Source organism: uncultured Methanobrevibacter sp., assembly GCF_900316895.1.
Lineage (GTDB): Archaea > Methanobacteriota > Methanobacteria > Methanobacteriales > Methanobacteriaceae > Methanocatella.
Genome location: NZ_ONER01000001.1, coordinates 57,672 through 102,362, shown reverse-complemented (window position 1 = coordinate 102,362; position 44,691 = coordinate 57,672). Strand labels below are relative to the sequence as shown.

Here is a 44,691-nt window from a genome sequence, read left to right as displayed (position 1 = left end):
TTTAAAATGACCGATTATTGCAGTAAATGCGGCGAAAAATTAAAGGAAGATGCATTGTTCTGTGCCAATTGTGGTGAAAAAGTTCCAAATAAGCAGAACAGATTTTCAAACAAGCACATACTGATTATACTAATTATTTTTGTAATTTTGGCTATTTTTTTATCAGCTACTTTTTTGCTCAACCAGACACAAACTGTCAAGGTTGACAATGTCGAATTTGAAATCCCTGCCGATTATGTTTCAGAACCGTTGAGGACTGATGTCAATTATGACGGAAACGTCAAATCAAGCGCAATGGGCTGGAGCAATAAGGACAACTACATTGAAATTGGAGTTACAAGAACTCCAGGAAAGGGAATAAACAGTCAAAAGGTTGCAGAGGATTTGGGTGGAACACCTACCAAAATGTATGGATATACAGGTTATTATTTGGAATATGAAAATGAGGGTTATGCATTTGTCTTTGGAATAAAAGATGAAGTATGCATGGTTTATGTTTCAAATTATGATGTTTTTGATGACATCAAGGTTGTAGGTGCGGTTTGAAAAATAAGTGAAATTGGGAAAATCAATTCCCAAATCTAACGATATTCATGTTTGAAGTTTTTGTCATATAGCTTGGATGCATTAAAGTCACCGGGGTCTAGGACATCTCCCACCACAATCATTGCAGTCTTTGTAATATTGGCATCTTTAACTTTTTGTGCAATATCTGCGAGGGTTCCTCTAATTATTTGCTGGTCTGGCCAAGTTGCCTTTTTGACAACTGCAACTGGAGTTGTTTCCTCGTAACCTTCAAGCAGTTCATCGACAACCTTATCAATCATTCCTATGCCCAAAAAGATGCACATGGTTGCATGATGCTTTGAAAAGCTTGCAAGACTTTCACCTTCCGGTTTTGGAGTTCTGCCTTCTGGACGTGTGATAATGACGCTTTGTGAAATCTCAGGTAAAGTCAACTCGGCTTCAAGAACACTGGCAGTACCGAATAGGGAACTTACTCCTGGAATGATTTCATATTCTATGTCGTGCTTTTTAAGTTCGCGTATCTGTTCGCCTATGGCTCCGTAAATTGATGGGTCACCGGTATGAACACGGGCAACCAATTTGCCTTCGTTAACTGCTTCAGTTATTATTGCATCAGTTTCTTCCAAATTCAAATAAGCGCTATTGTGAATTACGCATTCATCTTTTGCAGGGCATAAAACATTTTTGTTGACAAGTGAACCTGCATAAATAATTACATCAGCTTTTTCAATTACGTTTCTTCCTTTGACGGTGATTAAATCAGGATCTCCAGGTCCTGCACCAATAAAAACAACTTTACCTTTCATAATATTATTTTTAATGAATATATTATTTAATAATTTGGTATCAAAATTGACTTTGATTTGGAGCAAAGTTTATTAATTTCTAAAATAACTAAAAAATATGGACAATAAAGGTTTTATTTCAATAGAATATCTATTTTCATTATTCATTCTTGTCATTATTGCTTTAGGAGTGTTATTTTATGCATCATCCACAATTGAATCAAGTTTAAATATTGAAGATGCTGTAACTCATAGGCTGATTTTGGATGATGTGGCAAATCAAATCAGTCAGGTAAACTCCAATGGGGTAGGATACTCAAAATGCATCAGGCTGCCGTCGGATAAGGGATATTTTGAGATAACAGTTGAAAGAAACAGTTTGACTATGGAATATGGCGATAAAAAGGGAGAGACACTGATGATGTTTGCAAATCTGGATTCTGAATATAAATTAATCAGTGGAAAAAGTTATCTGATAACAAAAACCGATGAGGGAATTGTGATATCATGATGGATGATGCTGGACAGATTTCAGCTGAATTCCTGTTTTTATTCGGCGTTTTAATATTGATTGTCACGCTGTCAATAGTTTTTGTAGCCAATGAACAGGAATTGAATATTGCAATGGCTGCAGCTCGAAATGGCGTGAATGAAGGTATTGCAACTTCATCTGGTGCAATCTATCCTGAAGATACGTTTCGGGATTATTCAGCATCAAAAACAAGCTTGCTGTATCCCTATTCAGTTAAAATAATCAATGTTTCATATAGCGAATTGGGTCATGACATAAACTATGACAAGAAGAGAATACAGTTCAAAGTGTATGCCAAAACATCTGAACGCTTCAGCAGCTCCGAACTGGTTTCCATTGGGGACAGGATAAACTATAATTTGAGAAAATCCATTGCAGTCAGCTTTAACAGTACCTCTTCAACGAATAAATTGTACAATCCGGTATTTTCTCCCCATTATGTCTACACAACCGCTAATGTTAAATGGATTTAGGTATATAGTATAATTATGAATAGGTATGAAAAAGGTAAAAAATGCATTGAAGGCATTCAAAACAAGTCAGTTGAAGAAATATTTAAGGAATTGGATGATATCGCTCCGGACTTGTCCAGATTTGTCATTGAATATCCTTATTCTGAGATATACACCCGTGAGGAAGTTGACCTGAAGACTCGTGAAATCTGTACAGTTTCAGCTTTGACAGCTCTCGGAACTATTCCTCAGCTTAAAGAACACATTAATGCAGCATTGAATGTTGGAAACACTCCAACAGAAATTGTTGAAATCATGATGCAGATGAGTGCCTATTGCGGATTTCCAAAGGCAATAAATGCAGTAATGGCTGCTAAAGAGGTATTCATCGAAAGAGATTTGCTTTAGGTGTATAATGTATCTTGATGATATTGACATTTCGGAAATAAATCCTGACAGGGTATGCCTCAATTGCAAGTATTGGCAAACGGTCACACAATTTGATGGTCCCGCTCAGGGGGTGGTTTGCCGCCTGGGAAATGGCCGTACAAATCCTACGGACACCTGCAGCCAATTCATGCCGAACAGCACATTTGACAGCCTGCAGGACCCGAACAAATATCATGACAAATCACATAAGTTAAATGTATTCAAGAGGTTTTAGCATGACTTTTAATGCAATCGCATCCAAACTGCAGGATGAATTGGCTGATATAATCAAGTCCGAAAAGGAAGTAAATGACTATGAACTGATTGTCTACAAATATGTATTCATTTCAGAGCTGAATGTTCCCTTGTTTGAAGAGTTGGAAGTTGAAATTAATGAGGATTCATTTGTTCTCCATATCATTCCGGATGATTTGGAATTTGATTTATTGCGCGATTTGGATGATGCATTCGATAAGTTTACCATTACATTTTTGCCGAATTCATATAATCTTTTAAAATTGAACTTCAAATTAAGTGATTGAATGTATAATGAGGAAGAAAAGCAACAACTGATGGATGATTTAATTGAAATGGAAACATTCAAGGCCGATGTTGGCGATGAGGGAAAAATACTGCAAAATGATTTGAAGGAGTACTTCATCAACGGCAATGGGGATAAGGAAGACTTGATATTCAGACTGGAGTATTATCTCTATGCCTTCAAACTGTTCTGCCGAAGGTCAGTGAAAATAGACAGGAATCAATTCATTGTTTATTTAAACGATTCTTTTTTGGATTATCATTTGATAAATCTTGTTAAAAATGATTTGGATGAATTTGAATTGGAAATAGAAGCAGTTAAAGAAAATAAGGATGTGCTGATTAATCTGAATTTCACACTTCATTTCTAGATTTTAAAAATTTTTAGAGCATTGTTGGTGGTAATCTCATCAACGGTCTCAACATCCATATCCTTTATCTCGGCAATTTTATGAACTGCATTGACGACATTTGCAGGTTCATTTCTCTCTTCTTTTGTCATTGCCAGATAGGGGCTGTCAGTTTCAGTCAGGACATAGTCAAGATCTATCTTTTCAATCAGGTCCTGATGGTGTTTGGAATAGCACAGCATTGTGGAAAAGCTCATTGCGCAATTGTCCATGTTCATGATCTTTTTGGCGGTCTTGAGGCTTCCTCCATAACAATGAAAAACGAAATAAGGGATGTCTTCATATTCTGGAATGATATTTACGGCTTTTTTTTCACAATCCCTGACATGCATAACTATTGGGACCTTGTACTCGTTTGCAAGTTCCAGAAATCCTTTGAATATTTCCTGCTGCCTTTCACGCATTGCCTTGTCTGTAACGTAAAAGTAATCCATTCCGACTTCGCCGATTGCTACGATGTCATCAAGGTATTTGGAAATATTTTCATGTGCTTTTTTAATGTCTTCTTCTGTGGCGTTTTGTGAGCTTACCGGATGAAAACCGAAAGTAGGGTATATGAAACCTTTGTAATCTTTGGAAAGTTGCAAAACATCCATATTGCTGTCATTGCTGTATCCTGAAACGATTACATGGTCAAGTTTGTCTTTGGCTCTTTTAATGACGTCCTCACGGTCATCATCAAAGTCTTTAAAATCAATGTGGCAATGGGTATCAATCATTGTCTAAACTCCAAATCTTCGTTCACGCTCTTGATATGACCTGATTGCTCTTATAAAATCAACTTTCCTGAGCTCTGGCCATAATGTTTCACAGAAATAGAGTTCTGAGTAGGAAGATTGCCAAAGTAAAAATCCGCTTAAGCGCTCTTCACCGCTGGTACGGATAATTAAGTTAGGGTCAGCCAGTCCTTCGGTATAAAGGTTTTTGCTTACAAGATCCTCATCAACATCATCAACAGTGATTTCGCCGGATTGCACCTGCTCAATAATCTTTTTGAAAGAATCTATGATTTCCAAACGTCCATCATATCCAATAGCTATGTTAAATAATCTTTTTTCGTATTTTGCAGTTGCATCTTCAGCTTCCTTGATTGCTTCACGAACGCTTTCCGGTATTAGCTCGGTTCTGCCGACCACTTTTACTCTAACTTCATTTCTATGTATTTTTTCATGGTCCACTAATCTCTTGAAGTTTGTTACAAAGAGATTCATCAGTCCTTCGACTTCATGCTGTGGCCTGTTGAAGTTTTCTGTTGAAAAGGCATAAACGGTAATAATTTCAATTCCAAGCTCAATACTCCAGTCAAGAACTTTTTCCAATGTGTCCACACCTATTTCGTGACCTTTGACAACATCTATGTTTCCCTGAAGTTTGGAGTATCTCCTGTTTCCATCCATAATTATAGCAACATGTTTTGGCATCTTTTCCGGTTTTAAATTACGAGTAATGTACCATTCATATAATCTATAAAGTATGTTTTCTGCCATGTTCATCACTTATTTTGATAATTCATCAGCTAAAATTAAACTACGGACATAACCATCAATGCTTTGATCTCTACTTGTGTCAATGTAAATCCTATCGATGCCGAATGTTACAGCACCGTGGCTTGGCCATGAATTTAGAAGAACAAGTGTCCTGAAAATTATGTTTCCCACTCGTCCATTAGGAGCAATGATAATGTTGGATTTGCTGTTTATGGCTTTTTCTATAAGAATAAAATAATTCTCAACATCTTCTGATGTATTTTCCTGTATCATTTTTGTTAGTTTTTTGCTGTCGATTATTGAATTTGATACTTCGCTGCCTCTTCCAAAGTCATCTTCTCTTCCTTCAGCCAAAACTGCAATTTTAGGTTTTTTACCTACTTTTTTAAGAAAATCAATACAATTCAGTACAATTTCATATTTTTCATCGACAGTATTACCCTCATCAATTCCAACGGGAGACAATAGAAATTCATGTCCATTTCCATTAACATATGTTGCTCTTGATAAGTTTGGGTAATGCTGTTTGAGATATTGCATAATATTGGAAGCAGGAAGTGATCCACGAACTACTGCCGCAATATTGTTGTCTAAGACAGCTTTTATCAAGTCATCATCACTATATATTAGTCTTATATCCGTTTTTGGGTGTTTTTCTTTGAAAATATGACAAGCTTGAATAATATTTTCGTTTTCACCAACACCAATAGCTATTGTTTTCATTAATTTAATTATATGTGTTTTATTATAAATTAAACTTTTCTAATTTAGGATGTATTGTGAAAAATTTTTAAGGTGTTAAGTTAAAAATATTATTAACTTGTGGGGATTTTCATGACTGGAAATATTAATGATTTGTCAAGGTATAGTCAGTATGATACAGAAAAATTGGATTTGATAAAAGAGGTTTTAAGGGAGTTTAAACCTATTGATATGGTTAAATGTTATTGTCGGGAAATTTCATTCGATGAGGATGCCATACTGGAGTCCTCCATGGACATGGACATTGATGATGATAAAGTGCCTATGGAGTCTCGTCCCGGTGAGTTGAGGAAGGAAACAAAATCTGTATTGAAGGTTATTCCGTTTTCTGAACCCAAAAAATATTGCCCCGAATGCGGTCGTGAATATCCGAAGGAAGAAGTTGTCTGCCCTGACTGTCTTGTTCATCTTAAAAAGATTTCTGATAAAGTAGACGTTTGTGATATCAAATCAGAGCCTAAATTCATTTTTAATGGACAAAACAGTTATGAGTCCTTTGAGGATTTGCTAAATAAAGGAAATCTCTTAAAAATTAATGAATTTGACTTTACAATAGATGATTATCAGATTATTCTGCATGATATCAAATCCCAGGCATTTTTGAATTTCAATAAGCTGGTTAAGGAAAATGAAATCGACTTTGATGAGTTGGACATCCTCGAAAAGATAATACTGTTTGCAAAATCCTTTGTAAAAGTTGATTATAAATCATCCGGAAGTCAGTTGGGCTATTTTGAATCAGATGTCATATCCATTGATGACAGGCAAACTGATTCCCTTCAAATCACTACATTGATTCATGAGCTGTCCCATTTTTTAATTCAGGAAATACTGATTCATATCCTTTGCAAATTATTGGATGCAACTCGAAATTCATTAACCGAGTCATTGCTTACCTTCATATTGTCCTATGCTCATTTCACCCAATTGATTGATGAATATGCCGCCCACAATGTCGAGGGAAGATTTACCATTTTCGGTTTTCAGGATTACTCTTCATTTACCCAAATTGAGCAAAGTATGGATGGGGAAATGACTGCAGAAGAAATTGAAATCACCAAATCGATTGGAAACACATTTGCCCTATCCATCAAGGAGATACTCGAATCCCTTATTGACAGGCAAATGCGTGAGGAGATAAAGGAACAATTTTTAAAAGATGTTATGGAAAGGCCAAATTACAGGGCTTTGGAAATGGAAAACTGCCAAATTCTTAATGATGAAGGTTTTATTAAGGCCATTTGGCTGATTTTGAATGATGGCTGTGAAGTTGCCGCTTCAAACATCGACAAGTTGCTTTCCATTCTATGAGATATTTCAATCTCTTAGAAAAGGACTTATATTTTAACGACTAAACTAAATTCATGAATGTAAAGGACAAAATTTTAAACCTAAATCAGGAACATACAGGTAACAGTGCAGACATTAACGACCTTCTTTTAACAATTATAACCAAATTCCAATTATTCGAGCCTTGCTCTTACTTGTCCGAGGACGACGAATGGCTGAATGTCAGCTTGATATCAATTGAGGATAATAGCGTCGGCCAGGCATTGACCATCCGCAAAAGTGAGATTACCACATTCGGAATTTTCAACCGTGAGGAAATCGAGCTTAATTTTGCTCCTCAAAATGAATCAGAGGATCTCTACCAATGAAGGAAATTTTTCTTGATGAAAACTTTGATGTTGATGATGTGACCTCACAAATCACCGGAATCATGGACAGGTGGTCCATTCAGCTTTTAGACATTAACGGGCCTAATTGGGTAATATATGACTATGACATGGAAGTCAAATATCTGTTTCAGTTTCAGGTAGATTTCAATGATTTGGAAATTCGCATAAAATTAGAGGATTTGAAACTGAATGTGATTCATCATATAGAATCTCTGAGGGATGAAACAACATATAGGGATAATCTGACAAATTCTGTGTTCATAAAATAAAAAAAAGAAAGAATTAAAATTATTTAATTCTTGTATTGTAGTATCTTACACCATCTGTATCGTAGGTATACCATCTGTCAACTTCAACGTCATAACCTTCTCCGATTACGGTTACGTATGAATCGGTTTGAGGGTTATATACTCTTGCAGTCGTATTGTTGGTATTATTGTCGTTTCTTGGTGAATTATCTCCAACAACAGTGTTGTTTGAATCTTTACCATCCTTATCAATCATAATGACATTTGTGTCATTAACGGTTGTATTTGTGGTATTGTTTTCAACAGTAACATTGTTCACTGAATCTTGACTGTTGGTGGTGACCATGTATGCTCCAATTGCTAAAAGTGCAATTACTAGAATTCCTATAGCAATTAAAATGATATTATTTTTTTCCATTGTTTATCACCTTACAGATATATTTGTCCAAACTAGTATATATTAATCACTCACATCATAATCGTCAATAACCTGATATGTAAACTGAGGATGTTTTTGTTTAATTTCTTCTAGAATTTTGTTTTTAACCTTTTCCCTATCAGCATCGAAATCAACAATCATGTCAAAGGTTATGAGTTTTTGAGTCTCATAAACTATAAAACCATGTATTTCAATGATTTCTTCGTATTTTGAAGCGATTTCATATAAATCATTGCGAATATCATTAAATTTATTGTTTCTTGCATATATTCCAACTGTCAGTATGATTGAGAATTCCTCATAGATTTTAATTGAAATTTTACGGGTCAAATTGTGGATTTCCAATGCAGTCAGGCTGTCATCGACTTCAACATGAACAGATCCCTGCATGTCTTCCGGCCCATAATTGTGCAAACTCAAATCATAGGCTCCATAGACTTCAGGCAATTCACATATTGAGTCTTTAATTTTTCTTGACAATTCAGAATCCACCCTTGCGCCAATCATGCTGTCAAGTGTTTCCCTTATCATGTCGATACTTGCTTTGATAATCACGATTGATATGATTACACCTAAAATTCCCTCAAGTGAAATGTGGAAAAATATTGAGATTAAAGCCGCAACCAATGTTGACAGAGATAATATGGAATCAAAAAGAGCATCGCTTCCGGAAGCCACAAGAGCTTGTGAATTGATGTCTTCACCAACACTCTTTACATATCTGCCCAATGCAAGTTTCACAACTATTGCAACTGCAATAATCACAAGTGATACTGTTGTGTAATTTGTAACATCCGGAGTAAAGATCTTTGGCCAGGATTCCATAAATGCAGTGATACCTGCCCATAAAACGATAGCTGCAATAATTACGGATGAAAAGTATTCTATACGCCCATAACCATATGGATGATTTTTGTCAGGGGGTCTGTTTGCAAGCTTTGCTCCAATTATGGTGATGATGGAGGAAAGGGCATCGGTTAAGTTATTGACCGCATCCAAAGTAATTGCGATGGAATTTGTAACTATTCCAACAAATGCCTTGAATGCAACAAGAATGAGATTGACTATAATGCCAATTACACTGGTTTTAATGATTTTTTCTTGTCTTGTCATATATAAAAATTTATTTTTGAATAATTTATACTTTTTTTACAATAGCTTTAAATATACTTAATATTAAATTAATTTAAAAGGAGGCATTTTATGTCAGTATATGATTTTGAAGTTAAAGATGGTGACGGCAATACTGTTTCACTATCCCAATACAAAGACAAAGTACTTTTAATAGTAAACTCAGCAACAAAATGTGGTTTTACACCACAATACACAGAATTAAACGAAATATACGCTGAATTCAACGAACAAGGCTTTGAAATTTTGGATTTCCCATGCAACCAGTTTGGAAACCAGGCACCGGGAACAACTGAAGAAATCACTGAGGTCTGTCGCTCAAAATGGCTGGTGCCATATACAATCTTTGAAAAAATCGATGTCAATGGTGAAGATGCATCTCCATTATTTGAATATCTTAAAAATGAACAGCCATTTGTTGGCTTAACTGGTAAAGGTGCGGGAAAACTTAAACTGGTTGTTAAAATGATGGATAGACATTACAAGGACAACAATGATATCAAATGGAATTTTACCAAGTTTTTAGTTGACCGTGAAGGTAATGTTGTGCGCAGATTCGAGCCAACAGAAGATTTAAATGATGTAAAAGAAGCTATAAAAGCTCTTTTATAATCTTTTTTTTAATATATTTTTTCAAATTATTTTCTAGGAATTCAGTTCTCTATATTAATGTTCATTTTCACTAACTATTATTAACTATGAAGTACAAAATTATATTTACATAATAAAGGTGCAAGCAAATGTATAAGAAAATATTATTACCTACTGATGGTTCAACCTATGCAGATCAAGAAGTTGAAAGAGTTAATAATTTACTTGCTGAAGATGGTGAAGTAATTATTTTATCTGTTGCGGGTATATTAACATCTAGCGCTTTTCAACCTAGAAGAAAGGTTAAAAAAGCAAATGAAAAACTCAAAAAGGATGCTAAAAGATTTGTAGATAATATGGCTGCTAAATTCAGTGATGATATAAATGTTACAAAAATGGTTGTAACAGGTTTTCCTGCTGAAAAAATCAAAGAAGTTGCAGATGAAGAGGATGTCGACTTGATTATAATCTCTGCATCCGGTAAAAGCGGACTTCACAGATTAGTCCTTGGAAGTGTAGCCGAAAAGGTACTTAAAAACTCTGACATTGATGTATTGTTAGTTCACAATAATTAGGTGGAATATGAACTCAAAAACTATCATAACTGTGGTTGTTATAATTTTAATAATTCTCATTGGTGGATTTCTATTTGTCCAGGCCAATTCTCACAATACCAAAGTGGATGTGACCAGTAATTCCACTCTTAAAAATGGAGATGCGGTTCAGATAGTTCTGACTGATGAATATAGGAACGTTTATCCTGGAGAGTCAGTTCAAATTAAAATTTTGGATGAATCTGGTTGGGCAAATTACTATGATGTGGTTACTGATGATTCTGGTGAAGGATCAGTTGTGCTGTCCACATTTGAAAACGGGAATTATACAATTCATACAAATTATAACGGAACTTTATTCAATAAACCTTATCATGGCGTAGATGCATTAGTAATCGATGATGGATATTCAAATTACGATTACTAATTCTATTTTTTTTCATGATAAATTAAGTTAAAATCTAATTTTTACAAATTTTAAATGATTTAAAAGGGCTTTTTTTCTTTAAGTATTAATAATATAAAAAACAAATAAACTATAGAATAATAAATTATTTTATCAATTTTATCACAGAGGATATTATGAAGGATTTAAAATTTAAAGAGCCAATACTTGTTACAAGACCGTTATTGCCTCCAATCGAAGAATACGAAAAAAGACTAAAAGAGATTTGGGACAATAATTGGATAACTAATTATGGGCCGTTAGAACGTGAATTCCAGGAAAAACTTAAAGATTTCCTTGATGTAAAAAATATTGAATTTTTTGTAAATGGTCATGCCTCATTGGAAGTGGCTATAAAAGCATTGGGCTTAACCGGAGAAGTCATTACAACTCCATTCACCTTCGCTTCAACCACTCAAGCAATTATTAACAATGGTTTAACCCCCGTTTATGCAGATGTGGATGAGGAATATTATAATCTTGACCCTGACAATATTGAAGATTTGATTACTGATAAGACTTCCGCAATCATTCCTGTCCACGTATTCGGAAATCCTTGTGATGTTGATAAAATTGAAAAAATTGCTAAAAGGAATGATTTGAAAGTAATCTATGATGCTGCCCATGCCTTTAATGTTAAGATAGACGGTAATCCTATCGGTTCCTATGGTGATATCAGCATGTTTAGTTTCCATGCAACAAAGGTGTTCAATACTATTGAAGGCGGAGCATTGATGTATGATGATAATGATTTAACTTATAAATTTAGGTCAATTAAAAACTTCGGAATCACTCCCGATAATGAGGAAGTGCAATTTTTAGGCGTAAATGCCAAAATGAATGAGTTTGAAGCAGCAATGGGTTTAATCAACTTGGAATATGTTGAAAGCGCAATTGCCAAAAGAAAGATAATTTATGAGAAATATTTGGAATGCCTGTCAAATCTTGAAGACCAGGGCAGGGTTAAAGTTTTAAGACCTAAAGACAATGTCGAATATAATTATGCATATTTCACAATTAAATTGAATACATTTGATGAAAAGGATCATTTATTTAATAAATTGCCTGAATATAATGTTTACGCTAAAAGATATTTCTATCCTCCATGCAATGAATTTCCAGCATACGATTTTGAAAAAAATACGCCAATTGCCAAAAATGTCAGTGATACAATCCTTTCATTACCTTTATATTTGGATTTGACTGTTGAGGATGTTGAAAAAATTTGTAAAATCATTGAAATCGAATTGAAATGATTGTGGTGTTTTATTCATGAGTATCAAAAGTAAGGGTAAAAAAATTGCTAAAAAACTCTTAAATAAGTATTTCAGCTATTATTCAGTGCCTACCGTTGAGTTGTCTTTACAGGATGGAAATATAATAGTCAAAACAACCAAAAGGGTCATGCCAAATTCATTCATTGAAATTAAACACAGGTCAAGTGGTAAAAGATTGTTGCGTAAAGTAAAATCTTCAACTGCCGTGTTTGAAATTTCTGAACTGGTGGAAATGACTCAAAGCGGAGCATTGGATTTTTATTTTAAATTCAAATCAAATGATTTGTTCTATAAAAAGAGGGTAAAGTTCATTCCTTCAAACCAATTCTTTAAGGCCATATCCAGAGAAAAGCATCTGGTATTAAATTCATATAAAACAAATTTCGGGAACCTGTCAATAAAAATTGATGATATAGATTTTGATTATAATATTACCCATTTGGAGAGCATTGATGATAATAATATCCTGATTAAAGGGGATTTTGAAGTATTAAATGATGATATTGAGAATATTGACAGGGTTACGATCATGGCAAATCATAGGCTGGACAGTCAAAGTAACATTTTCGACATGAAATTCAGCCCTGATGAATCAAATAATAAAAAATATACTTTTGAAGGAATAATCGACAAAATAAATAGTTCAGATAAATCAATCCTTGATTTAAGAATGGATTTTTATCTGAGACTTTATGATGATGATATATATTATCAGTCTTTAATTGTTTTATCAACATTCAAATACTTTGAAAATGATGAAGACAGATTCCTGATTAAACTTGATGTTGACGGCAATGTCTATTCTTATTACGCTACTGAAAATAAACATTCACTGGCATTATGGATTACAACCGAGGCGGCTTGGTGGAGATCATATACAATTGCATGCGGAAGAACAATCTATGAAGAGGCTTCCAAAAACAGAATAGATGAGAATATGATTTTCTTTGAAAGCTTTTTTGGGAATGCATATAGCGGTAATCCAAAATATATTTATGAAAAAATGCTTGAAATGGGTTTGGATAAAAAATATACTTTTGTCTGGGCATATTCAGGTGAAAATAAAGATATAATTCCTGGAAATCCTATAATTGTTGATAGATTCCAGCCTGGAGACTACTACAAATACCTCGCATTGTCAAAATATTGGGTAAATAATATCATATTTCCAATTCACACAAAAAGGCCGGGCAATGTTTATTTACAGACCTGGCACGGTACTCCACTTAAGAAATTGGGTTTTGACATTACCATTCCTGGGCCCGAAGTTCAGGGCAGACAGAATTTCTTCAATGAGTCCAGAAACTGGGATTATTTATTGTCTTCAAACACTTATTCTACAAAAATTTTTAAAAGGGCGTTTAAATACAATAAGGAAGTTTTGGAGTTAGGATATCCTATAAATGACATTTTCTTTAAGGATAATGATGAATTTGTCAAAGATTTGAAATCCAAACTCAATATTGATGAGAATAAAAAAATTATATTGTATGCCCCAACATGGAAAGATGATGAGAAAAATGACTCCTGGCAACATTACTTCAATTTAGAGATTGATTTGGAAAGGTTATATGAGGAATTTTCCGATGAATATGTAATCATTTTAAAGATGCATCATTTGGTATCTGAAAATCTTCACATTGATGAGAAAATGAAGGATTTCGCTATTGACTTGTCAAGTTATGATGATGTTCAAGAGCTGTATATCCTGTCAGATATTTTAATTACTGATTATTCCTCTGTATTCTTTGATTACGCACATTCAAGAAGGCCAATTCTATTTTTCGTGCCTGACTTAAATCATTATATTGAAAATGTTAGAGGATTATATTTGAATATGGAAAAGGAACTTCCAGGTCCACTTATAAAAGATAATGATCAATTAATTGACACTATTAAAAATATTGATGAAATCTCAAATGACTTTGCTGACAAGTATGACGAGTTTTATCAAAGATTTTGCAGCTTATGTGATGGTGATTCTTCAGAAAAAATTATTAAGAAAATATTCAATTAGGGTGTTTCGATGGGTTTAAAACAAAAATTTGCAAAGAAATTAATAAACAATAGCGGTTCACTTAAATATTATAAAAATCAGGTTGATGTTTTAACTAAAAAAGTTGAGAGACTTGAAAAAGCCAATGACTCCAATAATAGACTGTTTAATACAATCTTTCTTGATTATGAGTTGACTCCAAGTCCTTTGCTTCAAAGTTTCAGGGACTTGTCCTTGGAATTGTTGAGATTCATGGATAACGTATGCATGAAGTATGATTTGGAGTGGATGATTGAGGGAGGTACATTTTTAGGAGCTATCAGGCATGACGGTTTCATTCCATGGGATGATGATATGGACTCCGGAATGATGAGGGAGGATTATAACAAATTGGTTGATGTTCTTCCCGAAGAGCTTGAAAGAAATGGCCTTAAGGATAATATAAAAATCAATTTCAGGCAAAGAAACGCCTTTGTTGAAGGTGCAACTTCATTTTTACAGTTATTCTATTACAATACATTAAGTGGCGGAGGAGTTGATTTGACCGCACTTGATGTTTTCCCATATGACTATATGAAGCAATATAATGGTGAGGATATCGGTCAGAAGTATGAGGATGCGAGATTGAAATTCTATCATGATATTGTGGAAATTGGCGATTATGATGCCACAGTTGAAAGATATCATGAGAACATGGATCTGACATGGGATAGGACCAATCACATGCTGAATGGTGTAGAAGGTCCTCAAGGACCAAAAAGGATTTTAAAACTCAAAGTTTTTGAAACCGATAAGATGCAGCCATTTAAACGTGTTCAATTTGGTAAATATGAGTTCCCAGGTCCAAATGATAAGGATTATTATTTAAAAACTTATTACGGTAATTATTGGAATATACCTAAGGTCCTGACATTCCATCAAAGAATGGGAAGGCTCAGAAAATATCCTGGTATTGTTGAAATCTTTGAAAATGAGATTATTAAGTTTGAAGAGATTAATGATAATTTTGAATGATTTGTTGATAGTATGAAAAATGTTTTAGTGTTTCCCTGCGGTTCTGAGATTGGTTTAGAAATTCACAATGCTTTAAAATACAGTAAGGATTTTAAGCTGTACGGCGGCTCCAGTGTAGACGACCACGGCAAGTTTGTATATGAAAATTATATCCCAGACATTCCATTCATTGATGATGACGGCTTGTTGGACTTCCTGAATGAAGCTATTGAAAAGAATGGTATTGATTTGATATATCCTGCACATGATGATGTCGTATTGAAGCTTTCAGAACTCAAGGATGATTTGAAGGCCCATGTTGTTGTTTCAAATAGCAAAACATGTGACGTTTGCAGATCCAAAAGCAAAACATATAAATTTTTCAGGGAATTTGATTTCATTCCTAAATTGTATGACATTTCCAAAGACAGTTTCGATGATTTGGATCATGTCAGAAAGCAGACTGATGGGGAATTCCCAATTTTTTTAAAGCCTGATGTAGGTCAGGGAGCCAAGGGAGTTGCCATTGCCAATAATGTCGATGATTTGAAACATCATTTCACGGAAAATCCGGGATTGATTGCAGTTGAATACCTTCCTAATGAAGAATACACAATTGATTGTTTTTCTGCCAAAGGTAAATTATTGTACTGTGAAAAAAGGCAAAGGATTCGCGTAAAAGATGGAATTAGCGTAAATGCAATAACTGTTCAAACTGAAGAATCTATTAAAGAGATTGCAGAAATAATCAATTCAAAATTAACTTTTGATGGGGCATGGTTCTTCCAGCTTAAAAAGGATAAGAATAATCAGTATAAATTATTGGAAATCGCACCAAGAATTGCCGGAACAATGGCATTGCACAGAAATACAGGTATCAACTTTCCTCTTTTAACATTATATGCTCATTTGGGAATTGATGTTAAGGTATTGACCAATGAAAACAGGTTAACCATTGACAGGGCATTAACCAATAGATTTAATTATGAAATTGATTACGACAGGGTGTACATTGATTTTGATGATACTGTTTTTGTTAAAGGAAAAATCAACACCTTTCTCATGATGTTCCTGTATCAGTGTGTAAATGAAAGAAAGGAGATAATTTTAATTACAAAACACATTAAAGATATTAAAGAGACATTAAAAGAGTTAAAAATAGATATTAATCTATTTGATGAGATAATTACATTATCAAAAGAAGATGACAAATATAAATACATGGATAACGATGTATCTGCAATATTTATCGACGATTCATTTTCCGAAAGGATGGTTATTTCAAATAAACTAAAATTGCCTGTATTTGATTTGGATGCTATTGAATCATTAATTGATTGGAGAATGTGAGATTTATGACAAATGAATATAAATTATCTGTTGTTGTTTTAGTTTATAATACTGAATATTATTTGGAAGACTGTTTGGATTCACTTCTTAATCAGACATTGGACGATATGGAAATCATTTGTGTCAATGATGAAAGTACAGATAACAGTTTGAATATATTGAAGCAGTATGCCAGAAAATATGATAATATAACAATCATTGACCAAAAAAATCAGGGTGGGGCTGTTGCAGGAAACAATGGTCTTAAAATTGCAAAAGGGGAATATGTAGCAATTATTGATTCTGATGATATCGTTGTTGAAGACGCCTATGAAAAGTTATACAAAAAAGCAAAGGAGACTGATTCTGACATTGTTGCTGGAAAACCTGTCAAATATGTGAGCAGGTATCAAAGAGAAATCACCTATAAAAATAATATCTGGGATGAAGAGAGGACATTCACTGTCGACGAATTCAAAGAGATTTACTATGATGTTTTTTATTGGAACAAGATTTACAGAAGGGAATTTGTTGAAAAACATGATATTTACATGATTCCCGGAAAGATTTATGCTGATGTTCCGCTGGTTTATAGGGCATATTCCTTTGCAGACAAGATCAGCATTATCCCTGATGTCGTTTATTATTGGCGTAGACGTGCCCAAGAGGACATTATTGAAGGAAACAGTGACACATCAATCAGTAAAAGTTTACTTGACATACCTAACATGAAGGATAGGCTTTCTACATATTATTATGCTAAGGATTACTTTAAGGAAGCTGGAAAGGAACAGTATTTCAGTTATGTGATAAAGACATATCTTGAAAGATTCTTTTACCCTATAAAAGGTATTTTAAAAGATGAAAACTTTAAAAAGGCTTATTTAAGTGAAATTAAGGCCATTTTATCAGATATTGATGACATTTATGATAATAATCTGGAAATAAGATATAACCTGTTCTTTTATTTCATATTGAACGATATGGACAAGGATTTGGAAGATTTCCTAAACTTTGATTTGGATGAGCGTTCAACCGTTTATCGTGATGGAAAACTATATTGGAATGTTAAGTACTTCGACAATCCTGATTATAACATTCCTGACGAAGTGTTTGAAATTGGTAAAGCAGAAGATAATTTTATAGATATTGATGACATTTCAGCGGATTCCAAATATATCTACTTCAATAATATTAAATTGCCTCGGAATTTAAAAATCAATGAAGTTAAAGTCGCATTCATGGGATTGACAAAGAGGGATTCTTTAAGGGCGAATAATATTTTTGAATTTGGATTGGATGAGGTTGATGATCACATATATTCAGGAAAGGTAAATGTTGATGAGATAACAAACATCAACAATTATGACGTTCATTTAAAAGTGGTTTATGATGATGATTATGAAATATTCAGATTCAAGGAAAGATTTTTTAATAAGGAAAATAATGAAATAGTCGACTTGAATAAAAATAAAGATTTACTATTCTATTTCACATCATTAGGCAACTTTTCAATTACAAAGGGATACTGCAGGAATTTCTTTGATTACAGGGCGGATGGCCAATCAATGACTTTAATTCCTCATACTGACGGTGCAGCTATTTATAAAGTTGCTTTAAACTATAAATATGATAATGTTTATTTCTCTAAAAAGGATGAAAGTCCTAAAATCAGATTGCAGAATGAACTGGAATTGATTTGGAAATATTCTATTGAAGAGAATACCAAATACAATCTCAACATTGAAATTCATAAAAACAAGTTTAAATTAAAGAAAGATGCATTTGTTGACTTTGAAGAGAGGACTGTCGAATATAATGGTAAAAAGATTAGAATATTTGAAGATAATGATGGAAGTATAGCGATAATCTTAAAATGATTAATATGAGTGTTGAAAATCCTTTGGTTAGTGTAATAGTTCCGGTTTATAATACGGAAGAATATCTTGAAGAATGTTTGGATTCAATAATCAGTCAGACACTTGAAGACATTGAAATAATCTGCATTGAAGATAACTCCAGTGATGATTGTCTTAAAATTTTAAAGGAGTATTCTAAAAAGGATGATAGGATTATATTGATAGAAAATGAGTCTAATCAAGGACAATCAATTTCAAGAAATAAAGGTTTAGATATAGCTAACGGAGAATATGTGACTTTTCTGGATTCAGATGATAAAATTCAGGAAGATGCATATGAAAAACTTTATAAATTTGCAAAAGATTATGACCATGACTTGGTGGTTTTCAATGCCATTCGCTTCAATGATGAAGGTGTTGAATGGACTTGTGTATTACATTCCAAGGCAGGATATGACAAAACCTATTCAAAAACCAATATTTTTGAGCATAAGACTTTAATTTATGATACTAGTATGTCAAAATTCATAAGAAAGGATTTAATCGACGATTCAGGTTTTAAATTTTTAGAAAATATGTTATATGAAGACCTTTTGTTTTCAATGGAGCTTTTTTGTGCAAGCAAATGTTTGGGAATTTTACCTGATGTTAACTATTATTGGAGAGTCAGAACCAGTGAAAATTATTCAGTTACACAGAATGTTTTCAAGTTGAAAAATTTAAAGGACAGAATCACCATTTCAAAAAGAATATTGGATGTTTTCAACTCTTCGGAGAAAAACTCTTCTTTATTGGATACATTCTATAAAAAACTTGTTGAAATTGATATATTGCAGTATATTAATGAATTTGATAGGTGCGAAAAGGAATATATTGAGATAATGGACAATGATGTAAGGCCTTTTGCCGAAACTCTTCCAGAAGAATCCTTTACTAATCTGGAGGATATCGATAAACTGAAATATGACCTGTTTTTAAATGAGGATTTTGACTCATTAATCAGATTGGTTAGTTCTGAGCGTTCTTATAAGGATAAGATCAAGGAATTAAACGCAAAAAATAGAAATTTAAGAAAACAGGTTAATGAGCAAATCAGTATCAATGGCAGTCTGAAAAAGGATAATAAGAAGTTAAAAGATGAAATTAAATTAATCAAGACCACTCAGGGATGGTTTTCATATAAGACTAAAAACATTTATGAAAGGATTTCTAAAAAGATTTAATTTGGCGGTGTTAGGATGGGATACAATGATTTAATAGAAGAGATATCAGAATATTTTGCAGATAAATCCAAAGAAGAATTGGAAAATGAAGTATTTTACTCTAACCCTGAATTATTCAATGAAATCGCCAAATATAGGAATTTTGGAATGCCAAAGAGATATAGGAATGCCTGCAATAAGTTTCCCGTAAATGAAAAGCTATTCCTGTTTGAGAGTAATTTGGCAAAACAGTATACCGGTAATCCTAGATACATTTATGAAAGAATGCTGGAGCTATATCCTGATTACACTTATGTTTGGTCATATAATGGAGATAAAAGCATTATTCCCGGAAATCCGATTGTCGTTAAAAGGGGTTCAAATGAATTTTATAAATATTTGGCTCAGGCAGCAGTCATAATCAATAATACAACATTTCCTAATTGGTACCACAGGCCGGAAACATTTTATTTTCAAACTTGGCATGGAACACCTTATAAGCAGATGCATTGGGATAGGGAGAATAATACAAATCCTCATAAGCGTTCATCTCCTCACTTTTATGCAAAATCTACCGGTTGGAATGCATTATTAAGTCCGAATCATTATTCCACTCTAAAATTTCGGTCATGTTTTAAGTATAAGGGAAAGATTTTGGAATATGGCTATCCTGCAAATGATATTTTTTATAACGATAAGAAATATGAATCTAAAAGAATGGAAATCCGTAAAAAATTGAATATTTCCCAAGATGCGCTGGTTTATTTATATGCGCCTACATGGAGAGATGGGGGCCATATTGGTCATTCAATGTTTAAATTTGATTTGATGCTTGATCCGGTCAAATTTTTGGATAATGCTCCTGAAGATTCCATTTTATTGATTAGGAGCCATCATATGAGCGCATCATCTGATGCATTAGGTAATCTGGAAGGCAGAGCTATTGACGTTAGTGACTGGGATGATGCAATTGAGCTGATGTGTGCTGCAGATATTTTGATTACTGATTATTCATCCATTGTTTTCGATTGGTATTGCAGCAAAAAGCCTGTAATTTATTTTGTTCCCGATTTGGAAAGATATGAAAATAAAATTAGGGGAGTTTATTTTGATATCACTGAGGTGAATTGTGGCGTAATCTGTAAAAGTGAAGAGGAGCTGTATGAAAACCTGGATGTACGTGATGCTCCATTTTATGAGGATTTCTATAAGGAGTTCTGTGAATTTCATGATGGTTATTCTGCAGATAGGGTAATTGATTATTGCATTGAAAAATCTAAAGTTCCATTCAAATCTAAAGTTGATAAATTTATTCGAAAAGTCTATAAAAAGATTCATAAGTAATTATTGGTGTGAATATGAGTAAATATAAGGATTTACAGAAGAATTTTTCCAGATATTTGGGCGATAAAACTAAAAAGGATTTGGAAAATGAATTATTTTTAGATCATCCAGAATTATTCAATGAAGTCGCCAAATATAGAAGGTATGGTGTTCCTAAAGTATATAAGCAAGCCTGTAAGGAATACAAAACCGATGAAAAAACCTTCTTTTTTGAAAGTAATCTGGCAAGACAATATACTGGAAATCCAAGATATATCTATGAGAGAATGCTGGAACTCTATCCTGATTACACTTATATTTGGTCATATGACGGTGATAAAAGCATTATTCCTGGAAATCCCATTGTTGTAGACAGGGGGTCTGATGAATATTACAGGTATCTTGCCAAGGCTTCTGTTGTAATAAACAATACTCTCTTTCCCATTTGGTATTTAAGGGATGAAACCTTTTATTTGCAGACCTGGCATGGGACACCTTATAAAAAGATGCATTGGGATGTGGATTTGGAATATTTCAAAAAAGGTAAGACCGCACCTCACTTTTATGTAAAGTCTACCGGTTGGAGCGTGCTGTTGAGTCCAAATCACTACTCCACTGAAAGATTCAAGTCCTGTTTCAGATATACCGGTAAAATTCTTGAATCAGGCTATCCCGCCAACGATATCTTTTATGATAATGAAAGATATGAGTCTAAAAGAAATGAAATCCGAAATAAATTGAACATTGCTCCTGATACTTTAGTTTATTTGTATGCTCCTACATGGAGAAACAACAGGGACAATGCCTTAAGCCATTCAAAATTCATATTTGATTTGATGTTGGATCCGGTTAAATTTTTGGATAATGCCCCTGATGATTCTGTTCTATTGATTAGAACTCATCATATGAGCGTAATAAATGAATCTTTAGACGATATGGGTGAAAACGTCATTGATGTCAGCGATTGGGATGATGCAATTGAGCTGATGTGTGCTGCGGATATTTTAGTCACAGACTATTCTTCCATTGTTTTTGACTGGTATTGCAGCAAAAAGCCTGTAATTTATTTTGTCCCCGATTTGGAAAAATATGAAACTTTCATAAAAGGGGTTTATTTTGATATCAGAAAAGTCAACTGTGGCATACTCTGTAAAAGCGAAGAGGAGCTTTATGAAAACTTGGATGTTCGTGACGCTCCATTTTATGAAGAGTTTTATAATCAGTTTTGCTCAATTCATGACGGAAAATCCGCCGATAATGTTATAAACTATATTATGAATCGCAATAAGGTATCTTCTAAAAAAAGGATTAAGAATTTTGTTAAAAAGCAGTATAAATCATTTTTAAAATAATCCACTAATTTTTTGTAATCATTGAACGGCAGGCATCAAAAGAATTGTCGAAAAAATATGGAAAAAATGACAAATGGGATTTTTTAACGCTTATTTTTTCCAAATAACTTTTATATGAGGAGATACATAAAGGTTATAATAAATTTAATTGTATGAATTAAGGTGTTAATTTGATTAATTTTATGAAAAAAAGCTTTCTGGTATTGGCGCTATTGCTTTTAATATTGTTGAGTGTTGGCTCAATTCAGGCAATGGATATTGATAATGCCAATATCACTGCTGATGCAGGTAATTCCACTGTAAAAACATATTCAGATTTACAAATTCTAGTAAATGATACAGAAGAGGGTTCCACATTAGTTTTAAATGAAAGCTTTGAATATAATTCAGCTTCTGATGAATCATTAATTGATGGTGTTTCAATATCCCGAAACATTACCATAATTGGGAAGAACAATGCATACATAGATGGAGGAGGGGTTTCCCGATGCCTGTTCATTGGTTCAAATTGTAGTGTGATTTTGAAAAATATTACTTTTAAAAACGGTTATAGCGAAAATAGTGGAGGTGCAGTGTTTTTAAATAAAACCTCAAATCTTACACTTTATGATTGTATTTTTGACAATAATCGTGTTTACAATTCAGACGGTGGGGCATTAAATGCTCGGGTTGGAACAAATGTTGAAATCTATAATTGTACATTTGCCAATAACACAAGTACCCGTGTCAGTAATCTGGCCTGGGATAGCTATAAGTGCGGAATGGGCAGTGCAATCTGTGTCCGTATAGGTTCCAATCTAAGAATATCCGACTCTAAATTTTTAAAGAATAAAGCATTTCTTGCTACAATCCTGCTGGTCACTTATGATGATGTCACAGTCAACTTAAGTACAATAATGGTTAATAACACCCTATTTGAGAATAATACCTCTACAAATCGTGGAGTGATTTATTTGGATGAACTGGGTAGGGGCGAATTTCTAAATTCCGTTTTCAGAAATAACCATATTACCCATTCAGGTGGAGTTTTAGAGATTGATACTGCAGAATATTCTCTGGTTGAAAATTGCAGATTCGAAGATAATTCGGCAGTCACCGGTGGAGCAATCAATATAAAGGTTTTTGATGACAACTATCTGTCAAATGCCATAGTGAAGGATTGCGTTTTCATGAGAAACAAGGCTTCCAGTTATGGCGGAGCAATAGCTTCAAGATATGGAGTGACAGAGATTTCCAACTGCAAATTCTATTTTAATGATGCTGCAACTTATGGAGGTGCCATATATTCAAAATATGGTTCCATAAAAGTTTCCGATTCAAGTTTTGGTGACAATTCAGCTAATAATGGTGGTGCAATCTATATCAACAGCGACCACAGTTCAGTTGTCAACTCAGGATTTGCCAGAAATATTGCAAACGAAAAAGGTGGAGCTATATACTCTAAAAATACTGACATTTGCTCTGTAGGATGTAAATATTCTAAAAATACAGCTCCTGCTGGTGTAAATGTTTATGGAGCATTTTTAGTCAAAATCACATACTCCACAAAGGATGCAAAGAATCTAAAAATAAAGATTAAAATTACTTCCCCTTGGAAGGTGTCCCTGGCACAGAAAATCAAAATCAAAATCAGCAGCAAGAATAAGTATACCAGCAAATGGCTGAAAACAAATTCTAAAGGCCAATTAACTATAACTGTTCCTTCAAAGGTCAAAATAGCTAAAAAATACATTAAGATTTCCATGAAAAATGGTGTGGGATTTGTTCAGTCAATAACCAAAATCAAGGATTCAGCCAAGTTCAAATATGACAAGAAAGTTAAAAAAGGTTCAAAAATAGCCGTTACAGCAAAAAACAAGGCAACCAAAAAGCTTATCAAAAAGACAAAATTCAAAGTTAAAGTTTTTACAGGCAAAAAGTACAAGACATTTGTCCTAAAATCCAATTCAAAAGGCATCTTTAAAATAAAGACCAAAAATCTATCTAAAGGACTCCATAAGATTAATGTTATCTTAAATAATAGCAAGTATAATGTAAACAGCAAGTTTTATGTCAGAATTAAATAAGTTGGTTAATCAACTTTTTTTATTTTTTTTTAAAATTCAATAATTTTTTTAATTCCAAAAACATAATATTAATTAAAGAGTTTCAGGGTTGTTTGAATTTTGATAAAAGTTTCAGTTATTGTTCCGGTTTATAATACTCAGGATTACTTGAATGAATGTATAGATAGCGTATTGAATCAATCATTGGCAGATTTTGAACTTATATGTATTGATGATGGCTCAACGGATGCTTCTTTAGAAATATTGAAGGATTATGAGAAAAAGGACAATAGAGTACAGGTTTTTTCTCAGAAAAACAGTGGTCTTGCAGCAAGCAGAAATGCCGGTTTAAATGTTGCTCAAGGGGAATATGTTCTGTTTTTGGATTCCGATGACTATTTGAAATCAGATACCCTTGAAAAGCTTTACAATCAGGCCATTGAGAACAATTTGGATTTGGTCTTTTTTAAAATAATAAATTTCAATAACAAAACCAGAAAGGAATCCCGCAGCGAATATTTTGACATGAAATTTTTAAAGGACATGGTTAAAGATGAGGTTTTCAACTGGGTTCAGATAAAACCGCGTATTTTTGATATTTCAGTCACCGCAACATCAAAACTCTTTAAGAGGGAATTGATAGCAGATATTTCATTTCCTGAAGGCCTAATATTTGAGGACAATTTGTTTTTCATCAAGGTTATTCTCAAGGCCAACCGGGCTTATTTCTATGATGATTATTTTTATTACAGAAGAATACGCCCTGATTCAATTACCAATTCCTATTATTCAAAATTTTCCGATTGCATAGTGATATACGACAAGATAATCGAATTTATAAAAGGCATAGGCAAATATGATGAATTTAGCTGTCTTATATTTGACAGGCAATGCTTTGATTTGTTTCACAGATTCAAATTGCTTAGCGAGGAGTATAAAGAGAACTATTTCAATAAGATGAAAGCTAGTTTTGCTAATTATAAGGAAGAGCTGGAGGAAAATGGAACTCTTGAAATATGCTCCGAGAGGAGTCTTTTGATTTTTGAAAGGGCCATAAATTCCGATGACTATCATGAATTTGAATCATCTGTAAATGATTTTGACTTAAAAATGAGTAAAAAAAATCAGAAATCAAAAAGCGAACCATCAACCAAAAAAAATCAGGCTCCTAAGAGTACTTTCAGAAAGATTCTTGACAGCCTTAAGAGGAAGGTTTGAATTTTTTCTAAAATTTTATTAATCTTATTAAATAAATTAAAATTATGGATAGTGATGAGTTAGTTATTTCTTTATTATTTCCACCTTCTGATTATGTATCTGGAATAAATGTTTTTAAAAGAATATTAAATAATAAAAAACCGGTTGATGTTTTTCAGGCTAAATTGGAATTGCCTGTTGAAGATTTGGGTATTTTTAATCAATATATCAATGACAGAATTTTTTTGGACATTGGCTGTGAACTGGATACTCCAGAATGTGTTTTCAAATCACTTGAAGACTCCATGAATCTAATAGAAAAGGATTATGCAAAGATTTATTCAAGATCATGGATTGCAAACAATCATTTCATAGCTCTAGAATATAAGTTTTCAAATCCTGATGTTTTTTGGACTGCGGAGTTTTCAGACCCTTTAATTTTAAACATTTCAAATAAAATCAGAAATAATAAGAAATTCTTCATTGACAATCCAGACTATGTGGATGAGGTTAATGGACATATTATTGGGCTTAACGAGAAAAACAATTGTGAATTTCCATTGATTGAAAATAGATCTTCTGTTTTTTTCCTTGCAGAGTATCTTACATATTTATTTGCAGACAAATTGGTTTTCACTAATGAAAATCAAAGGAATGCAATGCTTAATCAATTTCCAGAAGATGTTCAAGAATTTGCCCTTAAAAAAAGCGTGATTGAAAGGCATCCGACTTTGGATGAGAAATATTATCATGTCCAATCCGCTGAACTGGATTTGAATGAAAATTATATTAATATGGCTTATTTTGGTCGTGATTATTATGGCCAAAGACATTTTGAAAGCTTATTTTATTCAATTGAATCTTTAAATCATAAATTTAAGGACAAAATCAGGATTTATCTGTTCATTAAGGATGTGTCCTTAATGAAGAAACTGATTTCCACTTTATCTTCACGTGACAGTTTCATTGTTAAAAAACCTTTGGATTATTTTGAATTTTTAAATGCCACAACCAAATTTGATGTATTGATGGTCAATGATGTGGTAACTGATGGTGTTTGGCCATATAATCCATATTTGCCTTCAAAGATTTCAGACTATCTGGGCTCTTCAAGGGATATTTGGGCCTTTTATGAAAATGGAAGTGCATTGTCCAAGTTTGATGTAAAATACAAATCAGATATTAGAGATTTTAACTCTTGCAGGACTCAATTGATTAATATTCTTGAGGATCATGGCTTTAAGGATGAAAACTGCTCCGTTAATGAGGATTATTTTGCACAGAGACTGACGGCTCTCAACCAATTATATGATTTCGAGTTTAAGAAAAATTCCAAATTAAAAGCTGAAAATGAGGCATTAAAAGAACTTAATGAGGATATATTGTCATCAAACTCTTGGAAATTGACAAAACCATTAAGGGACATTAGAAATAAAAAGTAGTCTTTCTTCTAGTTTTCGGTATTAAATTATTAATTTTGTTTGAACAATTAACAATTACATTAATATATTTAATTAAATAAATATAACATCAGTAGATAAAAATTTCTACTGTATAGTTATAACTATTTTGGTGTTTTAAAATGAATAAAAAGATAGGTATTATATTTGCTTTAGTATTAGTAGCTTTCTTAGTTATGGGTACTGCAAGCGCTGGTTTATTTGACTTTTTAGGAGGAAATGACGCCGGAAATTCTACCGCTAATGATGAAAGCACTTTCATCGTAGGATTCGATGCAGAATTCCCACCTTACGGATTTAAGGACGACAGTGGAAACTATACTGGTTTCGACTTAGATTTAGCAAAAGAAGTTTGTGAAAGAAACAATTGGACATTTAAAGCACAACCAATCGATTGGGATGCTAAGGATGCGGAATTAGACTCTGGTTCTATCGACTGTATTTGGAACGGATTCACCATTGACGGAAGGGAAAACGACTACTTATGGTCTGACCCATACTTCGACAACAAACAGGTATTCGTTGTCAAATCTGACGCAGGCATTTCATCAATTGATGATTTATCAGGAAAAACTGTAGAAACACAAAAAGATTCATCTGCATTAGCAGCACTTCAAGGTGACAACAAGACTATTGCAGACAAATTCGGAACATTAACCGAAGTAGCTGACTATAACACTGCATTTATGGATTTAGAATCCGGCGCATGTGATGCTGTAGCTATGGATATTGGTGTTGCTGAATATGACATCAAAAACAAAAACCAATCTGATGCTTTCTCAATATTGGACCAAGACATAACCACTGAGAAATATGGTGTCGGATTCAAAAAAGGAAACACTGATTTAAAAGATCAAGTACAATCAACTTTAGATGAAATGTTTAAAGATGGTACTGTTTTAAAAATCGCTGAAAAATACGGTATTTCCCAAGATGCTTTAATACAAAAATAAATTGAATTGGTTTTAGAGGGAGAATTCTTAAATGATATTGAGTAATGTAATTTCACAATTGCTTGGAGGTATGGTTACCTCTATTGAGATATTTTTACTTACTCTCTTATTCTCTCTTCCTTTAGGTTTACTGATTGCCGGAGGAAGAATGAGTAAGTTTTCACCTGTAAGGTGGTTAATGAAAATTTATATCTCAATCATGAGAGGTACACCGTTAATGTTACAGTTAATCGTAGTATTTTTTGCACCATACTATGTATTAGGTATGAGCCTATCGCCTGATTACAGATTCATTGCGGTCATTATCGCATTCACTATGAATTATGCGGCTTACTTTGCTGAAATTTATAGGGGAGGAATTGAATCTATCAACAGCGGACAATATGAGGCTGCTCAAGTACTCGGTTATTCAAAATTTGAAACATTCTTTATAATCATTCTGCCTCAAGTATTTAAGATAATTCTTCCTTCTGTAACTAATGAAGTTATAACACTTGTAAAAGATACTTCACTATCCTTTGTAATTGCAATTCCAGAAATGTTTACTGTAGCTAAACAGATTGCAGCCGCTGATGCTTCAATTGCAGCATTGCTTGTAGCGGGTATATTCTATTATGTATTTAATATAATAGTGGCATTTGCAATGGAACACTTGGAACACAGATTAGACTATTATGAATAGGTGGTAAAATGAGTTTACTTGAAGTTAAAAATCTTAAGAAAAGTTTTGATGATAATGTGGTCTTGAAGGATATATCTCTAAGTGTTGAAAAAGGTGAAGTTTTAGCTATTATCGGACCATCCGGTTCTGGAAAGTCCACCCTGCTTAGATGCATTACCGATTTGGAAACCGAAGACAGTGGAGAAATTAATTTTGAAGGAACTTTTGGACTGGTGTTCCAAAACTTTAACCTGTTCCCACATCACTCTGTGATGAAGAACATTACCAATGCACCTATGCGTGTTCAAAAAAGGGACAAAACAGAAGTTTTTGCCCACGCAAGAGATTTGCTTAGAAAAATGGGTTTGGAAGACAAGGAAGATGCTTACCCTTGTGAGTTGTCTGGTGGTCAACAGCAACGTGTGTCAATTGCCCGTGCTCTCGCAATGAATCCTGATATTCTGTTCTTTGATGAACCAACTTCAGCGCTTGATCCGGAACTTACTGGTGAAATCTTGACAGTTATTAAAGAGCTTGCCGCTGAGCATATGACAATGGTTATTGTAACTCACGAAATGGCCTTTGCCCGTAACGTCGCCGATACAATTATTTTTATGGATGGCGGAGTTATTGTAGAGGAAGGCACACCTGATGAGGTTTTCTCATCTGACAATCAGAGAATGAAAGATTTCTTAGGCAAATTTTATGATTAATTAATTTTAATCATCTATTTTTTCATATTTTCAAAGCTATCAAATAATTAATTTGACTACACATTAAATCATCGTTTTATATTGGAATGTTATTTTACTTGATTATTTCTTCAATAATTTAATTCGATAAGGAATTTTTAACAATGAACGATGTTGACATGTAGATAACGTAATTAAATTTTTACATTTTTTAAAAAAATTTCATCAAAATTTTGGATATTTCTGTTAGATTTTTCGAAAGATATTTTTTTAGGGTACTTTTCAACATTAACAAATGTTTATATAATATTTTTTTCTTAAATTTAATTATAGATAGTATTATTGGTTGATGATATGAAAACAGCAATATTGGTTCCATGTTATAATGAATCGGCAACAATCGAAAAGGTTGTTTTGGATTTTAAAAAAGTAATGCCTCATGCGGATATTTATGTATATGATAACAATTCCACTGACGGCACAGATGAAATTGCCCGCAATGCAGGGGCTATTGTCAAATATGAGTATAAGCAGGGAAAAGGAAATGTGGTAAGGGCAATGTTTAGAGACATTGATGCCGATTGTTACATTATGGTTGACGGTGATGATACCTATCCTGCTGAAGCAGCTTTGGAATTTGAAAAATTGGTTCTGGATAAAAAAGCGGACATGGTAATAGGAGACAGGTTATCTTCAACTTATTTTGAGGAAAATGACAGACCATTCCATAATACCGGAAATAAAATGGTCCGTAGATTTATCAATACCTTTTTTAATAGTGACTTGAAGGATATCATGACCGGAATGAGAGGATTCAGCTATGAGTTTGTAAAATCATTCCCGATTTCTTCTAAGGAATTTGAAATTGAAACTGAAATGAGTGTTTTTGCGTTAACTAAAAATTTTAAAATAGTTGAAATACCAATTGAATACAAGGACCGTATTGAAGGAAGTGAATCAAAACTGAATACCTATCAGGATGGTTTCAAGGTTATAAGGATGATTTTTTCATTGATCCGTAATCAAAGACCATTGTTTTTCTTTTCAATTGCATCATTGATTTTACTGGTCATTGCAGGAATTCACTTTGTACCGATACTGATTAAATACTTCAGCACAGGCCTTGTTTTGAAAATACCTACGTTAATCATGATTGCAATGGTGGTTATGGTTGCTGCCATGACATTTTTCGTAGGTGTGATCTTGCATGTATTGAAAAGACAGCATGCAGACAACTTCGAACATCATCTGATTATATTAAATGAATTGAAAAGAAAGGATGAATGAACTTGATTGACAAATTATTCGTTGAAAAGACAGATAACGTTTTCCTGCAGTTTTTCAGATATATCTTTGTAGGAGGAACTGCATTCGTTGTAGATTTCTTTTTCCTGTATTTCTTCAGTGACATTTGCGGAATTTACTATTTGGTTTCAGGTGTTTTGTCCTTCATTATCTCCGTACTTGTCAATTATATAATGAGCACCAAATGGGTATTCAATCAGGAAAACATTGACAATCGCTTGATTGAATTTAATTTATTCATACTTATCAGTACAATCGGTTTGGTTTTTACAGAGATTTTATTATATCTGTTTACTGATGTATTGGGATTATATTATTTGATTTCTAAGATAATTGCAGCCATTATTGTATTGTTTTGGAATTTTATTGCTCGAAGAATAATGTTTTATGGAACAAAATTGAAATAAGGGGAAGTAATGCTTTGTCATTTGCCCTAAATCATTATTGCTATGGATAATTTTATTTAATGTTGTATACAAATTATTATTATCTAAGAGGATTATGAGGTGAAAAAATAATGCGTTGTCCCAAGTGTGATAGTGAAAATAGCGATACCGCAAAATTTTGTAAAAAATGTGGCAGTCCTTTGAAAAAGACAGTTAGTCATGAAAGTATGATTAACTCAATGAGCAATAAATCCGGTAGCGATAATACGACAAAATACATTATCGTTGCACTGGCAATTGTGGTAGTTGTTCTTGCAGGGGCTTTTGTTTACCTTTACGGATTCAATTCAAATCATACCAATGATTCACAGCCTCAACAGCAGGTTCAAAATGCTTCTAATGCTGAACCGGCTCAAACTGAAGAAACTTCCAGCTCCCAGGCTTCTCAAGCTTCTCAGGCGTCACCGGCTAAACCGAAAACCACTTCAATGTCGATTTTGGGAGGAAGCTTTTCGACCGGAGGGGAATTGGAAGACAAGACATATGCTTCAATATATGTAGGACCTGAACATGCCGGTGAAAAGGTAACACTGCAAATTTTCTACTCCCGTGACGGATCAACTTTAAACCATGGAAACATGGTCCCAGTTACAGTTGATTCCAGTGGACATCTTGAAGTTTCCAGTGCGGATGCATATAAGTATTTCCCGGACTTTGCTGAAATTAATTTATATGACGGCTCCGGAAGCAAATTATTGGACACTAGAAGTGTAAGTCTGTCTCCGGAAGCAGGTACTCAGACATTTTAGTTTGAGTACGCTATTTTCTTTTTTTTTAATTGATTTATATAAATGAACATTCATATAATAAATTTATCTTTTTCTATTAAATGTAATAATTAAGCATTATTATATATATGTCATTATTAAATTATTTCAAATTTCCAATTATTTTAATGAATAAACAATTCTTAAAACATATTAATTAATTATAATTAATTAAATGATTTAATTTAATTAATAACAATTTATAAATCGATATTAAGCAATTAATTCATTTTATCAAAAAGTTTAAATATGTCGATTTAAATAATATGTAATATAATTTTGTCTTGGTTTAACATGTTTGCAAACAATAATGGAAAGATATTAGGTTATAAATTTTAATGATTGTCCTATTAATTCTGATTTATAAACATTTTTGTATAAATTTTCAAGATTATAACATATTTTATACAATAACTAAATATTTTTCATTGAATTAATGAGATTTTCTTAAATGATTTTATTTCATTGATTGCAAATGATGTGAACCTGCCATTATAATTATTCAATTAACAAAAATCTGATAAAACTTGAGAAATCACAATTTGACTAGGATTCAAAATAGTATTTTAAGACCAATATCAGTATTTCCATATTGATTCTAATATCTGCTACAAAAATTCGAAAGTTCATGATGGTTGACAGAAGGAAATTTAGTATTTTCTTAAACTAAACCTTAATATTCGTACATTTTATTATTAAATTAAAAGGCGGATTGTTTTAAATATGGAGATTGATTATGGCTATTCACACACATGAGCGAATAAAATATTATGATACATTAAGATTTCTAGCTATTTTGGGAATTATTATACTGCATGTTTCCCAGGTTTTTCACGATGCTGGTTTAATCGGGGATAAGTTTTATAGTTTGTCTGAAATCACACGTTTTGCAGTTCCTGTATTTTTAATGATGACAGGTGCGCTTCTTTTAAATCGGGATATTGAATTGGGGGATTTTTTTAAAAGAAGATTCACCAGGATAATTTACCCATTCATTTTGTTTTTAGTTATCCATAGAATCGTTTTTTATATAATTGGCGTTTATTATGATCCAAGTTACTTAAATCAAATATTCAGTTTGCCATTTTCATATAATTGGTATTTCTGGTTAATTGTTGGCGTATACTTCTTTATACCTATATTAAATAAGGTAATACAAAATTCAACCATGAAGGAATTGGAATATTTTGTTTTAGTAATATTGGGTGGTTCTTTATTTTATCAAATAATGCTTTATTTGCATTTGGTTCATTCAATTGATTTAAGCTTTTTTATAGGGCCAATATCATTTGTAGTGGTGGGGTATTATTTGTCTGTAAAGGAATTTGACATTTCAGTAAATAAAATCATCACAATTGCTTTGGCAATTTTCATTATCACTTCATTTTTAAAAATAGGAGGGCAACTGGACCTGCCATATAATCTATTCCATAATTATCAAGCAACTAAAACAAAAATTATTAAATCTTCACTCGATTTGGCATTTGTGCAACTATTACAGGCAGGTTCATTATTTGTAATGATAAAATATGTTCATAAGAGTACTGCAGGTTTATATTCAAAAATAAGACAATTTTTAGAGAATAATATTGTAAATAAATTTATCACATCAGTAAGTAAAGCTAGTTATGGTATGTATTTGATGAATAACACCTTTAAATTGATTTTAGGAATTCTTTTAACTGGTGTAGTATTATCCAAGCCATCTGCAATCTTTTTATGGATTACAACAATTATTGCTGTTTGCATTTTAAGCTGGCTGATTGTCATTATAATTGATAAGATTCCCTACTTGGGCAAATGGTCAGGATATCATTAAATTGTTATTGTGTACTCGATTGTGCAGTACACATTTTCCTTTTTAAATAATCAAGATTTTCATTGAATTAAAAAATATGTTTGTTGAATCATTTAAGGTTTGATATAAATATCATTAGATTTAAAAATAGATATAGAAAAGTTTTATTTAGGTCATAATTTTGAAAACTAGAGTTAGTGTTATAATACCTGTCTATAATGTTCAGGAATTTTTAGAGGAATGTCTGGATTCAGTTGTAGGTCAGACCATAAACAATATGGAGTTAAGTGATGGTTACAAGAGAAATCTCCAGATAATCCTGGTGGATGACGGTTCAACAGATGACAGTGCAGTCATTGCTAAGGAATATGCAGACAAATATGAAAATATCGAGTATGTCTATGAGGAAAATCAGGGATTGGGCCATGCAAGAAATTACGGCTGTGAATTTGCTCAGGGAGACTATATAATATTCCTTGATTCCGATGACAGGGTTCCTCCAAAAGCTTATGAACGAATGTATAATCTGGCTGTTAAGAACGATAGTGATATGACTATCGGTAATGTTTGGAGATTTAATTCCAGAGTGACATGGGGATCATTTATTCATGAAATCGCATTTTCCGGAACAAAGGAAGTGACCCACATTACAGAAAGCCATGAGCTTTTCTATGACACAACAGCGTGGAATAAGTTGATTAAACGTGAATTCTGGTTAAAGCATGATTTCAAGTTTCCTGAAGGAATTCTTTATGAGGACATTCCAATAACCATACCTATGCATTATCTGGCCAATAACGTTTCAGTAGTCTATGAAAACTGTTATTTATGGAGAGTCAGGGGAGGAATATCAAAGTCAATCACCCAAACTGCTTCAGATATCAAAAATTTAAATGACAGGCTTCATGTAATGGGATTGGTGGACGAATTTTTCGATGAAAATGTTTCCGATGAGAAGCTAATTTTAGCAAAGGACTTGAAATGGCTTAAAGTAGACTTAATGATTTTTATTGATAAATTAATATCTGTTTCTAAAGAGGACTCCGGCGAAATAATAGCTATCCTCCAGGATTTCATTGAAAATAATATGGATTTGACCAATTTGGTCTATTTGGATGAAATTACAAAATTAAAATATGAATATCTAATGAATAATGATTATTCACGATTCATTGAGCTGTTAAATTTTGAGTTTGAGGAATTGGAGTCATCTAATGTATATCTGAAGGATTCCCATATGGTTGTGGATTGCGATAAGAAAATTTCCGATACAGGATATTTGGCTGTTGACAACTACATAAAAGAAATGAAACCTGTTGATAGTCTTTTGGACGTGTCCTTTAAAAAGAAAGGATTGGAGATTAAGGGTTTCGCTTTCATTCCAGGGTTAAGTGTTGAAGATTTCAATGACCAGGAAATGTCATTTCAGCTAGTCAATGACACTAGCCATAAAAGGATGCCTCTTGCTTTTGAAAATATCACAGTAGATGACATGTCTGCATTCAATATTCCATTTAACAATTTATCCTACAATAGTTCAGGTTTCAAGATCAATATTCCTTATTCTGAAATAAGGGATGATGAAAGTTTGGTTGGTGAAAATAGGATTTTGCTGACTTTAAAGAGAAATGATATTGTGCACAATATCTTCATAGGATTTTCAAAGCAGAATGTCAGAAACAGAAGTGATTTGAAAGCCATTATGCGTGGAGATAATTATTTCTGCACAAAATTCGAGTTAAATAAATGTTTGATTATTGATATCTCACCTGTCAGGCATCGTTATGAAGAGATAACTGCTGAAGACAATAAATTATGCATCCATACTCCTGAATACTATGGGGATGTGCTTGCATGTTATGATGAAAGCCAATTTAATAGGGAGTACAAGGTGCCTTTCACTTATGATGAGAAAAGTCAGGTTTATTCTGTTGAAATAGATAAACTTCTGTTTAAAGAGTGCCAAATCCGATATGAGAATGGAGAGCCTTTGGTTCATAAGTGGAAAAGGTTCCTGCTTTTCAACTCTGATTTTGGGTCATGTATTGTAAACACTTTGGGTGATTATCATTATGATATTAGAAAATATGAGGACCTGACCGAGATAGTGGAGATTTCCGAGAATGCAAACACAGTCACATTCAAAACCAGATTGCATTCCACAAATGTGGCTGGAGACAGGTTGATTTCAGCAAAGCTTTTCTTTAAGGATAATAAAAATCATTCCATATATTATATTGATGACGGAAAACTGTTGGATGATAATGAATTGATGTTTGAGATAAATATTGGCGATGAAAACATCACAAGGAATCTCTATCATGGATTTTTTGACATTCTGGTTGAATACAACTTTGAGGGAGTATCATTTTCAACACCTCTGCACATCTTTGAATCGTTCAACAACACATTTTCGGATAATTCATTTGATTATTCAGTATATCGTAGTAGCTTTTGGACTTTAAGGCTTAAATCAGTTAGAAAATGGTCTTCACGTGAAGACACAAAAGAAAAAAGACAAAAAATTGCTCAAAAGGAATATTCATTCTTCAGACGATTGCCGATTAACAATAAGCGCATAATATTCGAGTCAATGTGGGGAACAAAGTATTCCTGCAATCCAAGATACCTTTACGAATATATTGATGAAAACTATCCTGAATATGAATGCATATGGTCATTGAAGGATGAGCATATTCCGATTAATGGAAACGGTATCAGAGTAAGGAGAGATTCTTTAAAATATTTCTATTATCTGGCAACTTCAAAATTCTTTGTCAACAATGTTAACTTTGCAGACCATTATGTTAAAAGGGAAGGTCAGGTTGAAATTCAGACAATGCATGGAACCCCATTAAAAACGCTGGGAATCGATGTTCCGGGCGACTTTAAAACAAAAAAACAGGAAGAGGACTTCATTAAAAAATGCGGCAGATGGGATTACTTGACTGTTCAAAGCGATTATGTATCTGATGTGTCCTCAAGATGTTTCGGATTCAATAAAAAGTTTTTGGATTACGGCTATCCAAGAACTGATATGCTTTATGCCAAAAATAACGAGAATGACATCAATGAATTAAAATCAAAAATAGGATTGCCTTTGGATAAAAAAATAATTTTATATGCTCCGACATGGAGAGAAAAAAACAAATTTGAATTGATGCTGGATTTAAAGTCATTGAAGAAATCCCTGTCAGATGAGTATGTGCTGATTTTAAGACTGCATCACCTGTCATTTAAGGATTGGACAGCACCCGTAAATGATGATTTTGTATATGATCTGTCAAGATATGATTCCATTGAGGAGCTCTATCTGGTGTCTGATATTCTGGTTACCGATTACTCTTCAGTAATGTTTGATTATGCTAATTTGGATAGGCCAATAATATTATTCACTTATGATTTGAAGGAATATCGCGAAAAGCTCAGAGGATTTTATATTGACATTATAGAAAACAGGCCGGGGCCATTGGTATATTCCTCAAGGGAATTGGAGCAGGCTATTGTCAATATTGATGAGATTGAAAAGGAAAACAAGGCAATCAGGCAAAAATTCCGCCAAAAATTCAACCAATATGAATCAGGCGATTCTTCTGAAAAAATATTCAATGAGGTAATGCTTAAAAATAAGGGTTCAAAATCACGATTCAACATATCAGATAAAATATTTTCAAGATTGATTAGGGATTAATAGAATCTGAAAGCGATTGCCAATATCAGAGTAGCCATAAAACCAATAATCGTATTGGTCTGAAAAATCAAAATTAATTAATTTAGGATTATAATATTGATTAAGATTAAATTATTTTTTGAAAAACTTAATAAATTATTTTGGTATGGTTAATTACTCTTTATTAGATAATAGATATATATTAAAATTTACTAATATATTATTAATTTACATCAAATGAGTAAAATAAAGTAGGATAATATTTCATTGATTATTATTAAGTAATATTACCTTACTTTTAAATATTTAAATTATAGTTAAACAGGTATTTTCATGTTTTTTAACCAAAATAAAAAGGAAAAGAAAAATTTTAATAGTATTTCCAATTCGTCAATTTATTCAAATTATTACAAGAAAATTGATGAAAATCTGGTTTATTTGGAATCTAGGGAAGGTCATGATTTCACAGGTAATATTTTTAAAATCGTAGAAGAGTTATCAACAGGAAATTATGGCAATTTCAAGATATATGTTCATGCTAAACCTGAAATTGTTAAAAAAATTAATGCTTTAAAGAAAAATTATAATTTAAAAATTGATAAGATTATAACTTCAGAAGATGAAGCTACTAAAATAATGGAAAAGGCTAAATATATTTTTACTGATTCCGGAATTAGGTATAAATATGTGAAACGTGATGATCAGATATTTGTTAATACCTGGCACGGAACACCTTTAAAACTTATGGGATTTGATAATGTAGCCGAACAGCACAAAATCGGACATATTCAACATCCTTTTTTATCTACTGATTATTTGTTGTATCCTAATGATTATATGATGGAAAAAATGCTTAAATCATATATGATTGACAAGTTATATGGTGGAAAAATACTGCTGGAAGGATATCCAAGAAACAGTGTTTTTTTTAAGGAAGCTTGGCTTAAATCAAAGTTAGGTTTGCAGGATAAGGAAATATTTGTTTATATGCCTACTTTTCGCGGAGTTTTAAATGATGCTTATGATGAGACTTATGGAAGGATACTTGAAGATTATCTGCTTGAATTAGATTCTAAACTCAATAATAATCAGATTTTATTTGCAAAACTTCATATATATGACGAATCTCAAATCGATTTTTCAAAATTCAAAAATATTTGTCAATTTCCTGAAGGTTATGAAATTTATGATGTTTTGAATATGGCTGATGTTTTAATCACAGATTATTCAAGCGTATTTTTTGATTTTGCAAATTCAAAACGTAAAATAATCTTATTTAATTATGATGAAAAGGATTATCTCTCTTACAGAGGTACATATATTCCTATTTCAGATTTACCTTTCCCCAAGGTCCAAACCATTGATGATTTAATAAATGAATTAAATTCGGGTAAAAACTACGATGATTCGGAGTTTATAAATAAATTCTGCCAATATGATAATCCTGATGCTGTGATGAATATATGTAATCATATTTTTAATGGAAAACCGGTTTGTAAGGAAAGAGTAATTGAAAATGATAAACCTAATATTTTAATATTTGCGGGAGCATTATTTAAAAATGGAGTAACCTCTTCCTTGACAAGTTTATTGTCAAATATTGATTTTTCTAATTATAATATTTATATTGCGTATAGGCAGTGGGATAAGAATATTGTTAATAATCATGAAGAAGCATTGAGCGTGTTTTCCAAGGAAGTTAAGTTTTTACCAATCAGATCTCCAATTAACTTGACAGATAATGAGCAAAAAGCTTATGATGACTATATGGAAAATAATAGATTAGATATGGAAGTTGAATATCCTAAGATATTAGATAAAATGTTCAAACGGGAGATAAAACGATTGTATCCAGGAATTTCATTTGATAAGGTTATCAATTTTGATGGTTATGGTGAAAATGTAATCTTATTATACAAAAATATGGATTGTGAGAGTTACATTTGGGTTCATAGTGACATGATTCAAGAATCAAAAACAAGAGATAATCAAAGATTATATGTTTTAAGGGAAGCATATAATGAATATAATAATGTTGTTGCGGTTTCAACCGATTTAATTAAATCTATACAGCAAATTGCTAATAATAAAATTGATGTAAGTGTTGTTCATAATATAGCGAATTATCATGGAATCATCGAGAAATCAAAAAAAGATATAACTTTAGATAGAACAACTATTATTGATACCTATAATATCGGCGGATTGGATGATGTTTTAAACAGTTCAGGTAAAAAATTCATTAGCATTGGCCGTTTCACGCCGGAAAAAGGTTTTAAACGTTTGATAATGGCTTTTAATAAATTTTATAAAGATTATCCGGATACTCAATTAATACTTATAGGAAGCAGAGGCTTTGAATATGAGGATTTTTTACAATTAAGAAAAGATTTGCCCTGTTGGAAGAATGTAACTATTATTAAATCTATTTCAAATCCTATGCCTATTTTAAAAAGATGTGATTTATATATTTCATCTTCACTTTATGAGGGCTGGTCAATGGTGATTATGGAAGCTGATATATTAAATGTGCCTGTAATTTCTACAGATGTCACAGGCGTCCAATGGATAAGAAAATTCGACGGATTTATGGTAGATGACTCTGAAGAAGGAATATTGCAAGGTTTTTATGAATTTATGGAAGGTAATGTTAAAACCTTGGATGTTGATTATGAATTATATAATCAAAATGCTATTCAGGAATTCAAGGATATATTAAATTAATTTTTTATGGAGATACATATGAAATTTAAAAAAATAAAAAAGTATAAGAAAAATTATCTAAATTCTTATGTTTATTACCCTTATTATCATAAAAAAATAGATAATAATCTAATTTTCATCGATTCAATGAATGGCGAGTACATATCAAGTAATATATTTAGAATAATGGAAGAATTATCAAAAGACCAATATAAAAATTTTAAAATTTATGTTTATGTTAAAAAAGGCAACATTGATTATCTTGAAAAACTTCAAGAAAACTATAATTTAAAAATTGATAAAATTATCACTAATGATATTAAAGCCACATATGTTTGTGAATATGCTAAATATATCATAACAGATAGAAATATTAGGTTTAGATATGCTAAACGTGATGGACAAGTAATTATTAATGTTTATCATGAGAATCCCTTAATTAAATGGGGAATTGATGATATCAAAAAGGCTTCAAAAATAGGGTCTTTGCAGCGTCTATTTTTATTGTCTGATTATATTTTGTTTTCGAATGACTATTCATATGATAAAATAATGAAATCATTATTAATTGAAGAGATTTACGATGGGAAAATTATAAAGGAAGGCAGTCCCAGAAACATTTCATTTTTTAAGGATAATTCTAATTTGAAATCCAAGTTAAACATTGAAGATAATCAGATTTTTGTATATATGCCTCATTATTTAAATCGTTCTGTGCATAAAAAATTTGTAAAAAATGTTAAAAGGAATTTAGAAGAGATTGATAAAAAATTAAATGATAATCAAGTTTTATTCTTTAAAGTGGATGGGTACAATAAAAAGGTTATAGATTTTTCTAAATTGAAACATATAAAACCATTTCCATCAGAATATACTGATTATGACATAATCAGTTTAGCTGAAGCATTCATTACAGATTTTTCAAGCGTCTTACTTGATTTTATCAATTCTAAACGAAAAATTATTTTATTCAACAGTTTTGATAATGATTATTCCACTTATCTTGAGGATTTAGATTTGCCGTTTGTAAATGTGGAAAATATTGATGAGCTCATTTCTGAATTGAATTCTGATTTTGAGGATTATTCTGAATTGTTAAATGATTATGTTCCATATGATAGTGCAGATTCCGCAAAAAATATTTGTCAACATATATTTTTAGATAAAAATTGCTGTCATGAGGAAATCAAAAAGAACAATAAACCAAATGTCTTAATTTTCATAGGAAACTTATCTGATAATGAAATTACACTTTCATTAAGGCAATTATTGTCACAAGTTGATGTAAGCAGATACAATTTCATTTTAACTTTTCATCAATGGTCAAAAAAATTTAAAAAGGATCCTGAATGAATTTTAAACTCTCTTCCTAAGGGTATTCAGATAATGCCTATGGTGAATAAAAATGAACCTACATATATTGAAAAAATCAAGTATCATAAATTCCTGAATTCAGAGGAGGAGTGCAATAATTCTATCCGCGAATTTTTTAAAAGGGAATTTAAACGCCAATTTTATAATCTTTCATTTGACTATGTTTTAAATTATGATGGCTATTTTAAAAATGAAATTTTGATGTTGTGCAATAATGATGCAAAATCTAGTTTATGGGTTCACAATGATCCTATTAAAGAAATAGAAAACAATAAATTTAACAACAATATTTTAAAAGAAGCCTATGGCAATTATGATAATGTTGTTGCGATTTCTTCGGAACTGATTAAGCCTATAAAGGAACTTAATGATTTAGACAATATTAAAATTGCACATAATCTAATTAATTTTGATAATATTGAATATGAATCTGGTAAAATGTTGAAACTGGATAAAGATTCAAGGGTTTATACTCATGATTCTTCTTATATTAGGGGAGTGTTAAACAGGCCTGGAAAGAAAATTATTTCAATAAATAAATCAATATACAATAAAGAATGGTCCGAAAATCTATTAAATGCATTTGATAAATTATGTGATGATTATGATGATGTTCAATTGATTATAGTTGGCGACTTCGGATGGTTTAATAAGATTCAAAATTTAACCTCAAAGTTGAAAAATTGGGAAAATGTAACTCTAATAAAACAATTATCAAATCCTCTGCCAATTTTAAAATGTTGCGATTTATTTGTTTTGCCTCCGGATTATAGATTTTATCGAAAATATATTTATGAATCAGAAATGTTAGGTATTCCGATAATGAGTATTGCTGAAGGGGATATGGATATAATCGACAGGTTTAATGGGTATAAAATTGGAAATTCTTATGAAAATATTTTAGAAGGATTGCAAGATTTTATGAATGAGGGAGTAAATACATTAGATATTGATTACAAACAATTCAATAACGATTGTCTTAATGAATTTTATGAGATTATTAAATAATTTAAATTTATATTAACATTGGGTGGTATTATGAACATTACTGTTATAGGAACTGGCTATGTTGGGCTTGTAACTGGAGCATGTTTTTCAAAAATGGGTAATAAGGTATATTGTGTAGATATCGATGAAGAAAAAATTGGAAATTTAAAAAAAGGGATTTTGCCCATTTTCGAACCACATTTAGGTACTATGGTAAAAAACGGTCAAGAAAAAGGAGATTTGTTTTTTACAACAAAACTTAAAGAAGCCTTAGACGATACGGATATTATTTTCATTGCCGTTGGAACTCCAATGGCTGAGGATGGCAGTGCAAATCTGGATTATATTTTCTCAGCAGCATCGGATATCGCCCAAAACATTTCTCATGATTCACTTGTTGTTATAAAATCCACAGTTCCTGTGGGAACATGTTTTAAAGTAAAAAATCATATTGAAGGCATTTTAAAAGATAACGGCTCTTCTGTTAAAATCGACATTGCATCAAATCCTGAATTTCTAAAAGAGGGAAGGGCAATTGAGGATTGCATGCATCCTGATCGCATTGTCATTGGTGCTGAAAGTGAAGATGTATTTGATACATTAAAGGATTTGTACTCATCATTTGTTCTTAATCATGACAGATTCGTTTTGATGGACATAAAATCCTCTGAAATGACAAAGTATGTTGCAAATGCCATGCTTGCAACCAAAATATCTTTCATGAATGAGATAGCTAACATCTGTGAAGTGACAGGTGCTGACGTTCAGCAGGTGCGTTTGGGAATAGGTTCGGATAAGCGTATAGGCTATGATTTCATATATGCCGGATGCGGTTATGGGGGAAGCTGTTTTCCTAAGGATGTCCAGGCATTGATAAATACTGCCCAAAGTGCAGGCTATGAACCGATGATATTGTCCAATGTGGAAAAGGTCAATGCAAATCAAAAGATGGTTCTTGTAAACAAGGTAGTCGACAGGTTCGGCAATGATTTAAATGGACGAACTTTTGGAATTTGGGGACTTTCCTTCAAACCAGGCACTGATGATGTTCGTGAAGCTACATCACTTACAGTAATTACATCACTTATTGACAAAGGTGCAAAAATTAAGGCATATGATCCTGAAGCAATCGAAGAGTTCAAAAGAACAATTGATGAAAAATATCTGGGTTCAATTGAGTTTGTAAAAAGTAGATATTTGGCTACTGAAGAATGTGACGGATTGATTTTGATAACAGAATGGAAGGAATTCAGAAATCCCGACTTTGATTTACTTTCAGAAAAGTTAAATGAAAAGGTTATATTTGATGGAAGGAATATTTACGATAAAAAAATACTGGAAAAAGGATTCGAATTGTTCCAGATTGGTTGTTAATACGCATGATTAATTATACAATTGAAATCGGCATATAATGATCAATCAGTTTTTTCTTATCGTTTTAATCCTCACGGCACTATTTTTTTAATAATTGGAATTTTGCGAATTAAATAAATAATTATCACTGAAAGCACAAGAACTATTAGTGGTGCAAAGAGCCTATAAATAATTGAGGTATTGTTAATATTAAAGGTTCTAATTAGAAATTGTAGTAAGTACCAGTGAATTAAGTATATTCCGAAGGTATAAAAATCTAAAAATCCAACAATTTTTTTAATAATGTTAAATTTCATTAACTTGATAATGTCGTATTTTATGAAAACAAAAATTCCTAGTGAATATAAAACTGAAGGAATATTTGTAAATCCTTTATATGTTTTAATAACTTCTCCAGCAGATGTGGATAAATAATATGTGCCTAAAAAATGCATTAAAAATCCCATAATTGCCAGTATGTATAAAATTATTCTATATTTTTTTGATATTTCGTATTTATGTAATAAATATCCGGTTAATGCAAAGAATAAACTTCCTCCTCCCACAGCAATGGAAATAGTATAGTTTATTTTTAAATTGAATACTGAAATTAAAAACGGAATTAGTATATTTAGAATAAATGTTAAACTGCAAACATAGGTGAGAATGTCCTTTTTTTTATCATCAGGGATAGCGGCAAATACTGGAATTGATAAATATATGCAGAATAACGGAATAAAGAACCAATAAACCTGCACTAAGCTACCATTAAGCAATCCATTAATAATATAAGTCAAATCAATTGAGCTTATTTTTATTGTATGCATATAATAAACTTGAATTAACAAACCAATTAAACTCCAAATAATAAATGGAATTAAAGTTTTTGTTATTCTTTTAGAGAAATATTCTTTTAAACTGTAACGTTTATTGTAAT

General features: G+C 32.2%; 43 protein-coding genes (1 of these 43 cut by a window edge). 36 read left to right on the top strand and 7 right to left on the bottom strand.

Annotated features, from left to right (window positions below):
* Positions 1-546: zinc ribbon domain-containing protein (locus tag QZN27_RS00455; protein WP_296782338.1), on the top strand; the 546-nt coding region annotated here is incomplete at its 5' end.
* Positions 547-581: 35 nt separating this feature from the next.
* Here the strand turns inward: QZN27_RS00455 and cobM are convergent.
* Positions 582-1,334, bottom strand: a complete 753-nt coding sequence (cobM, locus tag QZN27_RS00450; protein WP_296782337.1) for a precorrin-4 C(11)-methyltransferase — start codon at positions 1,332-1,334, stop codon at positions 582-584.
* A gap of 97 nt (positions 1,335-1,431) precedes the next feature.
* Between cobM and QZN27_RS00445 the strand changes: the two genes are divergently transcribed.
* Genes QZN27_RS00445 through QZN27_RS00420 form a run of 6 tightly spaced genes read left to right on the top strand, consistent with a single transcriptional unit; the run spans position 1,432 to position 3,637 of the window.
* Positions 1,432-1,824 carry a hypothetical protein gene (locus tag QZN27_RS00445; RefSeq protein ID WP_296782335.1) on the top strand — a complete coding sequence of 131 codons (393 nt, stop codon included), beginning with the start codon at positions 1,432-1,434 and terminating at the stop codon, positions 1,822-1,824.
* Positions 1,821-2,318, top strand: a complete 498-nt coding sequence (locus QZN27_RS00440) for a hypothetical protein (RefSeq protein WP_296782333.1) — start codon at positions 1,821-1,823, stop codon at positions 2,316-2,318. Before QZN27_RS00445 ends, QZN27_RS00440 begins: the two co-directional genes overlap by 4 nt.
* Positions 2,319-2,333: 15 nt before the next feature.
* The gene (locus tag QZN27_RS00435) at positions 2,334-2,705 is read left to right on the top strand and encodes a carboxymuconolactone decarboxylase family protein (RefSeq protein WP_296782332.1); all 372 of its coding nucleotides are present in this window, start codon (positions 2,334-2,336) and stop codon (positions 2,703-2,705) included.
* 7 nt (positions 2,706-2,712) lie between these two features.
* On the top strand, positions 2,713-2,961 hold the full coding sequence (locus QZN27_RS00430; RefSeq protein WP_296782331.1) for a hypothetical protein: 249 nt from the start codon (positions 2,713-2,715) through the stop codon (positions 2,959-2,961).
* 1 nt (position 2,962) lies between these two features.
* On the top strand, positions 2,963-3,268 hold the full coding sequence (locus QZN27_RS00425; RefSeq protein ID WP_296782327.1) for a hypothetical protein: 306 nt from the start codon (positions 2,963-2,965) through the stop codon (positions 3,266-3,268).
* Positions 3,269-3,637: a hypothetical protein gene (locus QZN27_RS00420; RefSeq protein WP_296782314.1), complete on the top strand. Its 369-nt coding sequence runs from the start codon at positions 3,269-3,271 to the stop codon at positions 3,635-3,637.
* Here the strand turns inward: QZN27_RS00420 and QZN27_RS00415 are convergent.
* The 3 genes from QZN27_RS00415 to mtxX are packed head-to-tail and all read right to left on the bottom strand — an operon-like array spanning position 3,634 to position 5,886.
* On the bottom strand, positions 3,634-4,395 hold the full coding sequence (locus QZN27_RS00415; protein WP_296782312.1) for a TatD family hydrolase: 762 nt from the start codon (positions 4,393-4,395) through the stop codon (positions 3,634-3,636). The genes QZN27_RS00420 and QZN27_RS00415 overlap by 4 nt on opposite strands.
* A gap of 3 nt (positions 4,396-4,398) precedes the next feature.
* Entirely contained in the window at positions 4,399-5,163 is a 765-nt protein-coding gene (gene uppS / locus QZN27_RS00410) for a polyprenyl diphosphate synthase (protein ID WP_296782310.1), read from the bottom strand.
* Positions 5,164-5,172: 9 nt separating this feature from the next.
* On the bottom strand, positions 5,173-5,886 hold the full coding sequence (gene mtxX, locus QZN27_RS00405) for a methanogenesis marker protein Mmp4/MtxX (protein ID WP_296782308.1): 714 nt from the start codon (positions 5,884-5,886) through the stop codon (positions 5,173-5,175).
* A gap of 111 nt (positions 5,887-5,997) precedes the next feature.
* On the opposite strand from mtxX, the gene QZN27_RS00400 reads away from it, so the two are divergent.
* From QZN27_RS00400 to QZN27_RS00390, 3 genes are read left to right on the top strand one after another with little or no spacing between them, the layout of a single operon-like run.
* The gene (locus QZN27_RS00400; protein WP_296782306.1) at positions 5,998-7,236 is read left to right on the top strand and encodes a hypothetical protein; all 1,239 of its coding nucleotides are present in this window, start codon (positions 5,998-6,000) and stop codon (positions 7,234-7,236) included.
* A gap of 53 nt (positions 7,237-7,289) precedes the next feature.
* On the top strand, positions 7,290-7,583 hold the full coding sequence (locus QZN27_RS00395) for a hypothetical protein (protein WP_296782304.1): 294 nt from the start codon (positions 7,290-7,292) through the stop codon (positions 7,581-7,583).
* Entirely contained in the window at positions 7,580-7,873 is a 294-nt protein-coding gene (locus QZN27_RS00390) for a hypothetical protein (protein WP_296782302.1), read from the top strand. The genes QZN27_RS00395 and QZN27_RS00390 overlap by 4 nt, the downstream gene beginning before the upstream one ends.
* A gap of 19 nt (positions 7,874-7,892) precedes the next feature.
* Here QZN27_RS00390 and QZN27_RS00385 read toward each other — a convergent pair whose 3' ends face one another.
* Complete coding sequence (locus QZN27_RS00385) at positions 7,893-8,270, bottom strand: hypothetical protein (RefSeq protein ID WP_296782300.1); 378 nt, start codon at positions 8,268-8,270, stop codon at positions 7,893-7,895.
* A gap of 42 nt (positions 8,271-8,312) precedes the next feature.
* The gene (locus tag QZN27_RS00380) at positions 8,313-9,404 is read right to left on the bottom strand and encodes a cation diffusion facilitator family transporter (RefSeq protein ID WP_296782299.1); all 1,092 of its coding nucleotides are present in this window, start codon (positions 9,402-9,404) and stop codon (positions 8,313-8,315) included.
* 90 nt (positions 9,405-9,494) lie between these two features.
* Between QZN27_RS00380 and QZN27_RS00375 the strand changes: the two genes are divergently transcribed.
* From QZN27_RS00375 to QZN27_RS00250, 26 genes are all read left to right on the top strand, one after another.
* Entirely contained in the window at positions 9,495-10,034 is a 540-nt protein-coding gene (locus QZN27_RS00375; RefSeq protein ID WP_296782298.1) for a glutathione peroxidase, read from the top strand.
* 128 nt (positions 10,035-10,162) lie between these two features.
* The gene (locus QZN27_RS00370; protein WP_296782296.1) at positions 10,163-10,588 is read left to right on the top strand and encodes a universal stress protein; all 426 of its coding nucleotides are present in this window, start codon (positions 10,163-10,165) and stop codon (positions 10,586-10,588) included.
* A gap of 7 nt (positions 10,589-10,595) precedes the next feature.
* Positions 10,596-10,994 carry a hypothetical protein gene (locus QZN27_RS00365; RefSeq protein WP_296782294.1) on the top strand — a complete coding sequence of 133 codons (399 nt, stop codon included), beginning with the start codon at positions 10,596-10,598 and terminating at the stop codon, positions 10,992-10,994.
* 155 nt (positions 10,995-11,149) lie between these two features.
* Positions 11,150-12,268, top strand: coding sequence for a DegT/DnrJ/EryC1/StrS aminotransferase family protein (locus tag QZN27_RS00360; RefSeq protein WP_296782292.1), 1,119 nt, complete (start codon positions 11,150-11,152; stop codon positions 12,266-12,268).
* 16 nt (positions 12,269-12,284) lie between these two features.
* Entirely contained in the window at positions 12,285-14,306 is a 2,022-nt protein-coding gene (locus QZN27_RS00355; protein WP_296782289.1) for a CDP-glycerol glycerophosphotransferase family protein, read from the top strand.
* 9 nt (positions 14,307-14,315) lie between these two features.
* Complete coding sequence (locus QZN27_RS00350) at positions 14,316-15,299, top strand: LicD family protein (RefSeq protein ID WP_296782287.1); 984 nt, start codon at positions 14,316-14,318, stop codon at positions 15,297-15,299.
* 12 nt (positions 15,300-15,311) lie between these two features.
* The gene (locus QZN27_RS00345) at positions 15,312-16,628 is read left to right on the top strand and encodes an ATP-grasp domain-containing protein (protein WP_296782285.1); all 1,317 of its coding nucleotides are present in this window, start codon (positions 15,312-15,314) and stop codon (positions 16,626-16,628) included.
* Between the two features lie 5 nt (positions 16,629-16,633).
* A complete protein-coding gene (locus QZN27_RS00340; protein WP_296782283.1) occupies positions 16,634-18,487 on the top strand; it encodes a glycosyltransferase in 1,854 nt (617 codons plus the stop codon).
* Between the two features lie 5 nt (positions 18,488-18,492).
* Complete coding sequence (locus QZN27_RS00335) at positions 18,493-19,689, top strand: glycosyltransferase family 2 protein (protein WP_296782281.1); 1,197 nt, start codon at positions 18,493-18,495, stop codon at positions 19,687-19,689.
* A gap of 15 nt (positions 19,690-19,704) precedes the next feature.
* Positions 19,705-21,012: a CDP-glycerol glycerophosphotransferase family protein gene (locus tag QZN27_RS00330; RefSeq protein WP_296782276.1), complete on the top strand. Its 1,308-nt coding sequence runs from the start codon at positions 19,705-19,707 to the stop codon at positions 21,010-21,012.
* Between the two features lie 14 nt (positions 21,013-21,026).
* Complete coding sequence (locus tag QZN27_RS00325; RefSeq protein WP_296782274.1) at positions 21,027-22,343, top strand: CDP-glycerol glycerophosphotransferase family protein; 1,317 nt, start codon at positions 21,027-21,029, stop codon at positions 22,341-22,343.
* Between the two features lie 170 nt (positions 22,344-22,513).
* On the top strand, positions 22,514-24,409 hold the full coding sequence (locus QZN27_RS00320) for a right-handed parallel beta-helix repeat-containing protein (RefSeq protein WP_296782272.1): 1,896 nt from the start codon (positions 22,514-22,516) through the stop codon (positions 24,407-24,409).
* Between the two features lie 99 nt (positions 24,410-24,508).
* Positions 24,509-25,606, top strand: a complete 1,098-nt coding sequence (locus tag QZN27_RS00315; protein WP_296782270.1) for a glycosyltransferase family 2 protein — start codon at positions 24,509-24,511, stop codon at positions 25,604-25,606.
* A gap of 44 nt (positions 25,607-25,650) precedes the next feature.
* Positions 25,651-27,027 carry a hypothetical protein gene (locus tag QZN27_RS00310; protein WP_296782268.1) on the top strand — a complete coding sequence of 459 codons (1,377 nt, stop codon included), beginning with the start codon at positions 25,651-25,653 and terminating at the stop codon, positions 27,025-27,027.
* Between the two features lie 140 nt (positions 27,028-27,167).
* Entirely contained in the window at positions 27,168-27,998 is an 831-nt protein-coding gene (locus QZN27_RS00305; RefSeq protein ID WP_296782266.1) for an amino acid ABC transporter substrate-binding protein, read from the top strand.
* Positions 27,999-28,029: 31 nt separating this feature from the next.
* Positions 28,030-28,680, top strand: coding sequence for an amino acid ABC transporter permease (locus tag QZN27_RS00300; protein WP_296782265.1), 651 nt, complete (start codon positions 28,030-28,032; stop codon positions 28,678-28,680).
* Between the two features lie 8 nt (positions 28,681-28,688).
* Positions 28,689-29,372: an amino acid ABC transporter ATP-binding protein gene (locus QZN27_RS00295; protein ID WP_296782263.1), complete on the top strand. Its 684-nt coding sequence runs from the start codon at positions 28,689-28,691 to the stop codon at positions 29,370-29,372.
* Positions 29,373-29,705: 333 nt separating this feature from the next.
* Positions 29,706-30,638, top strand: a complete 933-nt coding sequence (locus QZN27_RS00290; protein ID WP_296872266.1) for a glycosyltransferase family 2 protein — start codon at positions 29,706-29,708, stop codon at positions 30,636-30,638.
* Positions 30,635-31,063: a GtrA family protein gene (locus QZN27_RS00285; protein ID WP_296782259.1), complete on the top strand. Its 429-nt coding sequence runs from the start codon at positions 30,635-30,637 to the stop codon at positions 31,061-31,063. Before QZN27_RS00290 ends, QZN27_RS00285 begins: the two co-directional genes overlap by 4 nt.
* A 110-nt stretch (positions 31,064-31,173) precedes the next feature.
* Positions 31,174-31,851 (top strand): zinc ribbon domain-containing protein, encoded by a 678-nt coding sequence (locus QZN27_RS00280; protein WP_296782257.1) that lies wholly within the window; start codon positions 31,174-31,176, stop codon positions 31,849-31,851.
* Between the two features lie 754 nt (positions 31,852-32,605).
* Positions 32,606-33,688, top strand: coding sequence for an acyltransferase (locus QZN27_RS00275; protein WP_296782255.1), 1,083 nt, complete (start codon positions 32,606-32,608; stop codon positions 33,686-33,688).
* Positions 33,689-33,848: 160 nt separating this feature from the next.
* Entirely contained in the window at positions 33,849-37,358 is a 3,510-nt protein-coding gene (locus QZN27_RS00270) for a bifunctional glycosyltransferase/CDP-glycerol:glycerophosphate glycerophosphotransferase (RefSeq protein ID WP_296782252.1), read from the top strand.
* A gap of 312 nt (positions 37,359-37,670) precedes the next feature.
* A complete protein-coding gene (locus tag QZN27_RS00265; protein ID WP_296782250.1) occupies positions 37,671-40,061 on the top strand; it encodes a glycosyltransferase in 2,391 nt (796 codons plus the stop codon).
* An 18-nt stretch (positions 40,062-40,079) separates the two neighbouring features.
* Positions 40,080-41,393, top strand: coding sequence for a CDP-glycerol glycerophosphotransferase family protein (locus tag QZN27_RS00260; protein ID WP_296782248.1), 1,314 nt, complete (start codon positions 40,080-40,082; stop codon positions 41,391-41,393).
* 39 nt (positions 41,394-41,432) lie between these two features.
* Complete coding sequence (locus QZN27_RS00255; RefSeq protein ID WP_296782246.1) at positions 41,433-42,422, top strand: glycosyltransferase; 990 nt, start codon at positions 41,433-41,435, stop codon at positions 42,420-42,422.
* A gap of 30 nt (positions 42,423-42,452) precedes the next feature.
* A complete protein-coding gene (locus QZN27_RS00250) occupies positions 42,453-43,775 on the top strand; it encodes a UDP-glucose/GDP-mannose dehydrogenase family protein (RefSeq protein WP_296782245.1) in 1,323 nt (440 codons plus the stop codon).
* A gap of 71 nt (positions 43,776-43,846) precedes the next feature.
* Here the strand turns inward: QZN27_RS00250 and QZN27_RS00245 are convergent, their stop codons facing one another.
* Positions 43,847-44,691, bottom strand: the 3' portion of a protein-coding gene (locus tag QZN27_RS00245) for an acyltransferase (protein WP_296782243.1). Its footprint extends 196 nt past the window's final position; 845 of the gene's 1,041 nt are visible here — the last part of the coding sequence; the start codon falls outside the window, past its right edge; it ends in the stop codon at positions 43,847-43,849.

What these genes read in the sequence shown, in the direction of transcription:
- cobM (WP_296782337.1), bottom strand. Translation starts at nt 1,334, where the DNA reads ATGAAAGGTAAAGTTGTTTTTATTGGTGCAGGACCTGGAGATCCTGAT.
- QZN27_RS00445 (WP_296782335.1), top strand. Translation starts at nt 1,432, where the DNA reads ATGGACAATAAAGGTTTTATTTCAATAGAATATCTATTTTCATTATTC.
- QZN27_RS00440 (WP_296782333.1), top strand. Translation starts at nt 1,821, where the DNA reads ATGATGGATGATGCTGGACAGATTTCAGCTGAATTCCTGTTTTTATTC.
- QZN27_RS00435 (WP_296782332.1), top strand. Translation starts at nt 2,334, where the DNA reads ATGAATAGGTATGAAAAAGGTAAAAAATGCATTGAAGGCATTCAAAAC.
- QZN27_RS00430 (WP_296782331.1), top strand. Translation starts at nt 2,713, where the DNA reads ATGTATCTTGATGATATTGACATTTCGGAAATAAATCCTGACAGGGTA.
- QZN27_RS00425 (WP_296782327.1), top strand. Translation starts at nt 2,963, where the DNA reads ATGACTTTTAATGCAATCGCATCCAAACTGCAGGATGAATTGGCTGAT.
- QZN27_RS00420 (WP_296782314.1), top strand. Translation starts at nt 3,269, where the DNA reads ATGTATAATGAGGAAGAAAAGCAACAACTGATGGATGATTTAATTGAA.
- QZN27_RS00415 (WP_296782312.1), bottom strand. Translation starts at nt 4,395, where the DNA reads ATGATTGATACCCATTGCCACATTGATTTTAAAGACTTTGATGATGAC.
- uppS (WP_296782310.1), bottom strand. Translation starts at nt 5,163, where the DNA reads ATGGCAGAAAACATACTTTATAGATTATATGAATGGTACATTACTCGT.
- mtxX (WP_296782308.1), bottom strand. Translation starts at nt 5,886, where the DNA reads ATGAAAACAATAGCTATTGGTGTTGGTGAAAACGAAAATATTATTCAA.
- QZN27_RS00400 (WP_296782306.1), top strand. Translation starts at nt 5,998, where the DNA reads ATGACTGGAAATATTAATGATTTGTCAAGGTATAGTCAGTATGATACA.
- QZN27_RS00395 (WP_296782304.1), top strand. Translation starts at nt 7,290, where the DNA reads ATGAATGTAAAGGACAAAATTTTAAACCTAAATCAGGAACATACAGGT.
- QZN27_RS00390 (WP_296782302.1), top strand. Translation starts at nt 7,580, where the DNA reads ATGAAGGAAATTTTTCTTGATGAAAACTTTGATGTTGATGATGTGACC.
- QZN27_RS00385 (WP_296782300.1), bottom strand. Translation starts at nt 8,270, where the DNA reads ATGGAAAAAAATAATATCATTTTAATTGCTATAGGAATTCTAGTAATT.
- QZN27_RS00380 (WP_296782299.1), bottom strand. Translation starts at nt 9,404, where the DNA reads ATGACAAGACAAGAAAAAATCATTAAAACCAGTGTAATTGGCATTATA.
- QZN27_RS00375 (WP_296782298.1), top strand. Translation starts at nt 9,495, where the DNA reads ATGTCAGTATATGATTTTGAAGTTAAAGATGGTGACGGCAATACTGTT.
- QZN27_RS00370 (WP_296782296.1), top strand. Translation starts at nt 10,163, where the DNA reads ATGTATAAGAAAATATTATTACCTACTGATGGTTCAACCTATGCAGAT.
- QZN27_RS00365 (WP_296782294.1), top strand. Translation starts at nt 10,596, where the DNA reads ATGAACTCAAAAACTATCATAACTGTGGTTGTTATAATTTTAATAATT.
- QZN27_RS00360 (WP_296782292.1), top strand. Translation starts at nt 11,150, where the DNA reads ATGAAGGATTTAAAATTTAAAGAGCCAATACTTGTTACAAGACCGTTA.
- QZN27_RS00355 (WP_296782289.1), top strand. Translation starts at nt 12,285, where the DNA reads ATGAGTATCAAAAGTAAGGGTAAAAAAATTGCTAAAAAACTCTTAAAT.
- QZN27_RS00350 (WP_296782287.1), top strand. Translation starts at nt 14,316, where the DNA reads ATGGGTTTAAAACAAAAATTTGCAAAGAAATTAATAAACAATAGCGGT.
- QZN27_RS00345 (WP_296782285.1), top strand. Translation starts at nt 15,312, where the DNA reads ATGAAAAATGTTTTAGTGTTTCCCTGCGGTTCTGAGATTGGTTTAGAA.
- QZN27_RS00340 (WP_296782283.1), top strand. Translation starts at nt 16,634, where the DNA reads ATGACAAATGAATATAAATTATCTGTTGTTGTTTTAGTTTATAATACT.
- QZN27_RS00335 (WP_296782281.1), top strand. Translation starts at nt 18,493, where the DNA reads ATGAGTGTTGAAAATCCTTTGGTTAGTGTAATAGTTCCGGTTTATAAT.
- QZN27_RS00330 (WP_296782276.1), top strand. Translation starts at nt 19,705, where the DNA reads ATGGGATACAATGATTTAATAGAAGAGATATCAGAATATTTTGCAGAT.
- QZN27_RS00325 (WP_296782274.1), top strand. Translation starts at nt 21,027, where the DNA reads ATGAGTAAATATAAGGATTTACAGAAGAATTTTTCCAGATATTTGGGC.
- QZN27_RS00310 (WP_296782268.1), top strand. Translation starts at nt 25,651, where the DNA reads ATGGATAGTGATGAGTTAGTTATTTCTTTATTATTTCCACCTTCTGAT.
- QZN27_RS00305 (WP_296782266.1), top strand. Translation starts at nt 27,168, where the DNA reads ATGAATAAAAAGATAGGTATTATATTTGCTTTAGTATTAGTAGCTTTC.
- QZN27_RS00300 (WP_296782265.1), top strand. Translation starts at nt 28,030, where the DNA reads ATGATATTGAGTAATGTAATTTCACAATTGCTTGGAGGTATGGTTACC.
- QZN27_RS00295 (WP_296782263.1), top strand. Translation starts at nt 28,689, where the DNA reads ATGAGTTTACTTGAAGTTAAAAATCTTAAGAAAAGTTTTGATGATAAT.
- QZN27_RS00290 (WP_296872266.1), top strand. Translation starts at nt 29,706, where the DNA reads ATGAAAACAGCAATATTGGTTCCATGTTATAATGAATCGGCAACAATC.
- QZN27_RS00285 (WP_296782259.1), top strand. Translation starts at nt 30,635, where the DNA reads ATGAACTTGATTGACAAATTATTCGTTGAAAAGACAGATAACGTTTTC.
- QZN27_RS00280 (WP_296782257.1), top strand. Translation starts at nt 31,174, where the DNA reads ATGCGTTGTCCCAAGTGTGATAGTGAAAATAGCGATACCGCAAAATTT.
- QZN27_RS00275 (WP_296782255.1), top strand. Translation starts at nt 32,606, where the DNA reads ATGGCTATTCACACACATGAGCGAATAAAATATTATGATACATTAAGA.
- QZN27_RS00265 (WP_296782250.1), top strand. Translation starts at nt 37,671, where the DNA reads ATGTTTTTTAACCAAAATAAAAAGGAAAAGAAAAATTTTAATAGTATT.
- QZN27_RS00260 (WP_296782248.1), top strand. Translation starts at nt 40,080, where the DNA reads ATGAAATTTAAAAAAATAAAAAAGTATAAGAAAAATTATCTAAATTCT.
- QZN27_RS00255 (WP_296782246.1), top strand. Translation starts at nt 41,433, where the DNA reads ATGGTGAATAAAAATGAACCTACATATATTGAAAAAATCAAGTATCAT.
- QZN27_RS00250 (WP_296782245.1), top strand. Translation starts at nt 42,453, where the DNA reads ATGAACATTACTGTTATAGGAACTGGCTATGTTGGGCTTGTAACTGGA.